Source organism: Pseudomonas sp. NPDC012596, assembly GCF_042902325.1.
Lineage (GTDB): Bacteria > Pseudomonadota > Gammaproteobacteria > Pseudomonadales > Pseudomonadaceae > Aquipseudomonas.
In genome coordinates, this window is the sequence record NZ_JBIBEB010000015.1 from 1 (window position 1) to 55863 (window position 55863).

61 protein-coding genes and 5 tRNA genes (1 of these 66 only partly in view) are annotated in these 55863 nt (G+C 59.4%); 60 read left to right on the forward strand and 6 right to left on the reverse strand.

All coding sequences use genetic code 11. The features are described from left to right. Window positions 1–201 precede the first annotated feature (201 nt). From birA to bfr, 50 genes are all read left to right on the forward strand, one after another. Window positions 202–1161, forward strand: coding sequence for a bifunctional biotin--[acetyl-CoA-carboxylase] ligase/biotin operon repressor BirA (gene birA, locus ACFY68_RS18005; RefSeq protein WP_387529973.1), 960 nt, complete (start codon window positions 202–204; stop codon window positions 1159–1161). Continuing rightward, window positions 1151–1900, forward strand: a complete 750-nt coding sequence (locus ACFY68_RS18010; RefSeq protein WP_387529976.1) for a pantothenate kinase — start codon at window positions 1151–1153, stop codon at window positions 1898–1900. Before birA ends, ACFY68_RS18010 begins: the two co-directional genes overlap by 11 nt. 7 nt (window positions 1901–1907) lie before the next feature. Further along, window positions 1908–2333, forward strand: coding sequence for a hypothetical protein (locus ACFY68_RS18015; RefSeq protein ID WP_387529979.1), 426 nt, complete (start codon window positions 1908–1910; stop codon window positions 2331–2333). Window positions 2334–2485: 152 nt separating this feature from the next. Next, window positions 2486–2569 (forward strand) — tRNA-Tyr (locus ACFY68_RS18020). 24 nt (window positions 2570–2593) lie between these two features. Next, window positions 2594–2667 (forward strand) — tRNA-Gly (locus ACFY68_RS18025). 29 nt (window positions 2668–2696) lie between these two features. After that, window positions 2697–2772: transfer RNA gene (locus ACFY68_RS18030), tRNA-Thr, on the forward strand. Between the two features lie 78 nt (window positions 2773–2850). Beyond that, a complete protein-coding gene (tuf, locus tag ACFY68_RS18035) occupies window positions 2851–4044 on the forward strand; it encodes an elongation factor Tu (RefSeq protein WP_387529982.1) in 1194 nt (397 codons plus the stop codon). 54 nt (window positions 4045–4098) lie between these two features. Then, window positions 4099–4174: transfer RNA gene (locus ACFY68_RS18040), tRNA-Trp, on the forward strand. Between the two features lie 44 nt (window positions 4175–4218). Next, window positions 4219–4587, forward strand: coding sequence for a preprotein translocase subunit SecE (secE, locus tag ACFY68_RS18045; protein ID WP_136912669.1), 369 nt, complete (start codon window positions 4219–4221; stop codon window positions 4585–4587). A 9-nt stretch (window positions 4588–4596) separates the two neighbouring features. After that, window positions 4597–5130 (forward strand): transcription termination/antitermination protein NusG, encoded by a 534-nt coding sequence (gene nusG, locus ACFY68_RS18050; protein ID WP_346614695.1) that lies wholly within the window; start codon window positions 4597–4599, stop codon window positions 5128–5130. 119 nt (window positions 5131–5249) lie between these two features. Then, window positions 5250–5681, forward strand: coding sequence for a 50S ribosomal protein L11 (gene rplK, locus ACFY68_RS18055; protein WP_003255500.1), 432 nt, complete (start codon window positions 5250–5252; stop codon window positions 5679–5681). After that, window positions 5681–6376, forward strand: coding sequence for a 50S ribosomal protein L1 (gene rplA / locus ACFY68_RS18060; RefSeq protein WP_346614694.1), 696 nt, complete (start codon window positions 5681–5683; stop codon window positions 6374–6376). Before rplK ends, rplA begins: the two co-directional genes overlap by 1 nt. Window positions 6377–6573: 197 nt before the next feature. Then, a complete protein-coding gene (gene rplJ, locus ACFY68_RS18065) occupies window positions 6574–7074 on the forward strand; it encodes a 50S ribosomal protein L10 (RefSeq protein WP_346614693.1) in 501 nt (166 codons plus the stop codon). Between the two features lie 78 nt (window positions 7075–7152). After that, a complete protein-coding gene (gene rplL, locus ACFY68_RS18070) occupies window positions 7153–7518 on the forward strand; it encodes a 50S ribosomal protein L7/L12 (protein WP_007957596.1) in 366 nt (121 codons plus the stop codon). Between the two features lie 218 nt (window positions 7519–7736). Then, on the forward strand, window positions 7737–11810 hold the full coding sequence (rpoB, locus tag ACFY68_RS18075; protein ID WP_346614692.1) for a DNA-directed RNA polymerase subunit beta: 4074 nt from the start codon (window positions 7737–7739) through the stop codon (window positions 11808–11810). A 64-nt stretch (window positions 11811–11874) separates the two neighbouring features. Beyond that, window positions 11875–16074: a DNA-directed RNA polymerase subunit beta' gene (gene rpoC, locus ACFY68_RS18080; protein ID WP_346614691.1), complete on the forward strand. Its 4200-nt coding sequence runs from the start codon at window positions 11875–11877 to the stop codon at window positions 16072–16074. A gap of 211 nt (window positions 16075–16285) precedes the next feature. After that, window positions 16286–16657 carry a 30S ribosomal protein S12 gene (gene rpsL, locus ACFY68_RS18085; protein WP_003255492.1) on the forward strand — a complete coding sequence of 124 codons (372 nt, stop codon included), beginning with the start codon at window positions 16286–16288 and terminating at the stop codon, window positions 16655–16657. 106 nt (window positions 16658–16763) lie between these two features. Then, a complete protein-coding gene (gene rpsG, locus ACFY68_RS18090) occupies window positions 16764–17234 on the forward strand; it encodes a 30S ribosomal protein S7 (RefSeq protein ID WP_003246741.1) in 471 nt (156 codons plus the stop codon). A 30-nt stretch (window positions 17235–17264) separates the two neighbouring features. Continuing rightward, a complete protein-coding gene (gene fusA, locus ACFY68_RS18095; RefSeq protein ID WP_387529995.1) occupies window positions 17265–19409 on the forward strand; it encodes an elongation factor G in 2145 nt (714 codons plus the stop codon). A 27-nt stretch (window positions 19410–19436) separates the two neighbouring features. After that, on the forward strand, window positions 19437–20630 hold the full coding sequence (tuf, locus tag ACFY68_RS18100; protein ID WP_046857347.1) for an elongation factor Tu: 1194 nt from the start codon (window positions 19437–19439) through the stop codon (window positions 20628–20630). 141 nt (window positions 20631–20771) lie between these two features. Continuing rightward, window positions 20772–21083, forward strand: coding sequence for a 30S ribosomal protein S10 (gene rpsJ / locus ACFY68_RS18105; RefSeq protein WP_003186070.1), 312 nt, complete (start codon window positions 20772–20774; stop codon window positions 21081–21083). Between the two features lie 80 nt (window positions 21084–21163). Continuing rightward, complete coding sequence (gene rplC, locus ACFY68_RS18110; protein ID WP_012316519.1) at window positions 21164–21799, forward strand: 50S ribosomal protein L3; 636 nt, start codon at window positions 21164–21166, stop codon at window positions 21797–21799. 12 nt (window positions 21800–21811) lie between these two features. Beyond that, window positions 21812–22414, forward strand: a complete 603-nt coding sequence (gene rplD / locus ACFY68_RS18115; protein ID WP_086974835.1) for a 50S ribosomal protein L4 — start codon at window positions 21812–21814, stop codon at window positions 22412–22414. Further along, window positions 22411–22710 carry a 50S ribosomal protein L23 gene (rplW, locus tag ACFY68_RS18120; protein ID WP_387530003.1) on the forward strand — a complete coding sequence of 100 codons (300 nt, stop codon included), beginning with the start codon at window positions 22411–22413 and terminating at the stop codon, window positions 22708–22710. The genes rplD and rplW overlap by 4 nt, the downstream gene beginning before the upstream one ends. A 14-nt stretch (window positions 22711–22724) precedes the next feature. Beyond that, entirely contained in the window at window positions 22725–23549 is an 825-nt protein-coding gene (rplB, locus tag ACFY68_RS18125; RefSeq protein ID WP_346614689.1) for a 50S ribosomal protein L2, read from the forward strand. Between the two features lie 16 nt (window positions 23550–23565). Then, a complete protein-coding gene (gene rpsS / locus ACFY68_RS18130; protein ID WP_003255482.1) occupies window positions 23566–23841 on the forward strand; it encodes a 30S ribosomal protein S19 in 276 nt (91 codons plus the stop codon). Window positions 23842–23852: 11 nt separating this feature from the next. Then, window positions 23853–24185, forward strand: a complete 333-nt coding sequence (rplV, locus tag ACFY68_RS18135) for a 50S ribosomal protein L22 (RefSeq protein WP_003103908.1) — start codon at window positions 23853–23855, stop codon at window positions 24183–24185. A 13-nt stretch (window positions 24186–24198) separates the two neighbouring features. Next, the gene (rpsC, locus tag ACFY68_RS18140) at window positions 24199–24885 is read left to right on the forward strand and encodes a 30S ribosomal protein S3 (protein ID WP_003255481.1); all 687 of its coding nucleotides are present in this window, start codon (window positions 24199–24201) and stop codon (window positions 24883–24885) included. Between the two features lie 12 nt (window positions 24886–24897). Continuing rightward, window positions 24898–25311: a 50S ribosomal protein L16 gene (gene rplP, locus ACFY68_RS18145; RefSeq protein WP_003255479.1), complete on the forward strand. Its 414-nt coding sequence runs from the start codon at window positions 24898–24900 to the stop codon at window positions 25309–25311. After that, the gene (rpmC, locus tag ACFY68_RS18150; protein ID WP_002555481.1) at window positions 25311–25502 is read left to right on the forward strand and encodes a 50S ribosomal protein L29; all 192 of its coding nucleotides are present in this window, start codon (window positions 25311–25313) and stop codon (window positions 25500–25502) included. Before rplP ends, rpmC begins: the two co-directional genes overlap by 1 nt. A 2-nt stretch (window positions 25503–25504) precedes the next feature. Next, the gene (gene rpsQ, locus ACFY68_RS18155; protein WP_008089812.1) at window positions 25505–25771 is read left to right on the forward strand and encodes a 30S ribosomal protein S17; all 267 of its coding nucleotides are present in this window, start codon (window positions 25505–25507) and stop codon (window positions 25769–25771) included. 23 nt (window positions 25772–25794) lie between these two features. Next, on the forward strand, window positions 25795–26163 hold the full coding sequence (gene rplN, locus ACFY68_RS18160; RefSeq protein ID WP_008089810.1) for a 50S ribosomal protein L14: 369 nt from the start codon (window positions 25795–25797) through the stop codon (window positions 26161–26163). A gap of 11 nt (window positions 26164–26174) precedes the next feature. Then, window positions 26175–26489, forward strand: a complete 315-nt coding sequence (gene rplX, locus ACFY68_RS18165) for a 50S ribosomal protein L24 (RefSeq protein ID WP_003255476.1) — start codon at window positions 26175–26177, stop codon at window positions 26487–26489. 20 nt (window positions 26490–26509) lie between these two features. After that, on the forward strand, window positions 26510–27049 hold the full coding sequence (rplE, locus tag ACFY68_RS18170) for a 50S ribosomal protein L5 (RefSeq protein ID WP_012316517.1): 540 nt from the start codon (window positions 26510–26512) through the stop codon (window positions 27047–27049). A 13-nt stretch (window positions 27050–27062) separates the two neighbouring features. Further along, window positions 27063–27368 carry a 30S ribosomal protein S14 gene (gene rpsN / locus ACFY68_RS18175; protein WP_008089807.1) on the forward strand — a complete coding sequence of 102 codons (306 nt, stop codon included), beginning with the start codon at window positions 27063–27065 and terminating at the stop codon, window positions 27366–27368. Window positions 27369–27577: 209 nt separating this feature from the next. Further along, window positions 27578–27970, forward strand: coding sequence for a 30S ribosomal protein S8 (rpsH, locus tag ACFY68_RS18180; RefSeq protein ID WP_008089805.1), 393 nt, complete (start codon window positions 27578–27580; stop codon window positions 27968–27970). A 12-nt stretch (window positions 27971–27982) separates the two neighbouring features. Then, window positions 27983–28516 (forward strand): 50S ribosomal protein L6, encoded by a 534-nt coding sequence (gene rplF, locus ACFY68_RS18185; protein ID WP_009681972.1) that lies wholly within the window; start codon window positions 27983–27985, stop codon window positions 28514–28516. Window positions 28517–28526: 10 nt separating this feature from the next. After that, window positions 28527–28877, forward strand: a complete 351-nt coding sequence (rplR, locus tag ACFY68_RS18190; protein ID WP_387530014.1) for a 50S ribosomal protein L18 — start codon at window positions 28527–28529, stop codon at window positions 28875–28877. A 3-nt stretch (window positions 28878–28880) separates the two neighbouring features. Then, the gene (rpsE, locus tag ACFY68_RS18195; RefSeq protein WP_003255465.1) at window positions 28881–29381 is read left to right on the forward strand and encodes a 30S ribosomal protein S5; all 501 of its coding nucleotides are present in this window, start codon (window positions 28881–28883) and stop codon (window positions 29379–29381) included. 2 nt (window positions 29382–29383) lie between these two features. Next, entirely contained in the window at window positions 29384–29560 is a 177-nt protein-coding gene (rpmD, locus tag ACFY68_RS18200) for a 50S ribosomal protein L30 (RefSeq protein ID WP_008089798.1), read from the forward strand. A gap of 3 nt (window positions 29561–29563) precedes the next feature. Then, a complete protein-coding gene (gene rplO / locus ACFY68_RS18205; protein WP_003255461.1) occupies window positions 29564–29998 on the forward strand; it encodes a 50S ribosomal protein L15 in 435 nt (144 codons plus the stop codon). Beyond that, complete coding sequence (gene secY / locus ACFY68_RS18210) at window positions 29999–31330, forward strand: preprotein translocase subunit SecY (protein ID WP_003255459.1); 1332 nt, start codon at window positions 29999–30001, stop codon at window positions 31328–31330. A gap of 28 nt (window positions 31331–31358) precedes the next feature. Continuing rightward, the gene (gene rpmJ, locus ACFY68_RS18215; RefSeq protein WP_002555468.1) at window positions 31359–31475 is read left to right on the forward strand and encodes a 50S ribosomal protein L36; all 117 of its coding nucleotides are present in this window, start codon (window positions 31359–31361) and stop codon (window positions 31473–31475) included. Window positions 31476–31606: 131 nt separating this feature from the next. Next, on the forward strand, window positions 31607–31963 hold the full coding sequence (gene rpsM, locus ACFY68_RS18220) for a 30S ribosomal protein S13 (RefSeq protein WP_003255457.1): 357 nt from the start codon (window positions 31607–31609) through the stop codon (window positions 31961–31963). 18 nt (window positions 31964–31981) lie between these two features. Continuing rightward, a complete protein-coding gene (gene rpsK / locus ACFY68_RS18225; protein WP_003255454.1) occupies window positions 31982–32371 on the forward strand; it encodes a 30S ribosomal protein S11 in 390 nt (129 codons plus the stop codon). Between the two features lie 15 nt (window positions 32372–32386). Beyond that, window positions 32387–33007, forward strand: a complete 621-nt coding sequence (gene rpsD / locus ACFY68_RS18230) for a 30S ribosomal protein S4 (protein ID WP_079226347.1) — start codon at window positions 32387–32389, stop codon at window positions 33005–33007. Between the two features lie 22 nt (window positions 33008–33029). Further along, window positions 33030–34031: a DNA-directed RNA polymerase subunit alpha gene (locus ACFY68_RS18235; RefSeq protein ID WP_003255452.1), complete on the forward strand. Its 1002-nt coding sequence runs from the start codon at window positions 33030–33032 to the stop codon at window positions 34029–34031. Window positions 34032–34073: 42 nt separating this feature from the next. After that, window positions 34074–34460, forward strand: a complete 387-nt coding sequence (rplQ, locus tag ACFY68_RS18240; RefSeq protein WP_060478900.1) for a 50S ribosomal protein L17 — start codon at window positions 34074–34076, stop codon at window positions 34458–34460. 173 nt (window positions 34461–34633) lie between these two features. Further along, window positions 34634–36073 carry a catalase gene (locus ACFY68_RS18245; protein ID WP_387530024.1) on the forward strand — a complete coding sequence of 480 codons (1440 nt, stop codon included), beginning with the start codon at window positions 34634–34636 and terminating at the stop codon, window positions 36071–36073. Between the two features lie 165 nt (window positions 36074–36238). Beyond that, window positions 36239–36703: a bacterioferritin gene (gene bfr, locus ACFY68_RS18250; protein ID WP_387530027.1), complete on the forward strand. Its 465-nt coding sequence runs from the start codon at window positions 36239–36241 to the stop codon at window positions 36701–36703. Window positions 36704–36771: 68 nt separating this feature from the next. Here bfr and uvrA read toward each other — a convergent pair whose 3' ends face one another. After that, window positions 36772–39606, reverse strand: a complete 2835-nt coding sequence (gene uvrA / locus ACFY68_RS18255) for an excinuclease ABC subunit UvrA (RefSeq protein ID WP_387530029.1) — start codon at window positions 39604–39606, stop codon at window positions 36772–36774. Window positions 39607–39735: 129 nt separating this feature from the next. On the opposite strand from uvrA, the gene ACFY68_RS18260 reads away from it, so the two are divergent. Next, complete coding sequence (locus ACFY68_RS18260; protein WP_387530032.1) at window positions 39736–41130, forward strand: MFS transporter; 1395 nt, start codon at window positions 39736–39738, stop codon at window positions 41128–41130. A gap of 9 nt (window positions 41131–41139) precedes the next feature. Continuing rightward, complete coding sequence (locus ACFY68_RS18265) at window positions 41140–41694, forward strand: single-stranded DNA-binding protein (protein WP_387530035.1); 555 nt, start codon at window positions 41140–41142, stop codon at window positions 41692–41694. 70 nt (window positions 41695–41764) lie between these two features. Here ACFY68_RS18265 and ACFY68_RS18270 read toward each other — a convergent pair whose 3' ends face one another. The 3 genes from ACFY68_RS18270 to ACFY68_RS18280 form a co-directional block, all read right to left on the reverse strand. Then, window positions 41765–42253 carry a heme-binding protein gene (locus ACFY68_RS18270; protein ID WP_387530038.1) on the reverse strand — a complete coding sequence of 163 codons (489 nt, stop codon included), beginning with the start codon at window positions 42251–42253 and terminating at the stop codon, window positions 41765–41767. A 143-nt stretch (window positions 42254–42396) separates the two neighbouring features. Beyond that, window positions 42397–42669: a DUF3077 domain-containing protein gene (locus ACFY68_RS18275; protein ID WP_387530041.1), complete on the reverse strand. Its 273-nt coding sequence runs from the start codon at window positions 42667–42669 to the stop codon at window positions 42397–42399. A 4-nt stretch (window positions 42670–42673) separates the two neighbouring features. Next, entirely contained in the window at window positions 42674–42943 is a 270-nt protein-coding gene (locus ACFY68_RS18280; protein WP_387530044.1) for a hypothetical protein, read from the reverse strand. A 984-nt stretch (window positions 42944–43927) separates the two neighbouring features. Here ACFY68_RS18280 and fdnG point away from each other — a divergent pair. The 7 genes from fdnG (at window position 43928) to ACFY68_RS18315 (ending at window position 53126) form a co-directional block, all read left to right on the forward strand. Beyond that, entirely contained in the window at window positions 43928–46996 is a 3069-nt protein-coding gene (gene fdnG / locus ACFY68_RS18285; RefSeq protein ID WP_387530047.1) for a formate dehydrogenase-N subunit alpha, read from the forward strand. After that, on the forward strand, window positions 46996–47946 hold the full coding sequence (gene fdxH, locus ACFY68_RS18290; protein ID WP_387530049.1) for a formate dehydrogenase subunit beta: 951 nt from the start codon (window positions 46996–46998) through the stop codon (window positions 47944–47946). Before fdnG ends, fdxH begins: the two co-directional genes overlap by 1 nt. After that, complete coding sequence (locus ACFY68_RS18295) at window positions 47943–48599, forward strand: formate dehydrogenase subunit gamma (protein ID WP_346614679.1); 657 nt, start codon at window positions 47943–47945, stop codon at window positions 48597–48599. The genes fdxH and ACFY68_RS18295 overlap by 4 nt, the downstream gene beginning before the upstream one ends. A 4-nt stretch (window positions 48600–48603) precedes the next feature. After that, complete coding sequence (gene fdhE / locus ACFY68_RS18300; RefSeq protein WP_387530052.1) at window positions 48604–49530, forward strand: formate dehydrogenase accessory protein FdhE; 927 nt, start codon at window positions 48604–48606, stop codon at window positions 49528–49530. 147 nt (window positions 49531–49677) lie between these two features. Continuing rightward, window positions 49678–51105 (forward strand): L-seryl-tRNA(Sec) selenium transferase, encoded by a 1428-nt coding sequence (selA, locus tag ACFY68_RS18305; RefSeq protein WP_387530055.1) that lies wholly within the window; start codon window positions 49678–49680, stop codon window positions 51103–51105. After that, the gene (gene selB, locus ACFY68_RS18310) at window positions 51102–53024 is read left to right on the forward strand and encodes a selenocysteine-specific translation elongation factor (protein WP_387530258.1); all 1923 of its coding nucleotides are present in this window, start codon (window positions 51102–51104) and stop codon (window positions 53022–53024) included. The genes selA and selB overlap by 4 nt, the downstream gene beginning before the upstream one ends. A gap of 6 nt (window positions 53025–53030) precedes the next feature. Beyond that, window positions 53031–53126: transfer RNA gene (locus ACFY68_RS18315), tRNA-Sec, on the forward strand. Window positions 53127–53169: 43 nt separating this feature from the next. Here ACFY68_RS18315 and ACFY68_RS18320 read toward each other — a convergent pair. After that, window positions 53170–54159 (reverse strand): asparaginase, encoded by a 990-nt coding sequence (locus tag ACFY68_RS18320; protein ID WP_387530058.1) that lies wholly within the window; start codon window positions 54157–54159, stop codon window positions 53170–53172. A 72-nt stretch (window positions 54160–54231) separates the two neighbouring features. Further along, entirely contained in the window at window positions 54232–55674 is a 1443-nt protein-coding gene (locus ACFY68_RS18325; RefSeq protein ID WP_346614675.1) for an alanine/glycine:cation symporter family protein, read from the reverse strand. Window positions 55675–55851: 177 nt separating this feature from the next. On the opposite strand from ACFY68_RS18325, the gene ACFY68_RS18330 reads away from it, so the two are divergent. Then, on the forward strand, window positions 55852–55863 hold the 5' portion of the coding sequence (locus ACFY68_RS18330) for a helix-turn-helix transcriptional regulator (RefSeq protein WP_346614674.1). Its footprint extends 798 nt past the window's final position; 12 of the gene's 810 nt are visible here — the first part of the coding sequence; it begins with the start codon at window positions 55852–55854; its stop codon lies off the right edge, out of view.

Here is a 55863-nt window from a genome sequence, read left to right on the forward strand (position 1 = left end):
TGGTAGTGTGGGGTTTCCCCATGTGAGAGTAGGTCATCGTCAAGATTCATTTCGCAAAACCCCTATCTGCGCGAGCAGGTAGGGGTTTTGTCTTTTCTGGCCGAAAAACTCTGTGTTCGTGAGCTTTTCGAGCGGCCCTTTTCCTATGCAAGCCCACTACCCATAGCTATCATGCCAGCCTTATTCCAAGTCGAGACTGGCATGCTGAAGTTGTTGAATCTCCTCAAGGATGGCCGGTTCCATTCCGGGGAAGCCTTGGGGGTAGCCCTTGGGGTTAGCCGCAGCGCCGTTTGGAAGCAGCTGCAGCACCTGGAGAGTGAGCTGAATCTCACTGTTCACAAGGTTCGTGGGCGTGGCTACCAGCTTGCGGCGCCTCTGGCCCTGCTCGAAGCGAACGCGATTGCCGAGTTCGCCGACGGTAACCAGTGGCCCGTTTTCATCCATGACACCATTGATTCGACCAATGCTGAAGGGCTTCGGCTTGCCGGCCAGGGGCAGGCTGCTCCATTTTTGGTGCTTGCCGAGCGCCAGAGCGCTGGGCGTGGGCGCCGCGGTCGTCAATGGATAAGCCCATTTGCGGAAAACCTCTATTACAGCCTCGTACTGCGTGTCGAAGGTGGCATGCGTCAGCTCGAGGGCTTGAGCCTAGTGGTGGGCCTGGCAGTCATGCGGACCCTGCAGGGTTTCGGTGTCAAGGATGTAGGGTTGAAGTGGCCCAACGATGTGCTTGTGCGTGGTCAGAAGATCACTGGCATCCTGCTTGAGCTGGTCGGTGATCCTGCGGATGTTTGTCACGTCGTCCTCGGTATCGGCATCAATGTGAACATGCAGGCTAATGACCAGGTCGACCAGGAGTGGACCTCAATGAGGCGCGAGGCGGGTGTGACAATTGATCGCAATCGTCTGGTGGCCATGCTCAGTCAGCAGCTCCAGCACGAATTGGCACGTCACCGCCGCTATGGCTTTGCCGCATTCCAGGAAGAGTGGGAGCAGGCACACTTGTGGCAAGGGCGTAAGGTGTCGCTGATTGCCGGCAGTGCCCGTGTCGATGGAATGGTGCTGGGTGTGGACGGGCAGGGCGGGTTACGCCTTGAGGTCGACGGTGTGGAAAAGAGCTTCAGTGGTGGTGAGCTCAGTTTGAGGTTGTGTGATGATTCTTGAGCTCGATTGCGGTAACAGCTTTATCAAATGGCGTGTCATTCATGCGGCCGACGCTACGATTGTGGGCGGTGGCATTGTTGACTCGGACCAGGCTCTGGTTGCTGAGGTCAGTGCCCTGGCATCATTGCGCTTGTCGGGTTGCCGCGTCGTCAGCGTTCGCAGTGAAGATGAAACCGCTGCTCTCTGCGGTTTGATCGCCCAGGCGTTTTCCGTAGTGGCGCGCGTCGCGGCACCGGCTCAGGAAATGGCCGGTGTACGTAACGGCTATGCAGACTTCGAGCGTTTGGGCATGGATCGTTGGCTCGCGGCTTTGGGCGCGTTCCATTTGGCCAAGGGGGCTTGCCTGGTAATCGATCTGGGTACTGCTGCAAAAGCCGACTTCATCGCCGCGGATGGCGAGCATCTGGGGGGGTATATTTGCCCAGGCATGCCATTGATGCGTAGCCAGCTGCGTACTCATACCCGGCGAATCCGCTACGACGATGCTTCCGCAGAGCGTGCATTGAACAGCCTTGCCCCTGGGCGCTCAACCGTTGAAGCCGTGGAGCGCGGTTGCGTGCTCATGCTCCAGGGCTTTGCCCGCACTCAGCTCGAGCAAGCGCGTGCCTTGTGGGGTGATGCGTTTACAGTGTTCCTTACCGGCGGCGATGCACCGCTGGTACGTGAGGCTGCGCCGCAGGCGCGTGTGGTGCCTGACCTGGTATTCGTTGGTCTTGCAATGGCCTGCCCATTGGACTGAGGTGTGTATGCGTTGGTTGTTTCTGCTGTTGCTGGTGCTCAACGTCTTTTATTACGTATGGCATCAACAGGAAGCCCCTCTCAAAGCCAAGGATGTCGCCCCACTGTCGTTGTATAAAGGCAATCAACAGGAAATTCGCCTGTTGCGTGAAACCGGTGTCTCGGCGCCGGCTCGGCGTCGGGATGAATGCCTGGTTGTGGGTGGTCTGGCAGCTAAAGATCAGCTTGAGGCACTGCGTCAGCGGTTGCTGAGTCTGGATATCAACGCTTTGCCGGTATCCGGTCAGCTGCCTGGCGCCGATGGGCTTTGGCTGAAGGTCGCGCCCGAAAGCGAGCGTTTGCTGGACCAAACCGTCCTCGCCACTCTTTCCAACGATTTCAAAGACTTAAAACATAAAATTATTTTCTGCCAGGGTATTGCAACTGGCGAATAGCTTGATAGAATGGCGCCCGCTTCACAGGGAACACCACTCAGGTGGTAGAACTGAAAGCGGTGTCAAAGTAGCTAAGTTTCAGATTTGATTGAAAAAATTTGAAAAAGAGCTTGACACTAGGGCGGCAGCAACATAGAATGCCGGCCACATCTGGAGGGATTCCCGAGCGGCCAAAGGGGACGGACTGTAAATCCGTTGCGCGAGCTTCGAAGGTTCGAATCCTTCTCCCTCCACCAGTTTTAGCGAGAGCCGCAAGCTCCGCGGGTATAGTTTAGTGGTAGAACCTCAGCCTTCCAAGCTGATGATGCGGGTTCGATTCCCGCTACCCGCTCCAAGTTTGCTGGATTTTGCACAAAGTGTTTCGCTCTTGTAGCTCAGTTGGTAGAGCACACCCTTGGTAAGGGTGAGGTCAGCGGTTCAAGTCCGCTCAAGAGCTCCATATAAACAAGGCAGATATGAAAATATCTGCCTTTGTTTTATCAGCGCAAGACTATTTCTTCTGCGGAGGATTGTATCGATGGCTAAGGAAAAGTTTGATCGTTCCCTTCCCCACGTCAACGTCGGCACTATCGGCCACGTCGACCACGGTAAGACCACTCTGACCGCGGCTCTGACTCGCGTTTGCTCCGAAGTTTTCGGTTCCGCAATCGTTGAGTTCGACAAGATCGACTCGGCTCCGGAAGAAAAAGCGCGCGGTATCACTATCAACACCGCTCACGTTGAGTACAACTCGACCATTCGTCACTACGCTCACGTTGACTGCCCAGGTCACGCTGACTACGTGAAGAACATGATCACCGGTGCTGCCCAGATGGACGGCGCGATCCTGGTTTGCTCGGCCGCCGATGGTCCGCGGCCACAACCCCGTGAGCACATCCTGCTGTCCCGTCAGGTTGGCGGTCCGTCCAGCGTGGTCTTCCTGACCACGGCTGACCTGGTAGACGACGCTGAGCTGCTGGAACTGGTCGAGATGGAAGTTCGCGACCTGCTGTCCACCTACGACTTCCCAGGCGACGATACTCCGATCATCATCGGTTCCGCTCGTATGGCCCTGGAAGGCAAAGACGACAACGAAATGGGCACTACCGCTGTCAAGAAGCTGGTAGAGACTCTGGACAGCTACATTCCTGAGCCAGTTCGTGCCATCGACCAGCCGTTCCTGATGCCGATCGAAGACGTGTTCTCGATTTCGGGTCGTGGTACCGTTGTTACCGGTCGTATCGAGCGTGGTATCGTCCGCGTTCAGGACGCCCTGGAAATCGTTGGTCTGCGTGACACCACCACCACCACCTGCACCGGTGTTGAGATGTTCCGCAAGCTGCTGGACGAAGGTCGTGCTGGCGAGAACTGCGGCGTTCTGCTGCGTGGTACCAAGCGTGACGACGTTGAGCGTGGTCAGGTTCTGGTCAAGCCAGGTTCGGTCAAGCCGCACACCAAGTTCACCGCAGAAGTCTACGTTCTGTCGAAGGAAGAAGGCGGTCGTCACACTCCGTTCTTCAAAGGCTACCGTCCTCAGTTCTACTTCCGTACCACTGACGTGACCGGTAACTGCGAACTGCCGGAAGGCGTTGAAATGGTAATGCCAGGTGACAACATTCAGATGACTGTTACCCTGATCAAGACCATCGCAATGGAAGACGGTCTGCGCTTCGCTATCCGTGAAGGCGGTCGTACCGTCGGCGCCGGCGTCGTGGCAAAAATTATCGAATAAGTAGTTGATTTACTTGATCAGGTCGGTATAATGGCCGGCCTGATACAGCGTTACAGGTCAGTAGCTCAATTGGCAGAGCGACGGTCTCCAAAACCGTAGGTTGGGGGTTCGATTCCCTCCTGACCTGCCATTCACCTCGGTGTGATTGGCTTTCTTCTTACAGGATCCTCCCCGATGACTCCCAAAACTGAAGCCCAAGAAACGCGTTTTGATCTGTTCAAGTGGCTGGCTGTAGTGGCTTTGGTTGTTGTTGGTGTCGTGGGTAATCAATATTACTCCGCCTCTCCAATCCTGTACCGCGTTCTCGCACTTCTCGCCCTGGCTGCTGTCGCTGGCTTCGTAGCTCTGCAGACTGCGAAGGGTAAGTCGTTCTTTGCGCTGGCGAAGGAAGCTCGTACTGAGATCCGTAAAGTCGTGTGGCCGACCCGCCAGGAAACCACCCAGACCACGCTGATTGTCGTGGCTGTCGTGCTGGTTATGGCACTGCTGCTGTGGGGTCTTGATTCCCTGCTCGGCTGGGCGGTCTCCCTGATCGTTGGCTAAAGGTGTCCCGTGGCTAAGCGTTGGTATGTTGTGCATGCTTACTCGGGTTACGAGAAGCATGTTATGCGCTCCCTGGTAGAGCGCGTCAAGCTGGCAGGCATGGAAGACGGTTTCGGCGAGATCCTGGTCCCGACCGAAGAAGTCGTTGAAATGCGTAACGGCCAGAAGCGCAAAAGTGAGCGCAAATTCTTCCCTGGCTATGTTCTGGTCCAGATGGAGATGAACGAAGGGACTTGGCACTTGGTCAAGGACACCCCTCGTGTGATGGGCTTTATTGGTGGTACCGCCGACAAGCCGGCGCCGATTACCGATAAAGAAGCCGAGGCCATCCTGCGTCGCGTTGCCGACGGTAGCGACAAGCCGAAGCCGAAGACGCTGTTCGAACCAGGTGAAGTGGTTCGAGTCATTGACGGTCCGTTCGCTGACTTCAATGGTAGTGTCGAAGAGGTTAACTACGAAAAGAGTCGCCTCCAGGTGGCGGTGCTCATTTTCGGTCGCTCTACTCCGGTAGAGCTCGAGTTCAGCCAGGTCGAAAAGGTCTAGGCGGACGAAGCATCCCATACCCCGCAGCCCTGTGTGCTGCGGGGTTTTGTCGTCACTGGGATAAAACGCAAGTCATCCGGGGAGCCTTCAGGCGTTTGTACCCGATATTGGAGTAGCTCATGGCTAAGAAGATTCAGGCTTACATCAAGCTGCAAGTTAAGGCCGGCCAGGCCAACCCAAGCCCACCCGTTGGTCCAGCACTGGGCCAACACGGTGTGAACATCATGGAATTCTGCAAGGCCTTCAACGCCCGTACTCAGGGTCAAGAAGCCGGCCTGCCGACTCCTGTGATCATCACTGTTTACAGTGACCGTAGCTTCACTTTCGAAACCAAGAGCACCCCTGCCTCGGTTCTGCTGAAGAAAGCTGCTGGCCTGACCAGTGGTTCGGCTCGCCCGAACACCGTCAAAGTCGGTACCGTGACCCGTGCTCAGCTGGAAGATATCGCCAAGGCTAAACAGGCTGATCTGACTGCTGCTGACCTGGACGCTGCTGTACGCACCATCGCTGGCTCTGCCCGCAGCATGGGCCTGAACGTGGAGGGTGTGTAATGGCTAAGCTGACCAAGCGCCAAAAGGCTATTGCTTCGAAAATCGAAGCTGGCAAAGTTTACAACTTCGAAGACGCAGCTGCGCTGCTGGCCGAACTGTCCACTGTGAAGTTCAGCGAATCCTTCGACGTTGCCGTCAACCTCGGCGTTGACCCGCGTAAATCCGACCAGGTCGTTCGTAGCGCTACCGTGCTGCCACACGGCACTGGCAAGACCGTACGCGTTGCTGTCTTCACCCAGGGTCCAGCTGCTGAGGCCGCTCTGGCTGCCGGCGCTGACCGTGTAGGTATGGACGATCTGGCTGCCGAAATGAAAGGCGGCGACCTGAACTATGACGTCGTCATCGCATCGCCTGATGCCATGCGCGTTGTAGGCCAGCTGGGTCAGGTTCTGGGTCCTCGCGGCCTGATGCCTAACCCGAAAGTCGGTACCGTTACCCCAGACGTCGCCACGGCTGTCAAGAACGCCAAGGCTGGTCAGGTTCGCTATCGTACCGACAAAAACGGTATCATCCACACCTCCGTAGGCAAAGTCGGCTTCGAAGCTGGCAAGCTGAAGGAAAACGTTGAAGCCCTGATCGCTGATCTGAAGCGTATCAAGCCGGCTTCCTCGAAAGGTATCTATGTCAAGCGCGTTACCCTGAGCACCACCATGGGCCCAGGTCTGGTCATCGATCAGAGCTCGCTGAGCGCGTAAGACCGCGGCGGCGCGACTTGTCGCGCCCTTCGCAAAAATTGGGGTCCCTGCCTGGCGGGGGCTATCCAAGACCGTAGGCGGCGCAAGCCTTAAACCACAAGCCTACGCAGATGGTGCTCCCGATTCGTTACCGAATCAGACACCAAAACGACATCCGGCCTCGGCCAGATGAAACGGTAAAAACCAGGAGTAAACCCGTGGCAATTAAACTCGAAGACAAGAAGGCCATCGTCGCTGAAGTCAACGAGGCTGCCAAAGTCGCTCTGTCCGCTGTCGTGGCTGATGCCCGTGGTGTGACTGTAGGCGCAATGACCGGACTCCGTAAAGAGGCTCGTGAAGCTGGCGTTTACGTACGTGTCGTACGTAACACCCTGCTCAAGCGCGCCGTTGCTGACACTGAATTCAGTGTCCTCAACGACGTGTTCACTGGCCCGACCCTGATCGCTTTCTCCAACGAACACCCGGGCGCTGCTGCTCGTCTGTTCAAAGAGTTCGCCAAGGGTCAGGACAAGTTCGAGATCAAGGCAGCTGCGTTTGACGGCAATTTCATTGCCGCCAACCAGATCGATGTACTGGCTACCTTGCCGACCCGTGACGAAGCTATCGCACGTCTGATGAGCGTTATTCAAGGCGCTACCAGCAAGCTGGCTCGTACTCTGGCGGCCGTTCGCGACCAGAAAGAAGCTGCTGCTGCCTAAGGCCGCGTAACCTCTTTCAAAATCATATGTTTAATTTGATGGCTGCGTAGGCTGTCACCCCAATACAGGATTTAAGTCATGTCCCTGACTAACGAGCAAATCATCGAAGCAATCGGCCAGAAAACCGTTCTGGAAGTTGTTGAGCTGATCAAAGCAATGGAAGAAACCTTCGGCGTTACCGCTGCTGTTGCCGCTGCTGGCCCAGCTGCTGCTGCTGCCGTTGTTGAAGAGCAGACCGAGTTCAACGTTGTTCTGGTTGAAGCTGGCGAGAAGAAAGTGAACGTGATTAAAGCCGTTCGCGAACTGACCGGTCTGGGCCTGAAAGAAGCCAAAGAGAAAGTCGACGGCGCTCCTCAGGTTGTAGCTGAAGGCGTTTCGAAAGAAGCCGCTGAAGACGCTAAGAAGAAGCTGGAAGAAGCAGGCGCTAAAGTCGAGCTGAAGTAATCTCGACCTTGCGACGCCAGCCGGCGCGTTGAGCGAAGGCTGATGGCTGGTGGCTTATGCCACCGGCCTTTTTCCGTTATTGGTGGCCGATCAGGTCGGCCCCGATAACAAGCTGCAAGACACCCATGTGGGTGCGCAAACCAAGGGGTTTGCACGATTTTCTGGCTGCTCCCGCCGGGAGAAGCCAAACAAGCAGGTGACCAAGCTGGGGAACGCTGATGGCTTACTCATACACTGAGAAAAAACGTATCCGCAAGGACTTTAGCAAGTTGCCGGACGTCATGGATGTGCCTTACCTCCTGGCCATCCAGCTGGATTCGTATCGCGAATTCCTGCAAGCGGGAGCATCCAAGGATCAGTTCCGCGACGTCGGCCTGCACGCGGCCTTCAAATCGGTATTCCCGATCATCAGCTACTCCGGCAATGCTGCCCTGGAGTACGTAGGCTATCGCCTGGGCGAACCCGCCTTCGATGTGAAGGAATGTGTCCTGCGTGGCGTGACCTTCGCGGTCCCACTGCGGGTCAAGGTGCGCCTGATCATCTTCGACAAGGAATCGTCGAACAAAGCGATCAAGGACATCAAAGAGCAAGAAGTCTACATGGGTGAAATCCCCCTGATGACTGAGAACGGTACCTTCGTTATCAACGGTACCGAGCGTGTGATCGTTTCCCAGCTGCACCGTTCGCCTGGTGTGTTCTTCGACCACGACCGTGGCAAGACGCACAGCTCCGGCAAGCTGCTGTACTCCGCTCGCATCATCCCTTACCGCGGCTCCTGGCTGGACTTCGAGTTCGACCCGAAGGACTGCGTGTTCGTCCGTATCGACCGTCGCCGCAAACTGCCGGCCTCGGTACTGCTGCGCGCCCTGGGTTACAGCACCGAAGAGGTTCTGAACACCTTCTACACCACCAACGTGTTCCACATTTCCGGCGAGAAACTCAGCCTGGAACTGGTACCTCAGCGTCTGCGTGGTGAAGTGGCGGTCATGGATATCCATGACGAAACCGGCAAAGTCATCGTCGAGCAAGGCCGCCGTATTACCGCGCGCCACGTCAACCAGCTCGAGAAGGCCGGTGTCAACCAGCTGGACGTTCCAATGGAATACGTCCTGGGTCGTACCACCGCCAAGGCCATCGTGCATCCGGCTACCGGCGAGATCCTGGCTGAGTGCAACACCGAGCTGACCACCGAGCTGCTGATCAAGATCGCCAAGGCTCAGGTTGTCCGCATCGAGACCCTGTACACCAACGACATCGACTGCGGTCCGTTCATCTCGGATACCCTGAAGATCGACACCACCAGCAACCAACTGGAAGCGCTGGTCGAGATCTACCGCATGATGCGTCCAGGCGAGCCGCCAACCAAGGACGCCGCCGAGACCCTGTTCAACAACCTGTTCTTCAGCGCCGAGCGTTACGACCTGTCGGCCGTGGGCCGCATGAAGTTCAACCGTCGTATCGGTCGCACCGAGATCGAAGGTTCGGGCGTGCTGAGCAAGGAAGACATCGTCGAGGTTCTCAAGACCCTGGTCGATATCCGTAACGGCAAAGGCATCGTCGACGACATCGACCACCTCGGTAACCGTCGCGTACGTTGCGTCGGCGAGATGGCCGAGAACCAGTTCCGTGTTGGCCTGGTGCGTGTTGAGCGCGCGGTCAAGGAACGTCTGTCGATGGCTGAAAGCGAAGGCCTGATGCCGCAGGACCTGATCAACGCCAAGCCGGTTGCGGCGGCGGTGAAAGAGTTCTTCGGTTCCAGCCAGCTCTCGCAGTTCATGGACCAGAACAACCCGCTCTCCGAGATCACCCACAAGCGCCGTGTTTCTGCACTCGGCCCGGGCGGTCTGACCCGTGAGCGCGCAGGCTTCGAAGTCCGTGACGTACACCCGACCCACTATGGCCGCGTGTGCCCGATCGAGACCCCTGAAGGTCCGAACATCGGTCTGATCAACTCCCTGGCAGCCTATGCCCGCACCAACCAGTACGGCTTCCTGGAAAGCCCGTACCGCGTGGTGAAGGAAGGCGTGGTCAGCGACGACATCGTGTTCCTGTCGGCGATCGAAGAAGCTGATCACGTCATCGCTCAGGCTTCGGCCGCGATGAACGAGAAGAAGCAACTGATCGACGAGCTGGTAGCTGTTCGTCACCTGAACGAATTCACCGTCAAGGCGCCGGAAGACGTCACCCTGATGGACGTTTCGCCGAAGCAGGTTGTTTCCGTTGCCGCCTCGCTGATTCCGTTCCTCGAGCACGACGACGCCAACCGTGCACTCATGGGTTCGAACATGCAGCGTCAGGCTGTACCCACCCTGCGCGCTGACAAGCCGCTGGTCGGTACTGGCATGGAGCGCAACGTTGCCCGTGACTCCGGTGTCTGCGTGGTTGCTCGCCGCGGTGGTGTGATCGACTCGGTCGACGCCAGCCGTATCGTCGTTCGCGTTGCTGACGACGAAGTCGAGACCGGTGAAGCAGGTGTAGATATCTACAACCTGACCAAGTACACCCGCTCCAACCAGAACACCTGCATCAACCAGCGTCCGCTGGTCAGCAAAGGTGATGTGGTCAAGCGTCACGACATCATGGCCGACGGCCCGTCCACCGACATGGGTGAACTGGCACTGGGCCAGAACATGCGCATCGCGTTCATGGCGTGGAACGGCTTCAACTTCGAAGACTCCATCTGCCTGTCCGAGCGTGTAGTTCAGGAAGATCGCTTCACCACCATCCACATCCAGGAACTGACCTGTGTGGCGCGTGACACGAAGCTTGGCCCAGAGGAAATCACTGCGGACATCCCGAACGTGGGTGAAGCCGCTCTGAACAAGCTGGACGAAGCCGGTATCGTGTACGTAGGTGCTGAAGTAGGCGCAGGCGACATCCTGGTCGGCAAGGTCACTCCGAAAGGCGAGACCCAGCTGACCCCGGAAGAAAAACTGCTGCGTGCGATCTTCGGTGAGAAGGCCAGCGACGTTAAGGACACCTCCCTGCGCGTGCCAACCGGCACCAAGGGTACCGTCATCGACGTGCAGGTCTTCACTCGTGATGGCGTCGAGCGCGACAGCCGCGCCCTGGCCATCGAGAAGATGCAGCTGGACGAGATCCGCAAGGACCTCAACGAAGAGTTCCGCATCGTCGAAGGTGCAACCTTCGAGCGTCTGCGTTCTGCCCTGAACGGCCAGGTGGTCGACGGTGGCGCGGGCCTGAAGAAAGGCACCGTGATCTCCGACGAAGTACTGGACGGTCTGGAGCACGGCCAGTGGTTCAAACTGCGCATGGCTGAAGATGCACTGAACGAGCAGCTGGAAAAGGCTCAGCAGTACATCGTCGATCGCCGTCGCCTGCTGGACGACAAGTTCGAAGACAAGAAGCGCAAGCTGCAGCAGGGCGATGACCTGGCACCGGGCGTACTGAAGATCGTCAAGGTCTACCTGGCAATCCGCCGTCGCATCCAGCCGGGTGACAAGATGGCCGGTCGTCACGGTAACAAGGGTGTCGTCTCGGTGATCATGCCGGTCGAAGACATGCCGCACGACGCCAACGGTACTCCGGTCGACGTCGTACTGAACCCGCTGGGCGTACCTTCGCGTATGAACGTCGGTCAGATCCTTGAAACCCACCTGGGCCTCGCTGCCAAGGGCCTGGGCGAGAAGATCGACCGGATGATCGAAGAGCAGCGTAAAGCCGCTGAACTGCGCGGTTTCCTGACCGAGATCTACAACGAGATCGGCGGTCGTCAGGAAAGCCTGGACGAGTTCACCGATGCAGAGATCCTCGCTCTGGCGCACAACCTGAAGAAGGGCGTGCCAATGGCTACCCCGGTATTCGACGGTGCCAAGGAAAGCGAGATCAAGGCCATGCTGAAGCTGGCTGACCTGCCGGAAAGCGGCCAGATGGTGCTGTTCGACGGCCGTACCGGCAACAAGTTCGAGCGTCCTGTGACCGTTGGTTACATGTACATGCTCAAGCTGAACCACTTGGTGGACGACAAGATGCACGCGCGTTCCACTGGTTCCTACAGCCTGGTTACCCAGCAGCCGCTGGGTGGTAAGGCGCAGTTCGGTGGTCAGCGTTTCGGGGAGATGGAAGTGTGGGCGCTGGAAGCATACGGCGCGGCATACACCCTGCAAGAAATGCTCACAGTGAAGTCGGACGACGTGAACGGCCGTACCAAGATGTACAAAAACATCGTGGATGGCGATCACCGTATGGAGCCGGGCATGCCCGAGTCCTTCAACGTGTTGATCAAAGAGATCCGTTCGCTCGGTATCGATATCGATCTGGAAACCGAATAACACGTGACGCGAAGGGGGGCGGGGCTGGTATAGCCCGCTTCCTGCTCCGCCAGGAGGAAAGGCCTTGAAAGACCTACTGAATTTGCTGAAAAACCAGGGTCAAGTCGAAGAGTTCGACGCCATCCGCATCGGTCTGGCGTCGCCTGAAATGATCCGTTCGTGGTCGTTCGGTGAAGTTAAGAAGCCGGAAACCATCAACTACCGTACGTTCAAGCCTGAGCGTGACGGCCTGTTCTGCGCCAAGATCTTTGGCCCAGTCAAGGACTACGAGTGCCTGTGCGGCAAGTACAAGCGCCTCAAGCACCGCGGCGTGATCTGCGAGAAGTGCGGCGTTGAAGTTGCCCTGGCCAAGGTTCGTCGTGAGCGCATGGCGCACATCGAACTGGCCTCGCCGGTTGCCCACATCTGGTTCCTGAAGTCGCTGCCGTCCCGTATCGGCCTGCTGATGGACATGACCCTGCGTGATATCGAGCGCGTGCTCTACTTCGAGAGCTACGTCGTTATCGACCCGGGCATGACCACCCTCGAAAAGGGTCAGTTGCTGAACGACGAGCAGTACTTCGAAGCGCTGGAAGAGTTCGGTGATGACTTCGACGCCCGCATGGGTGCCGAGGCTGTTCGCGAGCTGCTGCACGCCATCGACCTGGAGCACGAGATCGGCCGCCTGCGCGAAGAAATTCCGCAGACCAACTCGGAAACCAAGATCAAGAAGCTGTCCAAGCGCCTGAAGCTGATGGAAGCTTTCCAGGGCTCGGGCAACCTGCCTGAGTGGATGGTCCTGACCGTCCTGCCAGTACTGCCGCCGGACCTGCGTCCGCTGGTACCGCTGGATGGCGGCCGCTTCGCGACCTCCGACCTGAACGACCTGTATCGTCGGGTGATCAACCGTAACAACCGTCTGAAGCGCCTGCTCGATCTGTCCGCGCCGGACATCATCGTGCGCAACGAAAAGCGCATGCTGCAGGAAGCGGTCGACGCCCTGCTGGACAACGGCCGTCGCGGTCGCGCCATCACTGGCTCGAACAAGCGTCCGCTGAAGTCCCTGGCCGACATGATCAAAGGTAAGCAAGGTCGCTTCCGTCAGAACTTGCTCGGTAAGCGTGTTGACTACTCCGGTCGTTCGGTAATTACCGTAGGCCCGACCCTGCGTCTGCACCAGTGCGGTCTGCCGAAGAAGATGGCCCTCGAGCTGTTCAAGCCGTTCATTTTCGGCAAGCTGGAAATGCGTGGTCTGGCGACCACCATCAAAGCTGCCAAGAAGATGGTCGAGCGCGAGCTGCCAGAGGTGTGGGACGTTCTCGCCGAAGTGATTCGCGAACACCCCGTACTGCTCAACCGTGCACCGACCCTTCACCGTCTGGGTATCCAGGCGTTCGAGCCTGTGCTCATCGAAGGTAAGGCCATCCAGCTGCACCCGCTGGTCTGTGCCGCGTACAACGCCGACTTCGACGGTGACCAGATGGCCGTTCACGTGCCGCTGACCCTGGAAGCTCAGCTGGAAGCGCGCGCGCTGATGATGTCGACCAACAACATTCTGTCGCCAGCCAACGGTGAGCCAATCATCGTTCCGTCGCAGGACGTTGTACTGGGTCTGTACTACATGACCCGTGAAGCCATCAACGCCAAGGGCGAAGGTCGCGTATTCGCCGACCTGCAGGAAGTCGACCGCGTATTCCGCGCCGGCGAAGCTGCCCTGCACGCGAAAATCAAGGTCCGTATCAACGAGACCGTGAACGACCGTGATGGCACCAGCACCAAGAACACCCGTATCGTCGACACCACTGTCGGCCGTGCGCTGCTGTTCCAGGTTGTACCGGCAGGCCTGCCGTACGATGTCGTCAACCAGCCGATGAAGAAAAAGGCGATCTCCAAGCTGATCAACCAGTGCTACCGCGTGGTTGGTCTGAAAGAGACCGTTATCTTCGCCGACCAGCTGATGTACACCGGTTTCGCTTACTCCACCATCTCTGGCGTGTCCATTGGTGTGAACGACTTTGTCATCCCGGATGAGAAAGCGCGCATCATCAACAGCGCTACCGATGAAGTGAAGGAAATCGAGAGCCAGTACGCCTCCGGCCTGGTAACCCAGGGCGAGAAGTACAACAAGGTCATCGACTTGTGGTCGAAGGCGAACGACGAAGTGTCCAAGGCGATGATGGCCAACCTCTCGAAAGAGAAGGTCATCGACCGCGAAGGCAAAGAAGTCGAGCAAGAGTCCTTCAACTCGATGTACATGATGGCTGACTCCGGTGCGCGGGGTTCCGCAGCCCAGATCCGTCAGCTGGCAGGTATGCGTGGCCTGATGGCCAAGCCGGACGGCTCGATCATCGAGACGCCGATCACCGCGAACTTCCGTGAAGGTCTGAGCGTACTTCAGTACTTCATCTCGACTCACGGTGCTCGTAAGGGTCTGGCGGATACCGCCTTGAAGACCGCTAACTCCGGTTACCTGACCCGTCGTCTGGTAGACGTCGCCCAAGACTTGGTTGTGACCGAGATCGACTGCGGCACCGACCAGGGCCTGCTGATGACGCCGCACATTGAAGGCGGTGACGTTGTAGAGCCGCTGGGTGAGCGTGTACTGGGCCGTGTCATCGCCCGTGACGTGTTCAAACCAGGCACCGAGGACGTCATCGTTCCGGCCGGTACTCTGGTAGACGAGCAGTGGGTTGAGTTCATCGAGCTGAACAGCATCGACGAAGTGATTGTGCGTTCGCCGATCAACTGCGAAACCCGCTTCGGTATCTGCGCTAAGTGCTACGGTCGTGACCTGGCACGCGGTCACCAGGTGAACATCGGTGAAGCTGTCGGCGTAATCGCTGCACAGTCGATCGGTGAGCCGGGTACCCAGCTGACCATGCGTACGTTCCACATCGGTGGTGCTGCAAGCCGTACTTCGGCTGCCGACAGCGTCCAGGTGAAGAACGGCGGTATGGTCCGTCTGCACAACCTGAAGCAGGTCGAGCGTGCTGACGGCAACCTGGTTGCTGTATCGCGTTCGGGCGAGCTGGCCATTGCCGACGAGTTCGGTCGTGAGCGTGAGCGTTACAAGCTGCCTTACGGTGCCGTGATTTCGGTCAAGGAAGGTGACAAGGTCGAAGCTGGCGCCATCGTCGCCAAGTGGGACCCGCACACCCACCCGATCGTTACCGAACTGAAAGGTACCGTGACCTTCGTGGGCATGGAAGAAAACATCACGATCAAGCGCCAGACCGACGAGCTGACCGGTCTGACCAACATCGAAGTTCTGGACGTCAAGGATCGCCCTGCCGCTGGCAAGGAAATCCGTCCGGCAATCAAGATGGTCGACGCCAACGGCAAGGACCTGTACCTGCCAGGTACCGACGTACCGGCTCAGTACTTCCTGCCGGCAAACGCCCTGGTTGGTGTTGCTGACGGTGCACAGATCGGTGTTGGTGACGTTATCGCGCGTATCCCGCAAGAAACGTCCAAGACCCGTGACATCACCGGTGGTCTGCCACGCGTTGCCGACCTGTTCGAAGCGCGCCGTCCGAAAGAAGCCTCGATTCTGGCTGAAGTCAGCGGCACCATCGCATTCGGTAAGGAAACCAAGGGCAAGCGTCGCCTGGTCATTACTCCGACCGACGGTAGCGATCCGTACGAAGAGCTGATTCCGAAGTGGCGCCACCTGAACGTCTTCGAAGGCGAACAGGTAAACCGCGGCGAAGTTATCTCCGACGGCCCGAGCGATCCGCATGACATCCTGCGTCTGCTGGGTGTGAGCGCGCTGGCGAAGTACATCGTCAACGAGATCCAGGACGTTTACCGTCTGCAAGGCGTTAAGATCAACGACAAGCACATCGAGACCATCCTGCGTCAGATGCTGCGCAAGGTTGAGATCTCCGAGTCGGGCGACTCCAGCTTCATCAAGGGCGACCAGATGGAACTGACTCACGTACTGGTCGAGAACGAGCGTCTCGCCGGCGAAGACAAGTTCATCTCGAAGTTCACCCGTGTGCTGCTGGGTATCACCAAGGCCTCGCTGTCGACCGAGTCGTTCATCTCCGCGGCTTCCTTCCAGGAAACCACCCGCGTACTGACCGAAGCGGCCGTAACCGGCAAGCGCGATTACCTGCGCGGCCTGAAAGAAAACGTCGTCGTGGGTCGTCTGATCCCGGCGGGTACCGGTCTGGCCTACCACAGCGAGCGCAAGCGTCGCCGTGATGCCGACAAACCGCTGCGTGTAAGCGCCAGTGAGGTGGAAGCCGCACTGACCGAAGCGCTGAATTCCAGCGGTAACTAAGTACAGGGCAGGGCCCCGGCAAGCCCCGAACGGCCATCGATGACATGAATTGTTGCCGATGACCGGGCGGGGAGGGCCGGGGCCTCGTCTTGACTGGGTGCAAGATCCTCCGTAGACTTTTGTACCCTTAAATTTGGTGAGGCTCCGTCTCGCCAATTTTTGGCTTTCTTGCAAGACAATAGAGTCGCAAGACAATCAGTGGAGCTAGTAGATGGCAACTATCAACCAGCTGGTACGTCAGCCGCGTAAGCGTTCGGTCGAGAAGTCCGACGTTCCTGCGCTGCAGAACTGCCCGCAACGTCGTGGCGTGTGCACCCGCGTGTACACCACCACGCCGAAAAAACCTAACTCGGCACTGCGTAAAGTATGCCGTGTGCGTCTGACCAACGGTTTCGAGGTTTCCTCGTACATCGGCGGTGAAGGCCACAACCTGCAAGAGCACAGCGTCGTCCTGATCCGTGGCGGCCGTGTAAAAGACTTGCCAGGTGTTCGTTACCACACCGTTCGCGGCTCTCTGGATACTTCGGGCGTCAAAGGCCGTAACCAGGGTCGTTCGAAGTACGGTACCAAGCGTCCGAAGTAATCGGCCGTTTGCACACATCCATTTTTTTGAGTCGATAAGAGTAAGGTCGGGCAGGGGTCGAAGACCCACGTCCCGGGCTAACCTGAAGACCGTTTGAGGGCTTATCATGCCAAGACGTCGTGTAGCAGCAAAACGTGAGATTCTGGACGATCCTAAATACGGATCCCAAATCCTCGCCAAGTTCATGAACCACGTGATGGAAAGCGGCAAGAAGGCTGTAGCCGAGCGCATCGTTTACGGTGCCCTGGATACCGTCAAAGCACGCAAGAACAGCGACCCCCTGGAAATCTTCGAGAAAGCTCTCGACGCCATCGCTCCGCTGGTCGAAGTAAAGTCCCGCCGTGTCGGCGGTGCCACTTACCAGGTCCCGGTTGAAGTTCGTCCATCCCGTCGTAATGCTCTGGCAATGCGCTGGCTCGTAGACTACGCCCGCAAGCGCGGCGAGAAGTCGATGGCTCTGCGCCTGGCTGGCGAACTGCTGGATGCTGCCGAAGGCAAGGGTGCTGCAGTCAAGAAGCGTGAAGACGTTCACCGTATGGCTGAAGCCAACAAAGCGTTCTCGCACTACCGCTTCTAATTCAAGCATCAATCATTTTGCGAGGGCTTTATGGCTCGTACTACAGCTATTAACCGCTACCGTAACATTGGTATCTGTGCCCACGTTGACGCGGGCAAGACCACCACTACCGAGCGGATCCTGTTCTACACAGGTCTGAGCCACAAGATGGGCGAGGTGCATGACGGCGCCGCGACCACCGACTGGATGGTGCAGGAGCAGGAGCGGGGTATCACCATTACCTCCGCTGCCGTTACCACCTTCTGGAAAGGTTCTGTTGGTCAGTATGACAACTACCGTGTAAACGTCATCGATACCCCCGGCCACGTTGACTTCACCATTGAAGTAGAGCGTTCGCTGCGTGTACTCGACGGCGCGGTCGTTGTGTTCTGCGGTACCTCCGGCGTTGAGCCTCAGTCCGAAACCGTATGGCGTCAAGCCAACAAGTACGGCGTTCCACGTGTTGTCTACGTGAACAAGATGGACCGTGCCGGTGCAAACTTCCTGCGCGTCGTAGGTCAGATCAAGAACCGTCTGGGTCACACCCCGGTTCCGGTTCAGCTGGCCATCGGTTCGGAAGATAACTTCCAGGGTCAGGTTGACCTGATCAAGATGAAGGCTATCTACTGGAACGACGACGACAAAGGCACCACCTATCGCGAGGAAGAAATTCCTGCCGATATGCTGGAGCTGGCTCAAGAGTGGCGCTCCAACATGGTTGAAGCGGCTGCCGAGTCCAGCGAAGAGCTGATGAACAAGTACCTGGAAGGCGAAGAGCTGACCGTCGAAGAGATCAAAGCCGGTCTGCGTGCTCGCACCCTGGCCAGCGAAATCGTACCGGCCGTCTGCGGTTCGTCGTTCAAGAACAAGGGTGTTCCCCTGGTTCTCGACGCCGTCATCGACTACCTGCCTGCTCCGACCGAGATTCCTGCAATCCAGGGTATCAACCCGGATGACAAGGATCTGGACAAAGAAGATCCGGCTGTTCGTAAAGACGAGCGTCACGCTGACGACAACGAGCCGTTCTCGGCTCTGGCGTTCAAGATTGCGACCGACCCGTTCGTGGGTACTCTGACCTTCGTTCGCGTCTACTCGGGCGTTCTGACCTCTGGTGACTCGGTCATCAACTCGGTCAAAGGCAAGAAAGAGCGCGTTGGTCGTATGGTGCAGATGCACGCCAACCAGCGTGAAGAGATCAAGGAAGTGCGCGCTGGCGACATCGCTGCACTGATCGGCATGAAAGACGTGACCACGGGCGAAACCCTGTGCAACGCCGACAAGCCAATCATCCTTGAGCGTATGGACTTCCCTGAGCCGGTAATTTCGCTCTCCGTCGAGCCGAAAACCAAGGCTGACCAGGAGAAGATGGGTATCGCTCTGGGCAAGCTGGCCCAGGAAGACCCGTCGTTCCGCGTCAAGACCGACGAAGAGACTGGCCAGACCATCATCTCGGGCATGGGTGAGCTGCACCTGGACATCCTCGTTGACCGCATGAAGCGCGAGTTCAACGTCGAAGCCAACATCGGTAAGCCTCAGGTTTCGTACCGCGAGAAGATCACCAAGTCCAACGTCGAGATCGAAGGCAAGTTCGTTCGTCAGTCGGGTGGTCGTGGTCAGTTCGGTCACTGCTGGATCCGCTTCTCGGAGCCAGATCAGGACGAGAAAGGCAACATCACCGAAGGTCTGGTGTTCTCCAACGAAGTCGTTGGTGGCGTGATTCCTAAGGAATTCATCGCACCGATCCAGAAGGGTATCGAAGAGCAGATGAAGAACGGCGTTGTTGCCGGCTATCCTCTGATCGGCCTGAAGGCCGCGGTATTCGACGGTTCGTACCACGACGTCGACTCCAACGAAATGGCGTTCAAAATCGCTGCTTCGATGGCAACCAAGCAACTGGCCCAGAAGGGCGGTGGCGTGGTCCTCGAGCCGATCATGAAGGTCGAAGTTGTAACCCCGGAAGACTACCTGGGTGACGTGATGGGTGACCTGAACCGTCGTCGTGGTCTGGTCCAGGGTATGGATGAGTCGGTCTCCGGCCGCGTCGTCCGTGCTGAAGTACCGCTCGGAGAGATGTTCGGTTATGCGACCGACGTTCGTTCCATGTCTCAGGGTCGCGCAAGCTACTCCATGGAATTCTCCAAATACGCCGAAGCTCCGTCGAACATCGTCGAAGCACTCGTTAAAAAACAAGGCTAATCCCCTTTAGGCAAGAGGTTCACTGTCGTGGCTAAAGAAAAATTTGATCGTTCCCTTCCCCACGTTAACGTCGGCACTATCGGCCACGTTGACCACGGTAAGACCACTCTGACCGCAGCTCTGACTCGCGTTTGCTCCGAAGTTTTCGGTTCGGCAATCGTTGAGTTCGACAAGATCGACTCGGCTCCGGAAGAAAAAGCGCGCGGTATCACCATCAACACCGCTCACGTTGAGTACAACTCGACCATTCGTCACTACGCTCACGTTGACTGCCCAGGTCACGCTGACTACGTGAAGAACATGATCACCGGTGCTGCCCAGATGGACGGCGCGATCCTGGTTTGCTCGGCCGCCGATGGTCCGATGCCACAAACCCGTGAGCACATCCTGCTGTCCCGTCAGGTTGGCGTTCCGTACATCGTGGTCTTCCTGAACAAGGCTGACCTGGTAGACGACGCTGAGCTGCTGGAACTGGTCGAGATGGAAGTTCGCGACCTGCTGTCCACCTATGACTTCCCAGGCGACGACACTCCGATCATCATCGGTTCCGCTCGTATGGCCCTGGAAGGCAAAGACGACAACGAAATGGGCACTACCGCTGTCAAGAAGCTGGTAGAGACTCTGGACAGCTACATTCCTGAGCCAGTTCGTGCCATCGACCAGCCGTTCCTGATGCCGATCGAAGACGTGTTCTCGATTTCGGGTCGTGGTACCGTTGTTACCGGCCGTATCGAGCGTGGTATCGTCCGCGTTCAGGACGCCCTGGAAATCGTTGGTCTGCGTGACACCACCACCACCACCTGCACCGGTGTTGAGATGTTCCGCAAGCTGCTGGACGAAGGCCGTGCTGGCGAGAACTGCGGCGTTCTGCTGCGTGGTACCAAGCGTGACGACGTTGAGCGTGGCCAGGTTCTGGTCAAGCCAGGTTCGGTCAAGCCGCACACCAAGTTCACCGCAGAAGTCTACGTTCTGTCGAAGGAAGAAGGCGGCCGTCACACTCCGTTCTTCAAAGGCTACCGTCCTCAGTTCTACTTCCGTACCACTGACGTGACCGGTAACTGCGAACTGCCGGAAGGCGTTGAAATGGTAATGCCAGGTGACAACATTCAGATGACTGTTACCCTGATCAAGACCATCGCAATGGAAGACGGTCTGCGCTTCGCTATCCGTGAAGGCGGTCGTACCGTCGGCGCCGGCGTCGTAGCCAAAATCATCGAGTAATCACTCGACCGATTGAAAAAACCCCCGCTCAGCGGGGGTTTTTTTTATTGGGTTGACACTAAATTGGGGCGTCTATAGAATCACGCCTCCTTTTAGCGGGCGTAGTGCGTCCGTTGGGAACAGCCTGGAGTCTGAAATCCAATGCAAAATCAGCAAATCCGTATCAGGTTGAAGGCTTTCGACCATCGCCTGATCGACCAATCCACCCAGGAAATCGTGGAAACCGCGAAACGTACTGGTGCACAAGTGCGTGGTCCAATTCCACTGCCTACCCGCAAAGAGCGTTTCACCGTTCTGGTTTCCCCGCACGTCAACAAAGACGCGCGTGACCAGTACGAGATCCGCACTCATAAGCGTGTTCTGGACATCGTCCAGCCAACGGATAAAACCGTTGACGCGCTGATGAAGCTTGATCTGGCGGCAGGTGTGGAAGTGCAGATCAGCCTCGGCTAAGACTTCGGTCTTAACCGTGTAACGCTCTGAAATGGGCGGCCATAGCGGGTGAAAGCCCCGTACACTCATGAGGTTACAACATGACTATTGGTGTAGTCGGTCGCAAGTGCGGTATGACCCGCATTTTCACCGAAGAAGGTGTCTCCATTCCGGTCACGGTCATTGAGATCGAGCCGAATCGTGTCACCCAGTTCAAAACCGAAGAAACCGATGGCTACCGTGCAGTGCAAGTCACTGTCGGCGAGCGTCGTGCTTCGCGTGTGACTGCCGCTCAGGCAGGTCACTTCGCCAAGGCCAACGTTGCCGCTGGTCGCGGTGTCTGGGAGTTCCGCCTTGAAGAAGGCGAGTTCCAGGCTGGCGACTCGATCAAAGCTGAACTCTTCACTGCAGGCCAGCTGGTAGACGTTACTGGTCAGTCCAAAGGTAAAGGCTTCGCCGGTACCATCAAGCGCTGGAACTTCCGTGGCCAGGACAACACCCACGGTAACTCCGTGTCGCACCGTGTCCCAGGCTCCATCGGCCAGTGCCAGACTCCTGGTCGTGTGTTCAAGGGCAAGAAAATGTCCGGTCACATGGGCGCCGAGCGCGTGACTGTTCAGTCCCTGGAAGTAGTTCGCGTAGACGCTGAGCGCAACCTGCTGCTCGTCAAGGGTGCCGTTCCTGGCGCTACTGGCGGCGACGTGGTTGTACGTCCGGCTGTCAAGGCTCGCGGTTAAGGGGAAACTGACATGCAACTTAATGTAAATGACGCTCAGGCGATCGAAGTTTCCGAACTGACTTTCGGTGGCGAATTCAACGAGACGCTGGTACACCAAGCAGTCGTGGCCTACATGGCCGGCGGCCGTCAGGGCACCAAGCAGCAAAAGACCCGTTCCGACGTGGCTGGTGGCGGTAAGCGCCCATGGCGTCAGAAGGGTACTGGCCGTGCTCGTGCTGGTACCACTCGTGGTCCGATCTGGCGTGGCGGTGGTGTAACCTTCGCAGCTCGTCCTCAAGATCACTCGCAGAAGCTCAACAAGAAGATGTACCGCGCAGCCCTGCGCTCCATCCTCGCTGAGCTGGTGCGTAGCGACCGTCTGGTCGTGGTTCAGGACTTCGCTGTTGAAGCACCGAAAACCAAAGATCTGCTGAACAAGCTGAACGGCATGGGTCTGACCGACGTTCTGATCGTTTCGGACGCTGTTGATCAGAACCTGTACCTGGCTGCTCGTAACCTGCCGCACGTCGATGTACGTGACGTTCAAGGTTCCGACCCGGTCAGTCTGATCGCATACGAGAAAGTGTTGATCACTGTCTCGGCCGTGAAGAAATTCGAGGAGCTGCTGGGATGAACCAGGAACGCGTATTCAAAGTCCTCCTTGGCCCGCACGTTTCCGAGAAGGCTACCGTTCTGGCTGAGAAAAAAGGCCAGTTCGTATTCAAGGTTGCTACTGATGCAACCAAGCTGGAAATCAAGAAAGCTGTCGAAGGCCTGTTCAGCGTAAAAGTTGAAAACGTGTCGACCGTTAACGTTCTGGGTAAAACCAAGCGTACCGCACGTGGTCTGGGCAAGCGTAATGACTGGAAGAAGGCGATCGTCTCCCTTCAGCCAGGCCAAGATCTCGATTTCAGCAGCAGTGCTGAGTAAGGAAGGGGTGCATCATGGCAATCGTTAAATGCAAACCGACTTCCCCTGGCCGCCGTTTCGTGGTCAAGGTGGTCAACCAGGAGCTGCACAAAGGCGCTCCTCACGCACCGCTGCTCGAGAAGAAATCGAAGTCTGGTGGTCGTAACAACAATGGCCGCATTACCACTCGTCACGTTGGTGGTGGTCATAAGCAGCATTACCGTCTGGTCGACTTCCGTCGCAACGACAAAGATGGCATCCCAGCCACTGTCGAGCGTATCGAATACGATCCAAACCGTACTGCTCACATCGCCCTGCTGTGCTACGCAGACGGTGAGCGTCGCTACATCATCGCCCCTAAAGGCGTGAGCGCTGGCGACCAGCTGATCGCAGGTGCACTGGCCCCTATCAAGGCCGGTAACTCCCTGCAGCTGCGCAACATCCCAGTAGGTAGCACCATTCACGGCGTCGAACTGAAGCCGGGTAAAGGTGCTCAGATCGCTCGTTCCGCTGGTGCTTCGGCTCAGCTGATCGCTCGTGACGGCGTCTACGTGACTCTGCGTCTGCGCTCCGGTGAGATGCGTAAAGTACTGGCTGAGTGCCGTGCGACCCTGGGCGAAGTCTCGAACTCCGAGCACAGCCTGCGCTCGCTGGGTAAAGCTGGTGCCAAACGCTGGCGCGGCGTTCGCCCAACCGTTCGTGGTGTTGCCATGAACCCGGTTGACCACCCGCATGGTGGTGGTGAAGGTCGTACCTCCGGTGGTCGTCATCCGGTATCGCCATGGGGCTTCCCAACCAAGGGTGCTAAAACCCGCGGTAATAAGCGTACCGACAACATGATCGTCCGTCGTCGCAAGTAACTAGAGGGATACGACAGTGCCACGTTCTCTGAAAAAAGGTCCTTTTATCGATCTTCACCTGTTGAAGAAGGTCGAAGTGGCGGTGGAGAAGAACGATCGCAAACCAGTTAAAACCTGGTCGCGTCGCTCGATGATCCTGCCACAAATGGTCGGTCTGACCATCGCGGTTCACAACGGTCGCCAGCATGTCCCAGTTCTCGTGAACGAAGACATGGTCGGCCACAAACTGGGCGAGTTCGCCGGTACCCGCACCTATCGCGGGCACGTGGCTGACAAGAAAGCCAAGCGTTAAGGGGTAAGGAAATGGAAGTAGCCGCTAAGTTGTCGGGCGCTCGCATCTCCGCCCAGAAAGCCCGCTTGGTCGCCGACCAGATCCGCGGGAAGAAGGTGGGCGAAGCGCTCAACCTGTTGGCCTTCAGCAGCAAAAAAGCCGCTGAAATCATGAAGAAAGTCCTCGAGTCGGCCGTTGCCAACGCCGAACACAACGAAGGCGCAGACGTTGATGACCTGAAGGTCTCCACCGTCTTCGTCAACGAAGGGCGTTCGCTGAAGCGCATCATGCCACGTGCCAAAGGCCGTGCTGATCGCATCGTCAAGCGGTCTTGCCATATCACTGTCAAGGTTGCGGACAAGTAACGGAGTCGATCAGATGGGTCAGAAAGTACATCCCACTGGCATTCGCCTGGGAATCGTCAAGGAGCACACCTCCGTCTGGTACGCAGACGGTGCTACTTACGCAGATTACCTGTTGAAGGATCTGAAAACGCGTGAGTACCTCCAAGACAAACTAAAAAGCGCGTCCGTAAGCCGTATCGATATTCATCGTCCGGCTCAAACTGCACGCATCACCATCCACACCGCTCGTCCCGGTATCGTTATCGGTAAGAAAGGTGAAGATGTCGAGAAGCTGCGTCAGGACCTGACCAAGCAGATGGGTGTGCCTGTGCACATCAACATCGAAGAGATCCGCAAGCCGGAACTCGACGCCATGCTGGTTGCGCAGAGCGTAGCTCAGCAGCTGGAACGCCGCGTAATGTTCCGTCGCGCCATGAAGCGCGCCGTACAGAACGCCATGCGTATTGGTGCCAAGGGCATCAAGATCCAGGTGAGCGGTCGTCTCGGCGGTGCTGAGATTGCTCGTACCGAGTGGTATCGCGAAGGTCGTGTGCCCCTGCACACCCTGCGTGCCGATATCGACTACAACACCTACGAAGCTCACACCACTTATGGTGTGATCGGTGTGAAGGTTTGGATCTTCAAAGGCGAAGTTATTGGTGGTCGCCAAGAAGAACTGAAACCACAAGCACCAGCGCCTCGTAAAAAAGCTGCTAAGTAAGGGGTACGCCAAATGTTGCAACCAAAGCGTACAAAATTCCGCAAGCAGATGACTGGCCACAACCGTGGTCTGGCACTGCGCGGTAGCAAAGTCAGCTTCGGCGAATTCGCCCTGAAAGCTGTTGCTCGCGGTCGCCTCACCGCCCGCCAGATCGAGTCGGCGCGTCGTGCTCTGACTCGTCACGTAAAACGTGGCGGCAAGATCTGGATCCGTGTCTTCCCGGACAAGCCGATCTCCAAGAAACCTCTCGAGGTTCGTATGGGTAAAGGTAAGGGCTCCGTGGAATACTGGGTTGCCCAGATCCAGCCAGGCAAAGTCCTGTACGAGATCGAGGGTGTTTCTGAAGAGCTGGCGCGCGAAGCTTTCGCCCTGGCTGCTGCAAAGCTGCCTCTCGCCACCTCCTTTGTTAAGCGGACGGTGATGTGATGAAAGCGAATGAACTTCGTGAAAAATCTGCACAGCAACTGAATGAGCAACTGCTCGGCTTGCTGCGCGACCAGTTCAATCTGCGTATGCAGAAAGCAACTGGCCAGTTGGGGCAGTCGCACCTGCTCTCGCAAGTTAAGCGTGACATCGCTCGCGTGAAAACTGTGCTTAACCAGCAGGCAGGTAAGTGATCATGGCTGAAGCTGAAAAAACCGTCCGTACGCTGACTGGCCGTGTCGTCAGCGACAAAATGGACAAGACCATCACCGTTCTGATCGAGCGTCGCGTAAAGCACCCGATCTACGGTAAATACGTTAAGCGTTCGACTAAGCTGCACGCGCACGACGAATCCAACCAGTGCAAAATCGGCGACAAGGTTTCCATCCGTGAAACCCGTCCGCTGGCCAAGACCAAGTCCTGGGCACTGGTTGAAGTCCTCGAACGCGCTGTTGAAGTCTAAGGGCTAGGGGTCGGAGAAATTTTATGATTCAGACTCAATCCATGCTCGATGTGGCCGATAACAGCGGCGCTCGTCGCGTCATGTGCATCAAGGTGCTCGGCGGTTCGCACCGTCGTTACGCCGGCATCGGTGACATCATCAAAGTAACCGTCAAGGAAGCAATTCCGCGCGGTAAGGTCAAAAAAGGCCAGGTGATGACTGCTGTTGTCGTCCGTACCCGTCACGGTGTACGTCGCGCTGACGGTTCCATCATTCGTTTCGACGGCAACGCTGCTGTTCTGCTGAACACCAAGCAAGAGCCGATCGGCACTCGCATCTTCGGGCCAGTGACCCGTGAACTTCGTACTGAGAAGTTCATGAAGATCGTCTCGCTCGCCCCTGAAGTGCTGTAAGGAGATCCGACATGCAAAAGATTCGTCGTGACGACGAGATCATCGTGATCGCCGGCAAAGACAAAGGTAAGCGCGGTAAGGTGCTGAAGGTTCTCGCTGACGACCGTCTGGTCATCGGTGGTGTGAACCTGGTCAAGCGTCATACCAAGCCTAACCCGATGGCGGGCGTTCAGGGCGGTATCGTCGAAAAAGAAGCGCCTCTGCACGCTTCCAACGTTGCCATTTTCAACGGCGAAACCAACAAGGCTGACCGCGTTGGTTTCAAAGTAGAAGACGGTAAGAAAATTCGTGTCTTCAAGTCGACCCAAAAAGCGGTTGATGCTTGAACACTGCTAGGTAGAAGACCATGGCACGACTGAAAGAGATTTACCGGAACGAAATCGCTCCTAAGCTTAAGGAAGAACTTAAGCTGTCGAACGTGATGGAAGTTCCGCGCGTTACCAAGATCACCCTGAACATGGGTCTGGGCGAAGCGATCGGCGACAAGAAAGTCATCGAGCACGCTGTTGCTGACCTGGAAAAGATCACTGGTCAAAAGCCGGTTGTGACTTTCGCTCGTAAATCCATCGCGGGCTTCAAAGTCCGTGAAGGATGGCCGATCGGCGTCAAGGTGACCCTGCGTCGCGAAAAAATGTACGAGTTCCTGGACCGCCTGCTGGCGATCTCCCTGCCTCGGGTCCGCGACTTCCGCGGCCTGAATGCCAAGTCCTTCGATGGTCGTGGCAACTACAGCATGGGCGTGAAAGAGCAGATCATCTTCCCGGAAATCGATTACGACAAGATCGATGCTCTGCGCGGTTTGGACATCACCCTGACCACCACTGCTCGTTCGGATGACGAAGGCCGCGCTCTGCTGCGTGCATTCAAATTCCCGTTCCGCAACTGATTGGAGTAGGAAAATGGCCAAGAAGAGCATGAAAAACCGCGAGCTGAAGCGTCAGCTCACGGTCGCCAAGTTCGCCAAAAAGCGTGCTGAGCTGAAAGCGACCATCGTCAACGTGAACGCCTCTCCTGAAGAGCGTTTCGCTGCCGTTGTCGCTCTGCAGAAGCAGCCACGTGATGCCAGCGCTGCGCGTCTGCGCAACCGTTGCCGCCTGACCGGTCGTCCTCACGGTGTATACCGTAAGTTCGGCCTGGGCCGTAACATGCTGCGTCAAGCGGCAATGCGTGGCGACGTACCAGGTCTGGTCAAGGCCTCCTGGTAATCGCTGCCGGTGTGATCCCGGTGGAAGGGGAGCAATCTTCCGACCGCCGGTGACCTCGCCAACAAACAAGCCCCTATATGGGGCTTGTTTCGTTTCTACCTTGTGTCTAGAATGACCGGCTCACCCGAGCCTGGGTTTTTTACCCTGCCTGCTTTGGTGGTTGTGATAGCCGCAAGGCTAATAATTCTTGTATCAGGAGCATCTAGCCCATGAGTATGCAGGACCCGTTAGCGGACATGCTAACTCGCATCCGTAATGCCCAGATGGCTGAAAAGTCCGTCGTAAGCATGCCTTCCTCCACGCTGAAGGTCGCGGTTGCCAAAGTTCTGAAAGACGAAGGTTACATCGCTGGCTACCAGGTTACTGGTGAAGCCAAGCCGTCCCTGTCGATCGAACTCAAGTACTTCGAAGGCCGTCCGGTCATCGAGGAACTGAAGCGTTCCAGCCGTCCTGGCCTGCGCCAGTACAAGTCCGTCACAGACCTGCCGAAAGTTCGTGGCGGCCTGGGCGTGTCTATCGTCTCCACCAACAAAGGTGTGATGACTGACCGCGCTGCGCGCGCTGCCGGTGTCGGCGGCGAAGTTCTGTGCACAGTGTTCTAAGGGGAGATAGGCATGTCTCGCGTCGCTAAGAACCCCGTTAAGCTGCCAGCTGGTGTCGAAGTCAAATTCGCCGGCCAACAGCTTTCGGTGAAGGGTGCCAAAGGCACTCTCGAACTGAACGTTCACTCGTCTGTTGAAGTTACCGAAGAGTCCGGCGAACTGCGTTTCGTCGCCCGCAACGGTGATCAGCAAGCTCGCGCCATGGCCGGTACTACCCGTGCTCTGGTCAACAACATGGTCCAAGGCGTAAGCCAAGGCTTCGAGCGCAAGCTCCAGCTGGTCGGTGTTGGTTACAAGGCACAGGCCAAAGGCACCGTCCTGAACCTGGCTCTGGGCTTCTCGCATCCAGTGGACTACGAACTGCCAGCCGGCATCACTGCTGAAACTCCCAGCCAAACCGACATCCTGATCAAGGGTATCGACAAGCAGCTGGTAGGTCAGGTGGCCGCTGAAATCCGCGACTTCCGTCCGCCAGAGCCTTACAAAGGTAAAGGTGTGCGTTACGCGGACGAAGTAGTCCGTCGTAAAGAAGCCAAGAAGAAGTAGGGCCTAGCAAATGACCGACAAAAAAGTTACTCGACTGCGTCGCGCTCGCAAAGCACGTCTCAAGATGCACGAACTCGAAGTCGTGCGCCTGTGCGTGTTCCGCTCCTCGCAGCACATCTACGCCCAGGTCATTTCGGCCGACGGCAGCAAGGTTCTGGCAAGCGCCTCGACCTTGGACAAAGACCTGCGTCATGGCGCCACCGGCAACATCGACGCGGCCACTAAGGTTGGCAAGCTGGTAGCTGAGCGTGCGAAAGCCGCCGGTGTATCTCAAGTTGCCTTTGACCGTTCCGGCTTCAAGTACCATGGCCGCGTCAAAGCGCTGGCTGATGCTGCTCGTGAAGGCGGGCTGGAGTTCTAAGTTATGGCAAATAACGATCAAAAGCGCGACGAAGGCTACATCGAGAAGCTGGTTCAAGTTAACCGCGTAGCTAAAACCGTTAAAGGCGGCCGTATCTTCACCTTCACCGCGTTGACCGTGGTTGGTGATGGTAAGGGTCGTGTCGGCTTCGGCCGTGGCAAATCGCGCGAAGTACCTGCTGCGATCCAGAAAGCCATGGAAGCTGCTCGTCGCAACATGATCCAGGTTGACCTGAAGGGCACCACCCTGCAGTACGCCACCAAGGCTGCCCACGGCGCCTCGAAGGTTTACATGCAGCCTGCCTCGGAAGGTACCGGTATCATCGCCGGCGGCGCTATGCGTGCTGTCCTGGAAGTTGCTGGTGTTCAGAACGTCCTGGCCAAGTGCTACGGTTCGACCAACCCAGTGAACGTGGTTTACGCCACCTTCAAGGGTCTGAAAGCCATGCAATCTCCTGAGTCCATTGCTGCCAAGCGCGGCAAGAGCGTTGAGGAGATCTTCTGATCATGGCAACCGTAAAAGTAACGCTGATCAAGAGCGTCTCGGGCCGTATTCCTAACCACAAACTGTGCGTTAAAGGTCTGGGTCTGCGTCGCATCGGTCACACTGTAGAAGTCCAGGATACTCCCGAGAATCGCGGGATGATCAACAAGGCTTACTACATGCTGCGCGTCGAGGGTTAATCGATGAAACTCAATGATCTGAGTCCAGCGCCGGGTTCCCGTCGCGAAAAGCATCGTCCGGGTCGTGGTATCGGTAGCGGTCTGGGTAAGACCGGCGGCCGTGGCCACAAAGGTCAGACTTCCCGTTCGGGTGGTTCGATCGCTCCGGGCTTCGAAGGCGGTCAACAGCCGCTGCACCGTCGCCTGCCGAAGTTCGGCTTCGTTTCCCTGAAGGCCATGGACCGCGCAGAAGTGCGTCTGTCCGAGCTGGCTAAAGTGGAAGGCGACGTGATCTCCGTGCAATCCCTGAAGGATGCCAACGTGATCAACCAGCACATTCAGCGTGTGAAAATCATGCTGTCTGGCGAAGTTACTCGCGCAGTCACCATCAAGGGCATCGCAGCCACCAAGGGTGCGCGTGCGGCTATCGAAGCAGCTGGCGGCAAATTCGAGGAATAAATGGCTAAGCAAGGTGCTCTCTCTTCGCTCGGTAAGGGCGGGATGTCGGAACTCTGGGCTCGTCTGCGCTTTCTGTTCATGGCGATCATCGTCTATCGGATAGGTGCGCATATCCCGGTTCCCGGCATCAATCCGGACCGTCTGGCGGATCTGTTTCGGCAGAATGAGGGGACCATTCTTAGCTTGTTCAACATGTTTTCCGGTGGCGCGCTCGAACGCATGAGCATCTTTGCACTGGGGATCATGCCGTACATCTCGGCATCGATCATCATGCAGCTGATGACAGCGGTCAGCCCGCAACTGGAGCAGTTGAAGAAGGAAGGTGAAGCTGGCCGTCGTAAGATCAGCCAGTACACCCGCTACGGCACCGTTATCCTGGCGCTGGTTCAAGCCATTGGCATGTCCATTGGCCTGGCCAACCAGGGCGTGGCGTTTTCTGCAGGCCTCGGCTTCCATGTCGTCGCCGTCTCCACCTTTGTGGCGGGCGCGATGTTCATGATGTGGCTGGGCGAGCAGATCACCGAGCGCGGTGTGGGCAACGGTATCTCGATGTTGATCTTCGCAGGTATCGTTGCCGGTCTTCCGAGAGCAATCGGGCAGTCTTTCGAGTCTGCGCGCACAGGCGATATCAACATTTTCGCCCTGGTCGCTATCGGTTTGCTGGCAGTAGCGATTATCGGTTTCGTGGTGTTCATTGAGCGTGGTCAGCGTCGTATCGCCGTTCACTACGCCAAGCGTCAGCAGGGCCGCAAGGTCTTCGCTGCGCAGACCAGCCACTTGCCGCTGAAAGTGAACATGGCGGGGGTTATCCCGGCCATTTTCGCGAGCAGCATTCTGCTGTTCCCGGCTTCGTTGGGTGCCTGGTTCGGTCAGTCCGAAGGTATGGGCTGGCTGCAGGACATCTCGCAGTCGATCGCTCCTGGTCAGCCGTTGAACATTCTGCTGTTTAGTGCAGGGATCATTTTCTTCTGCTTCTTCTACACAGCGTTGATGTTCAACCCGAAAGACGTAGCGGAAAACCTGAAGAAGTCCGGTGCCTTTATTCCGGGTATCCGTCCTGGTGAGCAGTCGGCGCGCTACATTGATGGCGTTCTGACCCGTTTGACCATGTTCGGTGCTCTATACATGATGGCCGTATGCCTTCTGCCCCAGTTCCTGGTGGTGGCAGCAAATGTGCCGTTCTACCTTGGCGGGACCTCGTTGCTGATTGTGGTAGTGGTTGTGATGGACTTCATGTCCCAAGTACAATCGCACCTCGTTTCGCACCAGTACGAATCCCTGATGAAGAAAGCCAACCTGAAAGGCTACGGTGGCAGCGGTCTGCTGCGCTGATACGCCCCTAAGGTTCGAGGAGTCGGTAATGAAAGTTCGTGCATCGGTGAAAAAGCTGTGCCGTAACTGCAAGATCATCCGTCGCGAAGGCGTCGTACGAGTGATCTGCAGCGCGGAACCGCGTCACAAACAGCGCCAAGGCTGAGTGTGATCTGCGTTTCAAACCCAGCAGCTAGTGTGCTGCTGGGTTGATTATTCGTTTCTACAGCGATATTATCTCGCGCCCTATTTCTTGGCTTCCGGGGCGTAGGTAGCTGTCAATTGGAGTCCCACTGAATGGCCCGTATTGCAGGCGTCAACATTCCAGATAACAAGCATACTGTTATCTCGCTGACCTACATCTATGGTGTCGGTCGCACAACTGCACAGAAGATCTGTGCAGACGCTGGCGTAAATCCAGCCGCAAAGATCAAGGATCTGAGCGACGAGCAAATCGAAACCCTGCGTGGCGAAGTTGCGAAGTTCACCACCGAAGGTGACCTGCGTCGTGACATCAACATGAAGATCAAGCGCTTGATGGACCTGGGTTGCTACCGCGGCCTGCGTCATCGTAAAGGTCTGCCGGTTCGCGGTCAGCGCACCAAGACCAACGCACGCACCCGTAAGGGCCCGCGTAAGCCGATCCGCAAGTAATCGCCCAGGAATATAGACATGGCAAAACCTGCTGCTCGTCCTCGTAAGAAAGTCAAAAAGACAGTGGTTGATGGCATCGCCCACATCCACGCTTCTTTCAACAACACCATCGTGACCATCACCGACCGTCAGGGCAATGCTTTGTCCTGGGCGACCTCCGGTGGTTCGGGTTTCCGTGGTTCGCGCAAATCCACCCCGTTCGCAGCACAGATCGCTGCTGAGCGTGCTGGTCAAGCTGCGCTGGAATACGGTCTGAAAAACCTCGACGTTAACGTCAAGGGTCCAGGTCCAGGTCGTGAGTCCGCCGTTCGTGCATTGAACAGCTGCGGGTACAAGATCGCCAGCATCACCGACGTGACGCCAATCCCGCATAACGGGTGCCGTCCGCCGAAGAAGCGCCGCGTGTAATCAGGAGACAGAAGAATGGCACGTTACATTGGTCCAAAATGCAAACTGTCTCGTCGTGAAGGCACTGACCTGTTCCTGAAGAGCGGCGTTCGCGCTCTGGAATCGAAGTGCAACATCGAAGCAGCCCCAGGTATCCACGGCCAGCGCCGTGGCCGTCAGTCCGACTACGGTACCCAGCTGCGCGAGAAACAAAAAGTCCGTCGTATCTACGGTGTTCTGGAGCGTCAGTTCCGCGGTTACTACCAAGCTGCTGCCTCGAAAAAAGGCGCAACCGGTGAGAACCTGCTGCAACTGCTCGAGTGCCGTCTGGATAACGTCGTTTACCGTATGGGCTTCGGCTCGACTCGTTCCGAGTCCCGTCAGCTGGTTTCGCACAAAGCGATCAGCGTCAACGGTAAGACTGTAAACATTCCATCCTACCAAGTTCGTCCGGGTGACGTGGTCGCGGTTCGCGAGAAGTCGCTGAGCCAGCTGCGCATTGTTCAAGCCCTTGAACTGTGCGCCCAGCGTGGCCGCGTTGAGTGGGTAGACGTTGATACTGCCAAGAAGTCGGGCGTTTTCAAGAACGTTCCTGCTCGTGGCGACCTGTCTGCCGACATCAACGAAAACCTGATTGTCGAGCTCTACTCCAAGTAAGGGCTAGAAAATAGGTGCATCCATGCAGATTTCGGTAAATGAGTTCCTGACTCCCCGCCACATTGATGTGCAGGTAGTCAGTCCGACCCGCGCCAAGATCACGCTCGAGCCTCTCGAGCGTGGCTTCGGCCATACCCTGGGCAACGCGCTGCGCCGCATCCTGTTGTCCTCCATGCCTGGCTGTGCAGTAGTCGAGGCCGAGATCGATGGCGTACTCCATGAGTACTCCGCGATCGAAGGTGTACAGGAAGACGTAATTGAAATCCTGTTGAACCTGAAAGGCCTGGCTATCAAACTGCACGGTCGTGACGAAGTTACGCTGACCTTGTCGAAAAAGGGTTCGGGGGTGGTTACCGCTGCCGATATTCAGCTGGATCACGATGTCGAGATCGTCAACCCCGATCACGTAATCGCGAACCTGGCGTCGAACGGCGCCCTGAACATGAAGCTCACCGTAGCTCGTGGTCGCGGTTACGAGCCGGCTGACTCCCGTCAAACCGACGAAGACGAAAGCCGTAGCATTGGCCGTCTGCAGTTGGACGCTTCGTTCAGCCCTGTGCGTCGTATCGCCTATGTGGTCGAAAACGCACGTGTTGAACAGCGTACCAACTTGGACAAGCTGGTCATTGATCTGGAAACCAACGGCACCCTGGATCCTGAAGAGGCAATCCGTCGCGCTGCGACCATCCTGCAACAGCAGCTGGCCGCGTTCGTGGACCTCAAAGGTGACAGTGAGCCTGTCGTAGTCGAGCAGGAAGACGAGATCGATCCGATCCTGCTGCGTCCGGTTGACGACCTGGAACTGACTGTACGTTCGGCCAACTGCCTCAAGGCGGAGAACATCTACTACATCGGCGACCTGATTCAGCGTACCGAAGTAGAGCTGTTGAAGACTCCTAACCTGGGCAAGAAGTCCCTGACTGAAATCAAGGACGTCCTGGCCTCTCGTGGTCTGTCTCTCGGCATGCGCCTCGACAACTGGCCGCCTGCAAGTCTTAAGAAAGACGACAAGGCGACCGCCTGATCGTCGTAATCACCGAACGTAGTGTTTGGTAAGGAATGAATCATGCGTCATCGTAAAAGTGGACGTCACCTGAGCCGTACCAGCTCTCACCGCAAAGCTATGTTCCAGAACATGGCTGTGTCGTTGATCGAGCACGAGCTGATCAAAACCACCCTGCCGAAAGCCAAGGAACTGCGCCGCGTTGCCGAGCCGCTGATCACCCTGGCCAAGGAAGACAGCGTTGCTAACCGTCGTCTGGCCTTCGACCGTACCCGTTCGAAGACCGCTGTTGGCAAACTGTTCAACGATCTGGGCAAGCGCTACGCCACCCGTCAGGGCGGCTACCTGCGCATCCTGAAGTGCGGTTTCCGCGCTGGCGACAACGCGCCTATGGCGTACGTCGAGCTGGTTGATCGTCCAGTCGGTGGTGCTGTAGAAGCTGCCGAGTAAGACGTTCTGTCTGCTACAAAAAACCGGGCCTAGTGCCCGGTTTTTTGTGTCTGCAGGTATTGTTTATTTCTATTGATACAAGTCATGTAATGAATTTGTTCTGAAACGACCGCTCGTCAATACTCCTGTCCAAGCCGATTTAGCCGGCAGTTCAAGACCGATAAGGAGAGCCCATGAGCAAGATTCTCACCACCGCCAGCGGTGCCCCAGTAGCTGACAACCAGAATTCCCGCTCTGCCGGCCCACGCGGCCCGCTCCTGCTAGACGATTTCCACCTGATCGAGAAGCTCGCCCACTTCAATCGCGAGAACATTCCCGAGCGTCGCGTTCACGCCAAGGGTTCAGGGGCTTATGGCACCTTTACCGTTACTCGCGACATCACTCAATACACCAGTGCCAAGCTGTTCGAACAGATCGGCAAAGAGACCGAAACGTTCCTGCGGTTCTCTACCGTTGGTGGCGAGCGCGGTTCTGCTGATACCGAGCGGGACCCTCGCGGTTTTGCGGTCAAGTTCTACACAGAAGAAGGCAACTGGGACATCGTGGGCAACAACACCCCGGTGTTCTTTATCCGTGACCCGCTCAAGTTCCCGGACTTTATCCACACCCAGAAGCGCCACCCGCAGTCCAACCTTAAGAGCGCGCAGATGATGTGGGACTTCTGGTCGCATTCGCCTGAGGCGCTGCACCAGGTCACCATCCTGTTCTCTGATCGTGGCATCCCGGACGGCTACCGTCACATGCACGGCTTCGGCAGCCACACCTACAGCCTGATCAGCGCTGCTGGCGAGCGTACTTGGGTCAAATGGCACTTCAAGACCCAGCAGGGCATCAAGAACCTCGCGCCTGCGGATGCCGCACGCCTGGCCGGTACTGACCCGGACTACGCCCAGCGTGACCTGTTCGAGGCTATCGAGCGCGGCGATTACCCGCGTTGGACCGTGTGCATTCAGGTGATGAGCGAGGCCGAGGCGGCAAGCCGCGACGAAAACCCGTTCGATGTCACCAAAACCTGGTCGCAGAAAGACTATCCCCTGATTGAAGTAGGCGTGCTGGAACTCAACCGCAACCCGCTCAACTATTTCGCAGAGGTCGAGCAGGCGGCATTCGGGCCGAGCAACATGGTGCCGGGCGTGGGCCTGTCGCCCGACCGTATGCTGCAAGGCCGGGTGTTTGCCTACGCCGATGCGCACCGCTACCGCGTGGGCACCAACCATCAGCAGTTGCCGGTCAATGCGCCGCGCTGCCCGGTGAACAGCTACCAGCGGGATGGTTCGATGGCGGTGGGCAGCTATGGCAGTGCGCCCAACTATGAGCCCAACAGCTATGGCGATGCGCCAAAGCAGTCGCCACGCCACGCGGAACCTGCGCTGGCCCTGAACGGTTCTGCGGAGCGCTATGATCACCGCGAGGACAACGACTACTACAGCCACGCCGGTGCGCTGTTCCGCCTGATGAGCGACGAACAGCAGGCACTGCTGATCAGCAACATCGCAGGGACCATGGCAGGCGTCAGCGAAGACGTCATCCAGCGGCAGTTGCAATACTTCTTCAAAGCCGACCCGGCCTACGGAGAAGGGATCGCCAAGGCGTTGGGTGTGAATCTCGCCTGACTCGAAGTGATAAGAAGAACCGCCCTCATTTGGGCGGTTTTTCAATGAATATCACTACTGTTTAACCGATTTTTTGCTTCTAATTGCGCGGTTTTCAGTGACCGCCAGCAATTCCTGGTTCACACTATGTTCCATATAGACGTATCCACAGGGAGAAGCAGGGCGATGCAAGGTCACCCGGACGTAATCAATTATCTCGTCACGTTGCTGAAGGGCGAACTGGCAGCACGCGACCAATACTTCATTCACTCGCGCATGTACGAAGACTGGGGCCTGGCCAAGCTCTACGACCGTATCAACCACGAGATGGAAGAAGAGACCCAGCACGCCGACGCGCTGATGCGTCGTATCCTGATGCTCGAAGGCACCCCCGACATGCGCGCGGATGACCTGGAAGTAGGCAGCACCGTGCCGGAAATGATCGAGGCCGACCTCAAGCTTGAGTACAAGGTCCGCGCTGCATTGTGCAAAGGCATCGAACTGTGCGAGTTGCACAAGGATTACATCAGCCGCGACATCCTGCGCGCGCAATTGGCCGATACCGAAGAAGATCACACCTACTGGCTGGAGAAGCAGCAGGGCCTGATCAAGGCCATCGGCCTGGAAAACTACCTGCAATCGCAGATGTAAGTTATCCACAGTCCACGAAAAAGCCCCTGGCACCATCGGTACCAGGGGCTTTTTCATGCACAGGCCTTTCAGGCCCGGTCACGCTCCAGCAGTGGCTTAAGGTAATGCCCCGTATAGGACTGCTTCATCTTGGCCAGTTCTTCCGGGGTGCCACTGGCAATGATCTGCCCACCTTTGGAGCCCCCCTCCGGCCCCAGGTCAACCAACCAGTCGGCTGTCTTGATCACGTCCAGGTTGTGCTCGATCACCACCACGGTGTTGCCGTGATCGCGCAGGCGGTGCAGGACATCGAGCAATTGCTGAATATCGGCGAAGTGCAGGCCTGTGGTCGGCTCGTCGAGGATGTACAGGGTCTTGCCGGTGTCGCGTTTGGACAACTCGCGGGACAACTTGACGCGCTGCGCCTCACCGCCGGACAAGGTCGTCGCCGACTGCCCCAGCTTGATGTACGACAGGCCGACGTCCATTAGCGTCTGCAGCTTGCGCGCCAGCGCTGGCACCGCGTCGAAGAAATCGCGGGCATCCTCGATGGTCATTTCCAGCACCTCGTGGATGTTCTTGCCCTTGTACTTGATCTCCAGGGTTTCGCGGTTGTAGCGCTTGCTCTTGCACACATCGCACGGCACGTAGATATCCGGCAGGAAGTGCATTTCGACCTTGATCAGGCCGTCGCCCTGGCAAGCCTCGCAACGCCCACCTTTGACGTTGAAGGAAAAACGGCCTGGGCCGTAGCCGCGTGAGCGCGACTCCGGCACACCGGAGAACAGCTCGCGGATCGGCGTGAAGATGCCGGTATAGGTCGCCGGGTTGGAGCGCGGAGTGCGGCCGATCGGGCTCTGGTCGATATCGACCACCTTGTCCAGGTGCTGCAGGCCATCCATGTTGCTGTGTGGCGCGGCTTCCAGGCTACTTGCGCCGTTGAGCGCGGTGGCAGCGAGGGGGTAAAGCGTATTGTTGATCAGCGTCGACTTGCCGGAGCCCGATACACCCGTCACGCATGTCAGCAGGCCGATCGGGATTTCCAGGTCGACGTTCTGCAGGTTGTTGCCGCGGGCACCCTTGAGCTTCAGCGACAGCTTCTTGTTACGCGGTGTACGTTTGGCCGGCACGGCGATCTTCTTGCGACCCGACAGGTATTTGCCGGTCAGCGAGTCAGGGTGGTCCATGACCTCCTGCGGTGTCCCCTCAGCGACGATCTGGCCACCATGCACACCGGCACCCGGGCCGATGTCCACGACGTAGTCAGCCAGGCGGATGGCGTCTTCATCGTGCTCGACCACGATCACCGTGTTGCCCAGATCGCGCAGGTGGTTGAGGGTGGCGAGCAGGCGGTCGTTGTCCCGTTGATGAAGACCGATGGACGGTTCATCAAGGATATACATCACGCCTACCAGGCCTGCGCCGATCTGGCTGGCAAGGCGGATCCGCTGTGCTTCGCCGCCCGACAGCGTGTCGGCACTGCGGTCGAGGGTGAGGTAATCCAGGCCCACGTTGACCAGGAACTGCAGGCGTTCGCAGATTTCCTTGAGAATCTTCGAGGCGATTTCGCCCCGACGCCCGGTCAGTGTCAGTTCGCCGAAATAATTGCTGGCTTCACCAATCGGCAGGTTGGTTACCGCCGGCAGGGTTTTCTCGCCAACCCATACGTGACGCGCCTCACGGCGCAGGCGGGTGCCGCGGCAGTCGGGGCAGGGTTGGGTACCGAGGAACTTGGCCAGCTCCTCACGCACGGTGGCCGACTCGGTCTCGCGGTAGCGTCGCTCCAGGTTTGGCACGATGCCTTCGAACGGGTGCGTGCGTTTGACGATGTCCCCACGGTCGTTGAGGTACTTGAAGTCGACGCTATGCTTGCCGCTGCCTTGCAAAATCACCTTCTGGTGGTCGGCAGACAGCTCGCCGAACGGTTCTTCCAGGCTAAAGCCGTAATGCGCGGCCAGCGAGCCGAGCATCTGGAAGTAATAGACGTTGCGCCTGTCCCAGCCTCGGATCGCCCCTTCAGCCAGGGTCAGCTCAGTGTTGACCAGGCGCTTGGTGTCGAAGAACTGCTTCACCCCCAGGCCATCGCAGGTCGGGCAGGCGCCGGCGGGGTTGTTGAAGGAGAACAGCTTGGGCTCCAGCTCACTGATCGCATGGCCGCAGACCGGGCAGGCGAAGCGGGCGGAGAAGATCGTCTCTTCGCCTTCCTCGTCGTCCATCGGTGCCACCAGGGCGATACCGTCGGCCAGCTTGAGCGCGGTCTCGAACGACTCGGCCAGGCGCTGCTGCAGGTCGGCGCGCACCTTGAAGCGGTCCACCACCACATCGATGCTGTGCTTCTTCTGCTTGTCCAGCTTGGGCAGTTCATCGAGCTCGTACAGCTTGCCGTTGACCCGTGCGCGCACGAAACCCTGGGCGCGCAGCTCGTCGAACACCGCCAGGTGCTCACCTTTGCGCTCGCGGATAACCGGCGCCAGCAGCATCAGCTTGCTGCCCTCGGGCCGCTCCAGCACCAGGTCGACCATCTGGCTAATGGTTTGCGCTTCCAGCGGAATATCGTGGTCCGGGCAACGCGGGGTACCCACGCGGGCATACAGCAGGCGCAGGTAGTCGTAGATCTCGGTGATGGTGCCGACGGTGGAACGCGGGTTGTGCGAAGTCGACTTCTGCTCGATGGAAATGGCCGGCGACAAGCCTTCGATGGTGTCGACGTCGGGCTTTTCCATCATCGACAGGAACTGCCGGGCGTAGGCCGACAGCGATTCCACATAGCGGCGCTGGCCTTCGGCGTACAACGTGTCGAACGCCAGGGACGACTTGCCGGAACCGGACAAACCGGTGATCACGATCAGCTTGTCCCGCGGCAGGGTCAGGTCGATGTTCTTCAGGTTGTGGGTACGTGCCCCACGAATCAGGATCTTGTCCACTGCGGCCTCGCTCGGCGGGCATAAACAAGGAAGTATACGGCGCGCTGCCAGTACGCGGCAAAGCGTCGCGTAGATGCCGTCAAGCTGTCGGACTGATAGAATCGCCGCCGGTTCACACGAGATTAATCCATGCACGACACCCACAACGAACGCATGAGTGGCAGCGAAACCCGCGCCGCTAGCGGCCTTGCCCTGGTCTTTGCCTTTCGTATGCTGGGCATGTTCATGGTCTTGCCGGTGCTGGCCACCTACGGCATGGACCTGGCCGGCGCCACACCCGCGCTGATCGGCCTGGCCATTGGCGCCTACGGCCTGACCCAGGCGTTCCTGCAGATCCCGTTCGGGGTGATCTCCGACCGCATCGGCCGCCGCCCGGTCATCTATGCTGGGCTGGTGATCTTTGCCCTGGGCAGTGTACTGGCGGCCCAGGCCGACTCTATCTGGGGCGTGATCGCTGGGCGCATCCTGCAGGGCGCGGGGGCGATTTCCGCTGCGGTGATGGCGCTGCTGTCCGACCTTACCCGCGAACAGCACCGCACCAAGGCCATGGCCATGATCGGCATGAGCATAGGCCTGTCGTTCGCCGTGGCGATGGTCGTCGGCCCGCTGCTCACCAGTGCCTTTGGCTTGTCAGGATTGTTCCTGGCAACTGCAGGACTTGCCCTGGTCGGCATCCTGCTAATCGCCTTCGTCGTGCCCAATACCCACAGTACCTTGCAGCACCGCGAATCGGGTGTCGCCCGCCAGGCCCTCGGCCCAACCCTGCGCCATCCGGACCTTCTGCGCCTGGACATCGGTATCTTCATCCTCCATGCCATCCTCATGGCCAGCTTCGTCGCGCTGCCCCTGGCGTTCGTTGAACGCGGCGGCCTGCCCAAGGAAGAGCACTGGTGGGTATACCTGACCGCGCTGTTCGTCTCATTTTTTGCAATGGTCCCGTTCATCATCTACGGCGAAAAGAAGCGCAAGATGAAACGCGTGCTGGCTGGGGCGGTCAGTGTGCTGCTGCTGGTGGAGGTGTTCTTCTGGCAGTGGGCTGACAACTTGCGCGGACTGGTGATTGGCACCGTGGTATTCTTTACTGCATTCAACCTGCTGGAGGCATCGCTGCCTTCGCTGGTGAGCAAGGTGTCACCTGCTGGTGGCAAAGGGACGGCGATGGGGGTGTATTCCACCAGCCAGTTCCTTGGCGCCGCGCTGGGAGGAATCCTCGGTGGCTGGTTGTTCCAGCACGGTGGGCTGAACACGGTGTTCCTCGGTTGTGCAGTGCTGTGTGCCGTATGGCTGGTCGTCGCCTTGCGCATGAACGAGCCGCCGTATGTGACCAGCCTGCGCATGCCGCTGACGCCTGAGGCAGTCCGGGAAGCCGGCCTGACCGAACGCCTGATGGCCGTGCCGGGTGTGACCGACGCCGTTGTGGTGGCAGAAGAAGCTGCCGTCTATATCAAACTGGATACGAAAATTTTGGACCGTGCGACCCTCGAGCGTCTGGTAAACCCAGCCTCTTCGGCGTGCGAAGCCTAGGAGAACGTTATGGCCCGTGGGGTTAACAAAGTCATTCTGGTCGGCACCTGTGGCCAGGATCCCGAAGTCCGCTACCTGCCCAACGGTAACGCCGTGACCAACCTGAGCCTGGCTACCAGCGAGCAGTGGACCGACAAGCAGTCGGGCCAGAAGGTCGAGCGTACCGAGTGGCACCGTGTGTCGATGTTCGGCAAGGTTGCCGAAATCGCTGGCGAATACCTGCGCAAGGGTTCGCAGGTGTACATCGAAGGCAAGCTGCAGACCCGCGAGTGGGAAAAAGACGGTATCAAGCGTTACACCACCGAGATCATCGTCGACATGCAGGGCACCATGCAGCTGCTTGGCGGCCGCCCGCAAAACCAGCAAGGTGGCGGCGACCAGTACAACCAGGGTGGTGGTAACAACTACAACCAGGGTGGCCAGCAGCAGCAGTACAACCAGGCCCCGCAACAACGTCAGCAGGCCCCGCGCCCGCAACAGGCCCAGCAGCGCCCAGCGCCGCAACAGCCAGCACCGCAGCCGGCCGCTGACTTTGACAGCTTTGATGACGATATTCCGTTCTGATAAAAACGGTCAGGCGTCGCGCTACACCAGAAACCCAGGGCATTTGCCCTGGGTTTTTTCATGCGTGAGTTCAGGCCCGGCTATCCAGCGCGGCCTGGGCAAATTCCGCGTCCAGCTCAGGCGTTGCACCGCTGATACCGATACCGCCAATGTGCTCGCCGTTCGCGTCCAGGATCGGCAGGCCGCCACCCAGTAGCGTGAAACCTGGCAGTGACGCATATGGGTTTGCTGGCAGTGCAGCGCTTCGCGCTGCGAGAGCGCTGGACGAAAGGGGGAAGCGGGCGGAGGTCGAGGCCTTGAGTTGCGCGACTTTTATGCTGCCGCTGCTGGTGCCGTCCATGCGGTGGAAGTGCTTCAAGTTGCCATGGTTGTCGACAATGCTGATGACAATGGCAAAACCCTGAGCGCGGGCTGCTCGTTCTGCGGCAGCGGCCATTGCTCGGGCCGCTTCTGCAGTGATGGCAGACGCTGGTGTGGGTTTTACAGCTTCAGCCAGCGCCGGTGCTGCCAGTAACAGCCAAAACATGAAGAATGTGACACGGCCGTGGTTCGTATTCATGTGAGCACCATCCCTAGGTTTTTTCGCGAACCTAGCAAGGGGTTGGCGCTCTTGGATGTAGTCCGTTTCCGAAATTGATGTGCGGTCACTGGATGGCAGCTGATGGCCCAACCGCCGACAAGCGAGCGATCGGGCCCTTGAGGTCAATGCAGCCTGTTCTTGGCTATCTCGATATCGTTCATCAGCGCCTTTGCCAACGCGCTCAGATAATCTGCCGCGCCCAGCAACTTGTGGTCATCCTCCATATCCCCTTCACGGACAAGATGCCTGATGTAGCCCAGAAGCACGGAGACCTGTTCGTACGCACCGTCGATGGGAACACCAGGCTGCACGCGCAGGAGGTCGATCGGTGGGTTACCCACATCGAGAAAGGTCGCCACGCCGACGGTTGTAATCGGTTTGGGTTGGTCCGCCATATCGTCAATCCTCGTCCCGTTGGCTGTAGAGCCGTTCATGAACGTGCTCCACCAGTGAGTGGGCGATCTCGCTGGCATGCATGGCATTGCTCAGCATCTTCATGCCGGGTTCGCCCGCCCGAGCTCTGCAGTGTTCGTCGATGGTTTCGATGACGCCGCGTAACAGCTCGCTCACGTGGGCCAGGGCGTCGGGTGGGTACATGTCGGCTTGGACGGTGAAGAATGGGGTGGTGATGGGTTTGCGGCGGGGTGGGTCGGGGACGATCTTTTTCATGGCGTAATTCCGGAGTTCTCAGTAATAAACTGCCGCCTGAATCTTTCTCACGGGCTAGGTGGCAGCCGTACGTGGGGTGAGAAACCGAGGAGAATTACGCCAAAAGACTCGGCCAGGACGAAGCCTGCCCACGTACGGCCACCATAAAGGTGCTGCGTAAATATCTCTGTCGGGTTCTCACGCCCGGTCGTCTAAACGACCCGAAAACGGTATCCCTGAGGCGTTTCCCCGACAACAGCGACACTTCAGCAGCGCGCGTAGGATAATTCCCAAGCATGCTAATCCTGAAGCATTTGGTTTCAGGTTCAGAAATGTCTTACGGAAGATGGATTTGTTGCGTGTGGTCGCATGGCAGGAAATGGGTGGGGCCCGATGTGTTTGGCTCAAAACATTCAGCGCCCATGAGATCGAGCGCCGCCCGCGCGGCGCTTCGCGGGGCAAGCCCGCTCCCACATTTGTTGCAACGTGCCATGGCCTGATAGGCCATAGTTGTGAGCCTTGTTGGCATGACGCGATGTTTCGGCTGGCGCTGCCGGCGCTCCGCCTGTCTTCAGCCATGCGCCAAGGCTGACAACCATGGCCTGACTGGAACGGCGCGTTGCAACAAATGTGGGAGCGGGCTTGCCCCGCGAAGCGCCGCGCGGGCGGCGCTCGATCTCAAGGGCGCTGAAGATATCAAGGCAAGCGCTTCGCGAAGCGCCGCGCGGGCGGCGCTCGATCTCAAGGGCGCTGAAGAATATCAAGGCAAGCGCTTCGCGATGCGCCGCGCGGGCGGCGCTCGATTTGCGCATCACCCTAAAACCCAAGCCATGCACCTGGCGGTCATAACGCCCCCATCACCAACCACCCATGTGACCCAAGTCACCACACCTTCCCGATTCTTGACTAGTCTTACCCATTGGCGGCCAGCAAAAAACCGCCACCGTGACTACCAAGAGGCGCCGGCCATGTTCCGTGCGTCCACCACCTGATCAGGAGTGCACGATGGACCTCAACCGTCGGCAGTTCTTCAAGGTCGCCGCCGTCGGCCTTGGAGGCTCTAGCCTGGCGGCGTTGGGCATGGCCCCGACGCCGGCCTTCGCCGAGCAGGTGCGCCACTTCAAGCTGGCGCATACCAAAGAAACCCGTAACACCTGCCCCTACTGCTCGGTCGGCTGTGGCCTGATCATGTACAGCCAGGGCGATGCGGGCAAGAACGTCAAACAGAACATCATCCACATCGAAGGCGATGCCGACCACCCGGTCAACCGCGGCACCCTGTGCCCGAAAGGCGCGGGCCTGCTGGACTTTATCCACAGCCCTAGCCGCCTGCAGTACCCCGAGGTACGCAAGGCAGGTAGCAAGGAATGGGTGCGGATGAGCTGGGACGAGGCGCTCGACCGCGTCGCCGACCTGATGAAACAGGACCGGGACGCCAACTTCATCGAGAAGAACGCCCAAGGGCAGACCGTCAACCGCTGGCTCACCACCGGTTTTCTCGCTGCCTCCGCCGCCTCCAGCGAGGCGGGCTACCTGACCCACAAGGTCGTACGCGCAACTGGCATGCTGGGGTTCGATAACCAGGCTCGTGTCTGACACGGCCCGACGGTGGCAAGTCTTGCCCCGACGTACGGCCGTGGCGCCATGACCAACCACTGGTCAGATATCGCCAACGCGAATCTGGTCCTGGTGATGGGCGGCAACGCAGCAGAAGCGCATCCGTGCGGCTTCAAATGGGTGACCGAAGCCAAAGCGCACAACAAGGCGCGGCTGATTGTGGTCGACCCGCGGTTTACCCGTACCGCCTCGGTGGCGGATTACTACGCGCCGATTCGTACCGGCAGCGACATCGCCTTCATGGGCGGGCTGATCAACTACCTGCTGAGCACTGACAAGATTCAGCACGAGTACGTGCGCAACTACACCGACGTGTCGTTCATCGTCAAAGAAACCTATGGCTTCGAGGACGGGCTGTTCAGCGGCTACGACGCAGCCAAGCGTGTGTATGCCGACAAGTCCGGCTGGGGTTATGAGCTGGGCGAGGATGGCTTTGCCAAGGTCGACCCGACCCTGCAGCACCCGCGTTGTGTGTTCCAGCTGATGAAGCAGCACTACAGCCGCTATACCCCCGAACTGGCGAGCATGACCTGTGGTATGCCGCAGGACGCCATGATGAAAATCTGGGAAGAGATCGCCACTTGCTCGGTACCGGGCAAGACCATGACGATCCTCTACGCGCTGGGCTGGACGCAGCATTCGATTGGCGCGCAGATCATCCGCAGTGCGGCCATGGTCCAGCTGCTGCTGGGCAACGTCGGGATGCCGGGTGGCGGGGTCAACGCCTTGCGTGGGCACTCCAATATCCAGGGCCTGACCGACCTCGGCCTGTTGTCCAACTCGCTGCCGGGCTACCTGACCCTGGCCGGCGATGCCGAGCAGGACTACGCCGCTTTCATCGACAAGCGCGCCTCCAAACCGCTGCGCCCGGGGCAGCTCTCCTACTGGCAGAACTACGGCAAGTTCCACGTCAGCCTGATGAAGGCCTGGTACGGCGCCAACGCCACGGCGGAAAACAACTGGGGCTACGACTGGCTGCCCAAGCTCGACGTGCCGGCCTATGACGTGCTGCGCATGTTCGAGATGATGGGCCAGGGCAAGGTTAACGGTTACATCTGCCAAGGCTTCAACCCGATTGCCGCGCTGCCGGATAAAAACCGCGTCACCGCGGCACTGGCCAAGCTCAAATGGCTGGTCATCATGGACCCGCTGGCCACTGAGACGTCGGAGTTTTGGCGCAACGCCGGGCCGTTCAACGACGTCGACACGGCCAATATCCAGACCGAAGTGATCCGCCTGCCCACCACCTGCTTCGCCGAGGAGGACGGCTCGCTGGTCAACAGCAGCCGCTGGCTGCAGTGGCACTGGAAGGGCGCCGACGGCCCGGGCGAGACGCGCACCGACGTGCACATCATGAGCGAGCTGTTCCTGCGCATGCGCCAACGCTACCAGACCGAGGGCGGCGCTTACCCCGATGCCATGATGAACATCAGCTGGCCGTACAAAGTCCCTGAAGAGCCTTCACCTGAAGAGCTGGCCAAGGAAATGAACGGCTGGGCCGTGACCGACGTCACCGACCCGAGCGGCGCGGTGATCAAGGCTGGCCAACAGCTGGCGGGCTTCGGCCAGCTCAAGGACGACGGCAGCACGGCGTCTGGCTGCTGGATCTTCGCCGGCAGCTGGACCGAGCAGGGCAACCAGATGGCGCGCCGCGACAACAGCGACCCGTATGGCATGCACCAGGTGCAGAACTGGGCCTGGGCCTGGCCGGCCAACCGCCGCATCCTCTACAACCGCGCCTCCAGCGACCCGCAAGGCAAACCGTGGGACCCGGACCGCAAGCGCCTGGTGTGGTGGAACGGCAAGGCCTGGACCGGTACCGACGTGCCCGACTTCAAGGTCGACTCGCCACCGGAAGCAGGGATGAACCCGTTCATCATGAACCCCGAAGGTGTGGCGCGGTTCTTTGCCATCGACAAGATGGCCGAAGGCCCGTTCCCCGAACACTATGAGCCGTTCGAGACGCCCATCGGCATCAACCCGCTGCATCCGCAGAACAAGAAGGCCACCAGCAACCCGGCCGGGCGGATCTTCGATTCGGTGTGGGACACCCTCGGCACGCACGACGAATTCCCCTACGCGGCGACTACCTATCGGCTGACCGAGCACTTCCACTTCTGGAGCAAGCATTGCCGGCTCAATGCGATCGCCCAGCCCGAGCAGTTCGTCGAGATCGGCGAGGTGCTGGCCAACGAGAAGGGCATCACGGCCGGCGACCGGGTGCGGGTGTCGAGCAAGCGCGGGCATATCGATGCGGTGGCGGTGGTGACCAAGCGGATTCGCCCGCTGCAGGTCAACAACCAGACCGTGCACCAGATCGGCATCCCGCTGCACTGGGGCTTCACCGGTGCCACCCGGCATGGCTACCTGACCAACACCCTGGTGCCATTCCTGGGTGACGGCAACACGCAGACGCCGGAGTCCAAGTCGTTCCTCGTCAAAGTGGAGAAACTCTGATGGCCAGCCAAGACATCATTGCCCGCTCGGCCACCACCACCGTACCGCCCTCGGTACGCCAGCAGCAGGAAGTTGCCAAGCTGATCGACACCACCAAGTGCATCGGCTGCAAGGCCTGCCAGGTGGCGTGTTCGGAGTGGAACGAACTGCGTGACGAGGTCGGCCACAACCACGGCACCTACGACAACCCCCAGGACCTCACCGCCGAGACCTGGACCCTCATGCGCTTCACCGAGCACGAGCGCGACGACGGCAACCTGGAGTGGCTGATCCGCAAGGACGGCTGCATGCACTGCGCCGACCCCGGTTGCCTGAAGGCCTGCCCGAGCCCGGGGGCGATCATCAAGCACGCCAACGGCATCGTCGACTTCAACCAGGACCACTGCATCGGTTGCGGCTACTGCATCACCGGTTGCCCGTTCAATATTCCGCGCATCTCGCAGAAGGACCACAAGGCATACAAGTGCACGCTGTGTTCCGACCGCGTGAGCGTGGGCCTGGAGCCCGCCTGCGTGAAAACCTGCCCGACCGGGGCGATCGTGTTCGGCAGCAAGGACGAAATGAAGGTGCATGCCGCCGAGCGCATCGTCGACCTCAAGTCGCGCGGCTACGACAACGCCGGGCTGTACGACCCGGACGGGGTCGGCGGTACGCATGTGATGTACGTGCTGCACCATGCCGACACGCCCAGGTTGTATGCCGGCTTGCCGGACCAGCCGGTGATCAGCCCGCTGGTGGGCCTGTGGAAAGGCCTCACCAAGCCGCTGGCGCTGCTGGCCATGGGCGCAGCGGTGCTGGCCGGATTCTTCCACTACGTGCGGGTCGGCCCGCAGCGGGTAGAGGAGGACGAGCACCCTACGCCGCCCGATGCCAGCGTGCACCAGGTGGACCCGGCAGTGCATGTCTACGATCCGAAGCAGCCCGGCGGGCAAGGGGAGCAGTGGCCATGAACGACGACAAACCCATCCTGCGCTACAACGCCAACGAACGGACCAACCACTGGCTCGTCGCCATCTTGTTCTTCATGGCCGGGCTTTCCGGGCTGGCGCTTTTCCACCCGGCGCTGTTCTGGCTCAGCCATCTGTTCGGCGGTGGGCCGTGGACGCGCATCCTGCACCCATTCATGGGCGTGGCGATGTTCGTGTTTTTCCTGTTCCTGGTTTTCAGGTTCTGGCGCGCCAACTTCATTACCGCCAACGACCGCCTGTGGCTGCGCCGCATCGACCGGGTAATGGTCAACCGCGAGGACGGTGTGCCCCCTATCGGCAAGTACAACGCCGGGCAGAAGCTGCTGTTCTGGACCCTGCTGCTGTGCATGCTGGTGTTATTGCTCAGTGGCGTGGTGATCTGGCGCGCGTACTTCAGCCATTTCTTCGACATCGGCTCGATTCGCCTCGCGTCGCTTGCCCATGCGTTGGCGGGCTTTGTGCTGATCCTCAGCATCATCGTGCACATCTATGCCGGCATCTGGATCAAGGGCTCGATCGGCGCCATGCTGCATGGTTGGGTCAGCCGTGCCTGGGCACGCAAGCACCATGAGTTGTGGTACCGCGAAGTGACCGGTGACAAGCCGCCGAGCAATCACCGACGTAAAGAAGGATAAGCGCTTGAGCACGATACTCGAACCCGGGCAGATCGAAGCATCGGCGGTGATGCCGCCTTTTCTGCACCTGCCGCCCAAAAACCTGTTCGCCCTGCGCGCCGAGCGGCTGGAGCAGTTGGCCGAAGGCAATGCTCTAGGCGATTACCTGCGGTTTATCGCGTGGCTGTGTCGCTTCCAGCAGCAGCTTGTGGATAACCCGCCTGGTGGTTTACCGGTGGCCGATGAGCGTCAGCGCCTGTGTATAAGCCATGGCCTCCCCCCGCTTGCGGCCGATAGCCTGGTGCGCGAAGGGCCGTGGCTGGTCTGGATGCAGGCCTTGATCGATCATTTTGACGAAGAGACCAGCGGCCCGCTCGCGGCTGCGTTGCACGCCCTGCGTGAAAGCGAGGACGGCCAGCGAAAGGCGTGGGGGATCGCATTGCTTGCAGGGCAGTTCGACGCCGTGCCTGCGGCGTTGGTACCGTTCCTCGGCGCCGCGCTGCAAGCTGCCTGGTTCAGTTGGCTGCTGGCGCTGCCGTCACCCGAGCTCAAACCTTCCGCCAGCTTGGCCCAGTGCCCGGCCTGCGGTTCACCGGCCATGGCCGGAGTGGTGCGCAATCGCGGCAAGCATAATGGTTTGCGCTACCTGGCATGCTCCCTGTGTTCCTGCGAATGGCACGTGGTGCGGGTCAAGTGCGTGTACTGCGAGTCCAGCAAGGACCTGCGCTATACCAGCCTTGAAGATGACCGCCATGCACCCGGCAAGGCGCCGCTGCGGGCGGAGTGCTGCCCTGGGTGCAATACCTACCTTAAGCAGCATTACCTGGAGAACGATGCCGCGGCCGAGCCACTGGCCGATGACCTGGCCAGCCTGGCGCTGGACATCCGGCTGGACGCGGAGGGCTTGCACCGGCTGGCGCCGAACCTGATGCTGGCGCCGGGTGGCGGGTGAGTGTCTACACTTCTCAACTGAGTTGCCCCCATCGCCGGCAAGCCGGCTCCTACAGGTACTGCACCGTTCCTGCGACCGGTACAGCCTTTGTGGGAGCCGGCTTGCCGGCGATGAAGCCCGAACAGACAATGGATAAGGTCGTACCTGATGTCTTCAAGCCTCGTCGATAACACCCCGCGCCTGCCTTCCATCGACACCCTCCTGCGCCACCCGGCCGGCCTCCCGCTGATCGACCGCCACGGCCGTGACGCCGTGCTCGCCACCCTGCGCCAGCTGCTCGACGACCTGCGCCAACCCACCCGCCTGGGCCAACTCAGCAGCGCGGAGCTGGCCGCCGAAGTATTGCTTGGCCGCACCGGCGAGCGCCTGGCCATCCAGCAACGCAGCCAGGTGCGTCGCGTGTTCAACCTCACCGGCACCGTATTGCACACCAACCTCGGCCGCGCGCTGTTGCCGGAGGAGGCCATCGAAGCCATGCAGACCGCCGCCCGCTACCCGCTCAACCTGGAGTTCGATCTGGCGACCGGCAAGCGCGGTGACCGTGACGACCTGATCGAAGGCCTGATCCGTGAGCTCACCGGCGCCGAAGCCGTCACCGTGGTCAACAATAACGCCGCCGCCGTTCTGCTGGCGCTCAACAGCCTGGGCGCACGGAAGGAAGGCATCATCTCGCGCGGCGAACTGATCGAGATCGGCGGCGCCTTCCGCATCCCCGACATCATGGCCCGCGCCGGTGTAAAACTGCACGAGATCGGCACCACCAACCGCACCCACGCCCGTGACTACGAAGCCGCCATCGGCCCCCGCACTGGGTTGTTGATGCGGGTGCATTGCAGCAATTACAGCATCCAGGGGTTCACTACCCAGGTACCCACTGCCGAGCTGGCACGCATCGCCCATCAACATGAACTGCCGCTGCTCGAAGACCTGGGTAGCGGCAGCTTGCTCGACCTGACCCGCTGGGGCCTGCCAGCCGAGCCGACCGTGCGCCAGGCCCTGGCCGATGGTGCCGACATCGTGACCTTCAGCGGAGACAAGCTGCTGGGCGGCCCGCAGGCCGGGATCATCGTCGGCCGCAAGGCGCTGATTGCCAGAATCAAGAAGAACCCGCTCAAACGTGCACTGCGTGTCGACAAGATCACCCTCGCCGCACTCGAAGCGGTGCTGGCGCTGTACCGCAACCCCGATCGGCTGGCCGAGCGCTTGCCAAGCCTGCGCCTGCTTACCCGCAGCCAGGCCGAGATCCAGGCCCAGGCCGAGCGCTTGGCACCCGAACTCAAAGCCCGTCTCGATGGGCAATGGGCGGTCAGTGTGGAGCCGGCGCTAGGCATGATCGGCAGCGGCAGCCAGCCGGTAGCCCGCTTGCCCAGCGCCGCGCTGTGCCTGCGGCCCCAGGTATCGAAGAAGCTGCGCGGGCGCAGCCTGCATGTGCTGGAGCGCGCCTTGCGCGAGCTGCCGGTGCCGGTGCTGGGCCGCATCGACGATGACGCCCTGTGGCTCGACCTGCGGCAGCTGGACGACGAAGCCCAATGGCTGGCGCAGCTGCCCGCCTTGCGGCTGGGGCCTGTGCAGTGATCGTTGGTACCGCCGGCCACATCGACCATGGCAAGACCGCGTTGCTCCTGGCCCTGACCGGGCAGGCCGGCGACCAACGCCAGGAGGAGCGCGAGCGTGGCATGACCATCGACCTGGGTTATCGCTATGCAGCCCTGGCCGAAGGTGCGCCACTGACCGGCTTCATCGATGTGCCGGGCCATGAGCGGTTTATCCACAACATGCTGGCCGGCGCCCACGGCATCGACGTGGTGTTGCTGGTGGTGGCGGCAGACGATGGGGTCATGCCACAGACCCGCGAGCACCTGGCGATCATCGAGCTGTTGGGCATTCCACAGGCGCTGGTGGCAATCAGCAAATGCGACCGGGTAGCGCCGGCGCGGGTGGCTGAAGTGCAGGCGCAGGTTGCCGAGCTATTGGCGCCAGGGCCTTACGCTGATGCGCTGCAGCTGCCCCTGTCGAGCGTCACCGGCGAGGGAATCGAGGCCCTGCGCCAGGCACTGCTCGAGGCTGACGCGCACGTGCAGCAACGCAGTTCGCGCGGTGGTTTCCGCCTGGCAGTGGACCGCGCGTTTGCCGTGACCGGGGCCGGCGTGGTCGTTACCGGCACCGCGCTGGCGGGGCGGGTAAGCGCCGGTGACACACTGCTGTTGGGCAAGGCCGGCAAACCGGTGCGGGTACGTGGCCTGCATGCGCAAAACCAGGCGGCGCTGGTGGCGGAGGCGGGGCAGCGGGTGGCGCTGAATATCGCCGCCGAGCGCCTGGCGGTGGAGCAGGTGCACCGTGGCGACTGGTTGCTGCCTGAGTGGTTGCACGCGCCCAGTGTGCGGGTCGATATCGAGCTGCATCTGCTGGCGAGCGAGACCCGGCCTTTCGAGCACTTCAGCGCCGTCCATGTGCACCTGGGTACCCAGGATGTCACCGCCCGAGTGGCGTTGCTTGAAGGCGAGCGGCTGGTGGCAGGGCAGCGCATGTTCGCCCAGTTGTTGCTCAACGCCCCGCTACAAACCGTACACGGCGATCGCCTGGTGCTGCGCGACCAGCGTGCCCAGCGCACCCTCGGCGGCGGCACGGTGCTCGACCCGTTCGCGCCGAGCCGGCATCGCCGCGGTGAGCCGCGCCTGCGCCAGTTGCAGGTACTGCGCGATACCCAAAGCCTGGAGCAGGCGTTGATGGCATTGCTCGCCACCGCGCCGGGTGGGCTCGACCCGCAGCGCCTGGAGCGCCAGTTCAACCGCCTGCGTGAAACCTGGCAGTTACCGGCGCACGTGCTGGTGGTTGCCACACGGCAGGGGCAGTTGCTGTTCGCCAAACCCCAGTGGCAGGCCCTGAAGCAACAGGTGTTGGAGCAACTGGCGCTGTTTCACCAGCAAGAGCCCGATCAGCTTGGCCCGGACCGTGACCGCCTGCGCCGCTTCGCCGCCTTGCCGATAGAGCGCCCAGCGTACGTCAGCCTGCTGGATGAGATGCTCGGCGAAGGCACGATTGCCAGCAGTGGGCCGTGGCTGCACCTGCTTGACCACAAGGTGCAGTTGAGCGAAGCCGACAGCGCCTTATGGGCACAGCTGCAGCCAAGGTTGCAGGAAGGGCAGTTCGACCCGCCTTGGGTCAGGACGCTGGCCAGCGAAGCGCAATGTGCCGAAACGGATGTGCGCTTGCTGCTGCGCAAGTTGGCCAGGCTCGGCGTCGTGCATCAGGTAGTGCGCGACCTGTTCTACCCTGAGGCGACGCTACAGCGCATGGCAGAGCTGCTGCTTGCGCAAGCAAGTGAAACGCCGATAGTGCAGGTGGCTGCGTTTCGCGATATGTTGGGCATCGGTCGCAAACGCAGTGTGCAGATTCTCGAATACTTCGACCGTATCGGCCTGACCCGCAGGGTCGCCGATCAGCGTCACATCCGCGCCGACAGCGCGCTGGCCCAGCAGCAGGCCAGGCCCTGAGTTCAAGGAAGGCAATCGCGCCCGGTGGCGCGGCCGGGCTTCAAACCCGGTTGGGGACGGCAGCCGTTCCCGGGCAGGTTCGACTCCCGCTGCCTTCCGCCAATTTCTGTGACGGTGCCGGCGATAGGGCCGCAACTGGCAGAATTCAGGCCCGCTCGCCGCACAGGTCCAAGGCAAACCACTGTTCCGCGGCCTCTGCATCCAGCCCGGCGCCCAGCAGCGCAAACATCTTGGCCAACGCCGCTTCACGGGTCATGCCGCCGCCACTGACCAGGCCGGCGCCGCGCAGGCGGTTGCCCGCTGCATAGGTATCGAACACCACCGAACCCTCCGGGCACTGGCTGATGGCAACCAGCAACACGCCACGCTCGCGTGCCGCTCGCAGCACGTCGAGCAAGGCTTGGTCGTCCGAGGGCCCGGTGCCGCTGCCGTAGCATTCCAGCAGCAGCCCTTGCACGCCAGTGTCGAGCAGTGCGCGCAGGTGCTCGGCGTGCAAGCCGGGGAATACTGGCATCACGGCAAGGTTGACTGGCTGGCGCTGCTGACGATAACCGAGGGCGGCAGGTACCTGGGGCGCCCGCTCGCCTTCACGATGGCGCGGCAAAGCGGCAAACGCATCGAACGCTTCGCTGCGCAGCTTCGAGGCGCGGCAGCCGTGCAGCAGCTGGCCGTGGAAGTACAGCTGCACGCCGTCCTCCAGGCCCTGCTCGAACTGGCGCAGGGCGCCGCACAGGTTGTCCCAGGCGTCGCTGCCCGGTGCGCCTGCCGGCAGCATCGAACCGGTCAGCAGTACGGGCACCGGCAACCCCAGCAACAGCAACGCCAACGCAGCGGCGCTGTACGCCAGGGTGTCGGTGCCATGCAGTACCAGCACGCCGTCATGCCCGCCAACCTCTACCGCAGCCACGATGGCATCGCGCATGGCCAGCCAGTTGTGCTGCTGCATGTTGGCGCTGTCGAGCAACGGGTTCAGTTCCTGCAGCGTCCATTGCACCTGGGGTGCATCGCTCAGCTGGGCAAAGTGTTCGCGCATCCGCGCGTCGAAGCCACCGGCCGGTGCCAGGCCTTCGGCGGTTTCGAGCATGCCGATGGTGCCCCCGGTATAGAGGACGAGGAGATTCTTGACTGCACGCATGGAAAGCATCCGTAGCGGTGAGCGGATAGAAAGCAGCCGCCCACGGACGGGGCGGCTGGGCAGGGCAGGATATCAGCGCTGCGGCTGGGCTTGGCCCACGGCTTTGTCAGCGGCTGTTTCGGCCTGAGGATTGGCAGGCCAGGCATTGCGGTCCAGGTCCAGGTCGGTGAACTTGGCCGAATCGAACACAGGCTGCTTGATACCCGCCTTGCGCTGGTCATCGTAGTCGCGCATCACCCGCAAGCCGACCTTGAACAGCAGGGCCAGGGCCACCAAGTTGACGAATGCCAGGCAGGTCATGGTGATGTCGGCGAAGGCGAACACGGTCGACAGGTCCTGCATCGAGCCCCACACCACCAGTGCCAGCACCAGGCCGCGGAACACCATCAGAACAGCGCGGTTGCGGGTGAGGAACTGCAGGCTGTTTTCGCCCAGGTAGTAGTTGTAGAGGATGCAGGTGAAGACGAACAGCGACAGCGCGACGCTGACGAACAGGCGGCCCCAGTCACCGACCACTGCGGCCAGGGAGTTCTGGGTCAGGACGATGCCATCACCTTCAAAGCCGGGGGTGTAGAAGCCCGATAGCAGGATCAGCAGTGCGGTGCAGGTGCAGATCACGAAGGTGTCGAGGAACACGCTGAACGCCTGGACCACGCCTTGCGCGCCCGGGTGCTTCACGGCCGCCACGGCTGCCACGTTGGGTGCACTGCCCAGGCCCGCTTCGTTGGCGAATACGCCACGCTTCACGCCCATGACGATGGCACTGCCCAGCAGGCCGCCGAACGCCGGGTCAAGGCCGAAGGCGCTCTTGAAGATGGTTTCCAGCATGGCTGGCACGTGCTCGATCTGCGTGCCGATCACGTACAGGGTCACGCCGATGTAGGCCAGGGTCTTGACCGGTACCAACAGGTCGGACACGGCGGCGATGCGCTTGATGCCACCGAGGAAGGTGATGGCCAGCAGCACAGCCAGGACGATACCGGTGTGCTTGGGGTCGAAGGCAAAGGCGTTCTGCAGCGAGTGGGTCACGGTGTACGACTGCAGGCCAATAAAGGCGAAGCCGTAGGTGACCAGCAGCAGGATCGAGAACACGATGGCCATGTTCTTGCGCTTGAGGCCATGCTGCATGTAGTAGGCCGGGCCGCCACGGTACAGGCCGTCGCCGTCGGCGCGTTTGTAGACCTGGGCCAGCGTGCATTCGAAGAAGCTGCTGGCCATGCCTACCAGGGCAGTGACCCACATCCAGAACACCGCGCCTGGGCCGCCCAGGGTGACGGCGATGCCGACGCCGGCGATGTTACCGGCGCCAACCCGGCCGGCAAGGCTCAGCATCAGGGCCTGGAAGGAGCTCAGCTGGCCTGCCTGGCCACGCAGCGATTCCTTGAACACACCGAACATGTGGCCGAAATGGCGGAACTGGACGAATCGCGAGCGGATGGTGAAGTAACCGCCGAGACCGACGATCAACACGATGAGGAGCTTCCCCGAAAGGAAATCGTTGAGTACTTCGAGCATTGGAAAATGACCTCGATTCTTATTCTTCGTGTGAAAAGACCAGCGGACGGCAGGCGCACCGCTATCGTTGGGGCGCATGGTTGGCCATGACAAGAGTGGTTACAATTTCGCGGGTTGCTCTGACTTGATGCGACTTGATGCTACACTTGCGCCATTCGCGTCACCTGGATTCTGAACATGAGCGATCAT

Excerpts from the sequence above, each read along its gene's own strand:
- ACFY68_RS18015 (WP_387529979.1), top strand. The coding sequence starts at position 1,908 with ATGCGTTGGTTGTTTCTGCTGTTGCTGGTGCTCAACGTCTTTTATTAC.
- rplE (WP_012316517.1), top strand. The coding sequence starts at position 26,510 with ATGGCACGACTGAAAGAGATTTACCGGAACGAAATCGCTCCTAAGCTT.
- rplC (WP_012316519.1), top strand. The coding sequence starts at position 21,164 with ATGACTATTGGTGTAGTCGGTCGCAAGTGCGGTATGACCCGCATTTTC.
- secY (WP_003255459.1), top strand. The coding sequence starts at position 29,999 with ATGGCTAAGCAAGGTGCTCTCTCTTCGCTCGGTAAGGGCGGGATGTCG.
- rpsN (WP_008089807.1), top strand. The coding sequence starts at position 27,063 with ATGGCCAAGAAGAGCATGAAAAACCGCGAGCTGAAGCGTCAGCTCACG.
- ACFY68_RS18260 (WP_387530032.1), top strand. The coding sequence starts at position 39,736 with ATGCACGACACCCACAACGAACGCATGAGTGGCAGCGAAACCCGCGCC.
- birA (WP_387529973.1), top strand. The coding sequence starts at position 202 with ATGCTGAAGTTGTTGAATCTCCTCAAGGATGGCCGGTTCCATTCCGGG.
- rplP (WP_003255479.1), top strand. The coding sequence starts at position 24,898 with ATGTTGCAACCAAAGCGTACAAAATTCCGCAAGCAGATGACTGGCCAC.
- rplN (WP_008089810.1), top strand. The coding sequence starts at position 25,795 with ATGATTCAGACTCAATCCATGCTCGATGTGGCCGATAACAGCGGCGCT.
- selA (WP_387530055.1), top strand. The coding sequence starts at position 49,678 with ATGTCTTCAAGCCTCGTCGATAACACCCCGCGCCTGCCTTCCATCGAC.
- rplL (WP_007957596.1), top strand. The coding sequence starts at position 7,153 with ATGTCCCTGACTAACGAGCAAATCATCGAAGCAATCGGCCAGAAAACC.
- rplO (WP_003255461.1), top strand. The coding sequence starts at position 29,564 with ATGAAACTCAATGATCTGAGTCCAGCGCCGGGTTCCCGTCGCGAAAAG.
- rpmD (WP_008089798.1), top strand. The coding sequence starts at position 29,384 with ATGGCAACCGTAAAAGTAACGCTGATCAAGAGCGTCTCGGGCCGTATT.
- ACFY68_RS18325 (WP_346614675.1), bottom strand. The coding sequence starts at position 55,674 with ATGCTCGAAGTACTCAACGATTTCCTTTCGGGGAAGCTCCTCATCGTG.
- rplD (WP_086974835.1), top strand. The coding sequence starts at position 21,812 with ATGCAACTTAATGTAAATGACGCTCAGGCGATCGAAGTTTCCGAACTG.
- rplX (WP_003255476.1), top strand. The coding sequence starts at position 26,175 with ATGCAAAAGATTCGTCGTGACGACGAGATCATCGTGATCGCCGGCAAA.
- ACFY68_RS18275 (WP_387530041.1), bottom strand. The coding sequence starts at position 42,669 with ATGGCGGACCAACCCAAACCGATTACAACCGTCGGCGTGGCGACCTTT.
- rpsL (WP_003255492.1), top strand. The coding sequence starts at position 16,286 with ATGGCAACTATCAACCAGCTGGTACGTCAGCCGCGTAAGCGTTCGGTC.
- ACFY68_RS18295 (WP_346614679.1), top strand. The coding sequence starts at position 47,943 with ATGAACGACGACAAACCCATCCTGCGCTACAACGCCAACGAACGGACC.
- rplF (WP_009681972.1), top strand. The coding sequence starts at position 27,983 with ATGTCTCGCGTCGCTAAGAACCCCGTTAAGCTGCCAGCTGGTGTCGAA.
- ACFY68_RS18235 (WP_003255452.1), top strand. The coding sequence starts at position 33,030 with ATGCAGATTTCGGTAAATGAGTTCCTGACTCCCCGCCACATTGATGTG.
- rpmJ (WP_002555468.1), top strand. The coding sequence starts at position 31,359 with ATGAAAGTTCGTGCATCGGTGAAAAAGCTGTGCCGTAACTGCAAGATC.
- rpsC (WP_003255481.1), top strand. The coding sequence starts at position 24,199 with ATGGGTCAGAAAGTACATCCCACTGGCATTCGCCTGGGAATCGTCAAG.
- ACFY68_RS18280 (WP_387530044.1), bottom strand. The coding sequence starts at position 42,943 with ATGAAAAAGATCGTCCCCGACCCACCCCGCCGCAAACCCATCACCACC.
- ACFY68_RS18010 (WP_387529976.1), top strand. The coding sequence starts at position 1,151 with ATGATTCTTGAGCTCGATTGCGGTAACAGCTTTATCAAATGGCGTGTC.
- rpsD (WP_079226347.1), top strand. The coding sequence starts at position 32,387 with ATGGCACGTTACATTGGTCCAAAATGCAAACTGTCTCGTCGTGAAGGC.
- rpsE (WP_003255465.1), top strand. The coding sequence starts at position 28,881 with ATGGCAAATAACGATCAAAAGCGCGACGAAGGCTACATCGAGAAGCTG.
- bfr (WP_387530027.1), top strand. The coding sequence starts at position 36,239 with ATGCAAGGTCACCCGGACGTAATCAATTATCTCGTCACGTTGCTGAAG.
- rpsK (WP_003255454.1), top strand. The coding sequence starts at position 31,982 with ATGGCAAAACCTGCTGCTCGTCCTCGTAAGAAAGTCAAAAAGACAGTG.
- rplA (WP_346614694.1), top strand. The coding sequence starts at position 5,681 with ATGGCTAAGCTGACCAAGCGCCAAAAGGCTATTGCTTCGAAAATCGAA.
- fdxH (WP_387530049.1), top strand. The coding sequence starts at position 46,996 with ATGGCCAGCCAAGACATCATTGCCCGCTCGGCCACCACCACCGTACCG.
- ACFY68_RS18270 (WP_387530038.1), bottom strand. The coding sequence starts at position 42,253 with ATGAATACGAACCACGGCCGTGTCACATTCTTCATGTTTTGGCTGTTA.
- ACFY68_RS18265 (WP_387530035.1), top strand. The coding sequence starts at position 41,140 with ATGGCCCGTGGGGTTAACAAAGTCATTCTGGTCGGCACCTGTGGCCAG.
- rplR (WP_387530014.1), top strand. The coding sequence starts at position 28,527 with ATGACCGACAAAAAAGTTACTCGACTGCGTCGCGCTCGCAAAGCACGT.
- rpsQ (WP_008089812.1), top strand. The coding sequence starts at position 25,505 with ATGGCTGAAGCTGAAAAAACCGTCCGTACGCTGACTGGCCGTGTCGTC.
- rpsM (WP_003255457.1), top strand. The coding sequence starts at position 31,607 with ATGGCCCGTATTGCAGGCGTCAACATTCCAGATAACAAGCATACTGTT.
- fusA (WP_387529995.1), top strand. The coding sequence starts at position 17,265 with ATGGCTCGTACTACAGCTATTAACCGCTACCGTAACATTGGTATCTGT.
- rplV (WP_003103908.1), top strand. The coding sequence starts at position 23,853 with ATGGAAGTAGCCGCTAAGTTGTCGGGCGCTCGCATCTCCGCCCAGAAA.
- ACFY68_RS18320 (WP_387530058.1), bottom strand. The coding sequence starts at position 54,159 with ATGCGTGCAGTCAAGAATCTCCTCGTCCTCTATACCGGGGGCACCATC.
- tuf (WP_387529982.1), top strand. The coding sequence starts at position 2,851 with ATGGCTAAGGAAAAGTTTGATCGTTCCCTTCCCCACGTCAACGTCGGC.
- rplW (WP_387530003.1), top strand. The coding sequence starts at position 22,411 with ATGAACCAGGAACGCGTATTCAAAGTCCTCCTTGGCCCGCACGTTTCC.
- rplB (WP_346614689.1), top strand. The coding sequence starts at position 22,725 with ATGGCAATCGTTAAATGCAAACCGACTTCCCCTGGCCGCCGTTTCGTG.
- rpsH (WP_008089805.1), top strand. The coding sequence starts at position 27,578 with ATGAGTATGCAGGACCCGTTAGCGGACATGCTAACTCGCATCCGTAAT.
- rpoB (WP_346614692.1), top strand. The coding sequence starts at position 7,737 with ATGGCTTACTCATACACTGAGAAAAAACGTATCCGCAAGGACTTTAGC.
- rplQ (WP_060478900.1), top strand. The coding sequence starts at position 34,074 with ATGCGTCATCGTAAAAGTGGACGTCACCTGAGCCGTACCAGCTCTCAC.
- rpmC (WP_002555481.1), top strand. The coding sequence starts at position 25,311 with ATGAAAGCGAATGAACTTCGTGAAAAATCTGCACAGCAACTGAATGAG.
- secE (WP_136912669.1), top strand. The coding sequence starts at position 4,219 with ATGACTCCCAAAACTGAAGCCCAAGAAACGCGTTTTGATCTGTTCAAG.
- rplK (WP_003255500.1), top strand. The coding sequence starts at position 5,250 with ATGGCTAAGAAGATTCAGGCTTACATCAAGCTGCAAGTTAAGGCCGGC.
- ACFY68_RS18245 (WP_387530024.1), top strand. The coding sequence starts at position 34,634 with ATGAGCAAGATTCTCACCACCGCCAGCGGTGCCCCAGTAGCTGACAAC.
- rpsJ (WP_003186070.1), top strand. The coding sequence starts at position 20,772 with ATGCAAAATCAGCAAATCCGTATCAGGTTGAAGGCTTTCGACCATCGC.
- rpsG (WP_003246741.1), top strand. The coding sequence starts at position 16,764 with ATGCCAAGACGTCGTGTAGCAGCAAAACGTGAGATTCTGGACGATCCT.